This window comes from Synechococcus sp. HJ21-Hayes (assembly GCF_024345835.1).
GTDB lineage: Bacteria > Cyanobacteriota > Cyanobacteriia > PCC-6307 > Cyanobiaceae > Vulcanococcus.
Genome location: NZ_JAGQBW010000005.1, coordinates 109,805 through 163,712 on the forward strand (window position 1 = coordinate 109,805; position 53,908 = coordinate 163,712).

Annotated in this window: 59 protein-coding genes (2 of these 59 cut by a window edge); 31 read left to right on the forward strand and 28 right to left on the reverse strand. The window is 65.9% G+C overall.

All coding sequences use genetic code 11. From position 1 onward, the window contains the following. Positions 1 to 152: the final stretch of an AI-2E family transporter gene (locus KBZ14_RS05665; RefSeq protein WP_255117334.1), read on the forward strand. 931 nt of this gene lie to the left of the window's left edge; the window shows 152 of its 1,083 coding nt (coding positions 932-1,083); its start codon lies off the left edge, out of view; the stop codon is at positions 150 to 152. Here the strand turns inward: KBZ14_RS05665 and cysC are convergent. The 3 genes from cysC to KBZ14_RS05680 are packed head-to-tail and all read right to left on the reverse strand — an operon-like array spanning position 133 to position 1,592. Continuing rightward, positions 133 to 783, reverse strand: a complete 651-nt coding sequence (cysC, locus tag KBZ14_RS05670) for an adenylyl-sulfate kinase (protein WP_255117335.1) — start codon at positions 781 to 783, stop codon at positions 133 to 135. The two genes, KBZ14_RS05665 and cysC, sit on opposite strands and share 20 nt — an antisense overlap. 57 nt (positions 784 to 840) lie before the next feature. Beyond that, complete coding sequence (locus tag KBZ14_RS05675) at positions 841 to 1,215, reverse strand: diacylglycerol kinase (RefSeq protein ID WP_255117336.1); 375 nt, start codon at positions 1,213 to 1,215, stop codon at positions 841 to 843. A gap of 44 nt (positions 1,216 to 1,259) precedes the next feature. Beyond that, positions 1,260 to 1,592, reverse strand: a complete 333-nt coding sequence (locus KBZ14_RS05680) for a translation initiation factor (RefSeq protein ID WP_255117337.1) — start codon at positions 1,590 to 1,592, stop codon at positions 1,260 to 1,262. Positions 1,593 to 1,631: 39 nt separating this feature from the next. On the opposite strand from KBZ14_RS05680, the gene trpB reads away from it, so the two are divergent. Continuing rightward, positions 1,632 to 2,921, forward strand: coding sequence for a tryptophan synthase subunit beta (gene trpB / locus KBZ14_RS05685; RefSeq protein ID WP_399210487.1), 1,290 nt, complete (start codon positions 1,632 to 1,634; stop codon positions 2,919 to 2,921). Here trpB and KBZ14_RS05690 read toward each other — a convergent pair. Then, positions 2,918 to 3,916 (reverse strand): HrcA family transcriptional regulator, encoded by a 999-nt coding sequence (locus KBZ14_RS05690; protein ID WP_255117405.1) that lies wholly within the window; start codon positions 3,914 to 3,916, stop codon positions 2,918 to 2,920. The two genes, trpB and KBZ14_RS05690, sit on opposite strands and share 4 nt — an antisense overlap. Positions 3,917 to 3,958: 42 nt before the next feature. After that, a complete protein-coding gene (locus tag KBZ14_RS05695) occupies positions 3,959 to 4,303 on the reverse strand; it encodes a rhodanese-like domain-containing protein (RefSeq protein WP_255117338.1) in 345 nt (114 codons plus the stop codon). An 81-nt stretch (positions 4,304 to 4,384) separates the two neighbouring features. On the opposite strand from KBZ14_RS05695, the gene KBZ14_RS05700 reads away from it, so the two are divergent. The 10 genes from KBZ14_RS05700 (at position 4,385) to KBZ14_RS05745 (ending at position 12,354) form a co-directional block, all read left to right on the forward strand. Further along, positions 4,385 to 5,995 (forward strand): DUF3352 domain-containing protein, encoded by a 1,611-nt coding sequence (locus KBZ14_RS05700; RefSeq protein ID WP_255117339.1) that lies wholly within the window; start codon positions 4,385 to 4,387, stop codon positions 5,993 to 5,995. Then, positions 5,995 to 6,531 carry a phosphohistidine phosphatase SixA gene (gene sixA, locus KBZ14_RS05705; RefSeq protein ID WP_255117340.1) on the forward strand — a complete coding sequence of 179 codons (537 nt, stop codon included), beginning with the start codon at positions 5,995 to 5,997 and terminating at the stop codon, positions 6,529 to 6,531. Before KBZ14_RS05700 ends, sixA begins: the two co-directional genes overlap by 1 nt. Positions 6,532 to 6,615: 84 nt before the next feature. After that, the gene (locus KBZ14_RS05710) at positions 6,616 to 7,785 is read left to right on the forward strand and encodes a citrate synthase (RefSeq protein ID WP_255117341.1); all 1,170 of its coding nucleotides are present in this window, start codon (positions 6,616 to 6,618) and stop codon (positions 7,783 to 7,785) included. Positions 7,786 to 7,919: 134 nt separating this feature from the next. Next, on the forward strand, positions 7,920 to 9,038 hold the full coding sequence (gene nuoH, locus KBZ14_RS05715; RefSeq protein WP_255117406.1) for an NADH-quinone oxidoreductase subunit NuoH: 1,119 nt from the start codon (positions 7,920 to 7,922) through the stop codon (positions 9,036 to 9,038). Between the two features lie 63 nt (positions 9,039 to 9,101). After that, the gene (gene ndhI / locus KBZ14_RS05720) at positions 9,102 to 9,728 is read left to right on the forward strand and encodes an NAD(P)H-quinone oxidoreductase subunit I (RefSeq protein WP_255117342.1); all 627 of its coding nucleotides are present in this window, start codon (positions 9,102 to 9,104) and stop codon (positions 9,726 to 9,728) included. After that, on the forward strand, positions 9,728 to 10,372 hold the full coding sequence (locus KBZ14_RS05725; protein WP_255117343.1) for an NADH-quinone oxidoreductase subunit J: 645 nt from the start codon (positions 9,728 to 9,730) through the stop codon (positions 10,370 to 10,372). Before ndhI ends, KBZ14_RS05725 begins: the two co-directional genes overlap by 1 nt. Further along, complete coding sequence (gene nuoK / locus KBZ14_RS05730; RefSeq protein ID WP_255117344.1) at positions 10,369 to 10,695, forward strand: NADH-quinone oxidoreductase subunit NuoK; 327 nt, start codon at positions 10,369 to 10,371, stop codon at positions 10,693 to 10,695. Before KBZ14_RS05725 ends, nuoK begins: the two co-directional genes overlap by 4 nt. Positions 10,696 to 10,707: 12 nt before the next feature. Beyond that, entirely contained in the window at positions 10,708 to 11,619 is a 912-nt protein-coding gene (locus tag KBZ14_RS05735) for an NAD(+) kinase (RefSeq protein ID WP_255117345.1), read from the forward strand. Between the two features lie 15 nt (positions 11,620 to 11,634). Continuing rightward, entirely contained in the window at positions 11,635 to 12,153 is a 519-nt protein-coding gene (locus KBZ14_RS05740) for a CYTH domain-containing protein (protein WP_255117346.1), read from the forward strand. 36 nt (positions 12,154 to 12,189) lie between these two features. Then, positions 12,190 to 12,354, forward strand: a complete 165-nt coding sequence (locus tag KBZ14_RS05745) for a hypothetical protein (protein WP_255117347.1) — start codon at positions 12,190 to 12,192, stop codon at positions 12,352 to 12,354. A 14-nt stretch (positions 12,355 to 12,368) separates the two neighbouring features. On the opposite strand, the gene pedR is transcribed toward KBZ14_RS05745, so the two are convergent. Next, positions 12,369 to 12,644: a photosynthetic electron transport-dependent transcriptional regulator PedR gene (gene pedR / locus KBZ14_RS05750; RefSeq protein ID WP_255117348.1), complete on the reverse strand. Its 276-nt coding sequence runs from the start codon at positions 12,642 to 12,644 to the stop codon at positions 12,369 to 12,371. 67 nt (positions 12,645 to 12,711) lie between these two features. Between pedR and KBZ14_RS05755 the strand changes: the two genes are divergently transcribed. Then, entirely contained in the window at positions 12,712 to 13,620 is a 909-nt protein-coding gene (locus tag KBZ14_RS05755) for a methylenetetrahydrofolate reductase (RefSeq protein WP_255117349.1), read from the forward strand. Here KBZ14_RS05755 and KBZ14_RS05760 read toward each other — a convergent pair. From KBZ14_RS05760 to KBZ14_RS05785, 6 genes are all read right to left on the reverse strand, one after another. Continuing rightward, complete coding sequence (locus tag KBZ14_RS05760) at positions 13,604 to 14,785, reverse strand: nucleotidyltransferase family protein (RefSeq protein ID WP_255117350.1); 1,182 nt, start codon at positions 14,783 to 14,785, stop codon at positions 13,604 to 13,606. The two genes, KBZ14_RS05755 and KBZ14_RS05760, sit on opposite strands and share 17 nt — an antisense overlap. A 46-nt stretch (positions 14,786 to 14,831) precedes the next feature. After that, a complete protein-coding gene (locus KBZ14_RS05765; RefSeq protein ID WP_255117407.1) occupies positions 14,832 to 15,719 on the reverse strand; it encodes a segregation/condensation protein A in 888 nt (295 codons plus the stop codon). 68 nt (positions 15,720 to 15,787) lie between these two features. Next, positions 15,788 to 16,150, reverse strand: coding sequence for a lipopolysaccharide assembly protein LapA domain-containing protein (locus tag KBZ14_RS05770; protein ID WP_255117351.1), 363 nt, complete (start codon positions 16,148 to 16,150; stop codon positions 15,788 to 15,790). 112 nt (positions 16,151 to 16,262) lie between these two features. Beyond that, positions 16,263 to 17,921 (reverse strand): NAD(P)H-quinone oxidoreductase subunit 4, encoded by a 1,659-nt coding sequence (locus tag KBZ14_RS05775; RefSeq protein ID WP_399210526.1) that lies wholly within the window; start codon positions 17,919 to 17,921, stop codon positions 16,263 to 16,265. A gap of 281 nt (positions 17,922 to 18,202) precedes the next feature. Next, on the reverse strand, positions 18,203 to 20,218 hold the full coding sequence (locus KBZ14_RS05780; RefSeq protein WP_255117352.1) for an NAD(P)H-quinone oxidoreductase subunit 5: 2,016 nt from the start codon (positions 20,216 to 20,218) through the stop codon (positions 18,203 to 18,205). Between the two features lie 73 nt (positions 20,219 to 20,291). Continuing rightward, positions 20,292 to 21,029, reverse strand: coding sequence for an NnrU family protein (locus KBZ14_RS05785; protein ID WP_255117353.1), 738 nt, complete (start codon positions 21,027 to 21,029; stop codon positions 20,292 to 20,294). A gap of 112 nt (positions 21,030 to 21,141) precedes the next feature. Between KBZ14_RS05785 and KBZ14_RS05790 the strand changes: the two genes are divergently transcribed. Next, the gene (locus KBZ14_RS05790) at positions 21,142 to 22,134 is read left to right on the forward strand and encodes a LysR family transcriptional regulator (protein WP_255117354.1); all 993 of its coding nucleotides are present in this window, start codon (positions 21,142 to 21,144) and stop codon (positions 22,132 to 22,134) included. 39 nt (positions 22,135 to 22,173) lie between these two features. Here the strand turns inward: KBZ14_RS05790 and KBZ14_RS05795 are convergent, their stop codons facing one another. Together KBZ14_RS05795 and ndhM are read right to left on the reverse strand one after the other, a co-directional pair. Next, positions 22,174 to 22,830, reverse strand: a complete 657-nt coding sequence (locus KBZ14_RS05795; RefSeq protein ID WP_255117355.1) for a DUF3172 domain-containing protein — start codon at positions 22,828 to 22,830, stop codon at positions 22,174 to 22,176. Further along, on the reverse strand, positions 22,827 to 23,174 hold the full coding sequence (ndhM, locus tag KBZ14_RS05800; protein WP_255117356.1) for an NAD(P)H-quinone oxidoreductase subunit M: 348 nt from the start codon (positions 23,172 to 23,174) through the stop codon (positions 22,827 to 22,829). Before ndhM ends, KBZ14_RS05795 begins: the two co-directional genes overlap by 4 nt. A gap of 113 nt (positions 23,175 to 23,287) precedes the next feature. On the opposite strand from ndhM, the gene pds reads away from it, so the two are divergent. From pds to KBZ14_RS05830, 6 genes are all read left to right on the forward strand, one after another. After that, positions 23,288 to 24,700: a 15-cis-phytoene desaturase gene (gene pds / locus KBZ14_RS05805; protein WP_255117357.1), complete on the forward strand. Its 1,413-nt coding sequence runs from the start codon at positions 23,288 to 23,290 to the stop codon at positions 24,698 to 24,700. After that, positions 24,697 to 27,351 carry a response regulator gene (locus tag KBZ14_RS05810; protein ID WP_255117358.1) on the forward strand — a complete coding sequence of 885 codons (2,655 nt, stop codon included), beginning with the start codon at positions 24,697 to 24,699 and terminating at the stop codon, positions 27,349 to 27,351. The genes pds and KBZ14_RS05810 overlap by 4 nt, the downstream gene beginning before the upstream one ends. 15 nt (positions 27,352 to 27,366) lie before the next feature. After that, positions 27,367 to 27,753, forward strand: a complete 387-nt coding sequence (locus tag KBZ14_RS05815; protein WP_255117359.1) for a response regulator — start codon at positions 27,367 to 27,369, stop codon at positions 27,751 to 27,753. Beyond that, positions 27,753 to 28,811 (forward strand): response regulator, encoded by a 1,059-nt coding sequence (locus KBZ14_RS05820; RefSeq protein WP_255117360.1) that lies wholly within the window; start codon positions 27,753 to 27,755, stop codon positions 28,809 to 28,811. The genes KBZ14_RS05815 and KBZ14_RS05820 overlap by 1 nt, the downstream gene beginning before the upstream one ends. Beyond that, a complete protein-coding gene (locus KBZ14_RS05825) occupies positions 28,808 to 29,755 on the forward strand; it encodes a phytoene synthase (RefSeq protein ID WP_255117361.1) in 948 nt (315 codons plus the stop codon). The genes KBZ14_RS05820 and KBZ14_RS05825 overlap by 4 nt, the downstream gene beginning before the upstream one ends. A 95-nt stretch (positions 29,756 to 29,850) precedes the next feature. After that, a complete protein-coding gene (locus KBZ14_RS05830; protein WP_255117362.1) occupies positions 29,851 to 31,362 on the forward strand; it encodes a TolC family protein in 1,512 nt (503 codons plus the stop codon). On the opposite strand, the gene KBZ14_RS05835 is transcribed toward KBZ14_RS05830, so the two are convergent. Next, entirely contained in the window at positions 31,271 to 32,740 is a 1,470-nt protein-coding gene (locus KBZ14_RS05835) for a HAMP domain-containing protein (protein ID WP_255117363.1), read from the reverse strand. The genes KBZ14_RS05830 and KBZ14_RS05835 overlap by 92 nt on opposite strands. Before the next feature lie 67 nt (positions 32,741 to 32,807). On the opposite strand from KBZ14_RS05835, the gene KBZ14_RS05840 reads away from it, so the two are divergent. The 4 genes from KBZ14_RS05840 (at position 32,808) to KBZ14_RS05855 (ending at position 35,506) form a co-directional block, all read left to right on the forward strand. Beyond that, positions 32,808 to 33,572 (forward strand): MinD/ParA family ATP-binding protein, encoded by a 765-nt coding sequence (locus KBZ14_RS05840; protein WP_255117364.1) that lies wholly within the window; start codon positions 32,808 to 32,810, stop codon positions 33,570 to 33,572. 3 nt (positions 33,573 to 33,575) lie between these two features. Next, positions 33,576 to 33,836 (forward strand): hypothetical protein, encoded by a 261-nt coding sequence (locus KBZ14_RS05845; protein WP_255117365.1) that lies wholly within the window; start codon positions 33,576 to 33,578, stop codon positions 33,834 to 33,836. A gap of 57 nt (positions 33,837 to 33,893) precedes the next feature. Further along, complete coding sequence (locus tag KBZ14_RS05850; protein WP_255117366.1) at positions 33,894 to 34,958, forward strand: aromatic ring-hydroxylating oxygenase subunit alpha; 1,065 nt, start codon at positions 33,894 to 33,896, stop codon at positions 34,956 to 34,958. A 101-nt stretch (positions 34,959 to 35,059) separates the two neighbouring features. Continuing rightward, positions 35,060 to 35,506, forward strand: coding sequence for a VOC family protein (locus tag KBZ14_RS05855; protein WP_255117367.1), 447 nt, complete (start codon positions 35,060 to 35,062; stop codon positions 35,504 to 35,506). Here KBZ14_RS05855 and KBZ14_RS05860 read toward each other — a convergent pair. The 5 genes from KBZ14_RS05860 to KBZ14_RS05880 all read right to left on the reverse strand — a co-directional run bounded on the left by KBZ14_RS05860 (position 35,479) and on the right by KBZ14_RS05880 (position 40,550). Then, entirely contained in the window at positions 35,479 to 36,660 is a 1,182-nt protein-coding gene (locus KBZ14_RS05860) for an MFS transporter (protein WP_255117368.1), read from the reverse strand. The genes KBZ14_RS05855 and KBZ14_RS05860 overlap by 28 nt on opposite strands. Continuing rightward, positions 36,657 to 37,568: an alpha/beta fold hydrolase gene (locus KBZ14_RS05865; RefSeq protein WP_315856131.1), complete on the reverse strand. Its 912-nt coding sequence runs from the start codon at positions 37,566 to 37,568 to the stop codon at positions 36,657 to 36,659. Before KBZ14_RS05865 ends, KBZ14_RS05860 begins: the two co-directional genes overlap by 4 nt. A 111-nt stretch (positions 37,569 to 37,679) precedes the next feature. Then, positions 37,680 to 38,438: an ATP-binding cassette domain-containing protein gene (locus KBZ14_RS05870; protein WP_399210475.1), complete on the reverse strand. Its 759-nt coding sequence runs from the start codon at positions 38,436 to 38,438 to the stop codon at positions 37,680 to 37,682. A gap of 1 nt (position 38,439) precedes the next feature. Next, positions 38,440 to 39,636, reverse strand: coding sequence for an ABC transporter permease DevC (gene devC, locus KBZ14_RS05875; protein ID WP_255117371.1), 1,197 nt, complete (start codon positions 39,634 to 39,636; stop codon positions 38,440 to 38,442). After that, positions 39,633 to 40,550: a DevB secretion protein gene (locus KBZ14_RS05880; protein WP_255117372.1), complete on the reverse strand. Its 918-nt coding sequence runs from the start codon at positions 40,548 to 40,550 to the stop codon at positions 39,633 to 39,635. Before KBZ14_RS05880 ends, devC begins: the two co-directional genes overlap by 4 nt. Positions 40,551 to 40,621: 71 nt before the next feature. Between KBZ14_RS05880 and KBZ14_RS05885 the strand changes: the two genes are divergently transcribed. Together KBZ14_RS05885 and KBZ14_RS05890 are read left to right on the forward strand one after the other, a co-directional pair. After that, positions 40,622 to 41,140, forward strand: a complete 519-nt coding sequence (locus KBZ14_RS05885; RefSeq protein ID WP_255117373.1) for a cyclic nucleotide-binding domain-containing protein — start codon at positions 40,622 to 40,624, stop codon at positions 41,138 to 41,140. Positions 41,141 to 41,173: 33 nt separating this feature from the next. Beyond that, a complete protein-coding gene (locus tag KBZ14_RS05890; RefSeq protein ID WP_255117374.1) occupies positions 41,174 to 41,350 on the forward strand; it encodes a hypothetical protein in 177 nt (58 codons plus the stop codon). 101 nt (positions 41,351 to 41,451) lie between these two features. On the opposite strand, the gene KBZ14_RS05895 is transcribed toward KBZ14_RS05890, so the two are convergent. Further along, positions 41,452 to 41,880, reverse strand: a complete 429-nt coding sequence (locus tag KBZ14_RS05895; RefSeq protein ID WP_255117375.1) for an RNA recognition motif domain-containing protein — start codon at positions 41,878 to 41,880, stop codon at positions 41,452 to 41,454. Positions 41,881 to 42,108: 228 nt separating this feature from the next. Then, positions 42,109 to 43,413: a tRNA nucleotidyltransferase/poly(A) polymerase-related protein gene (locus KBZ14_RS05900; RefSeq protein WP_255117376.1), complete on the reverse strand. Its 1,305-nt coding sequence runs from the start codon at positions 43,411 to 43,413 to the stop codon at positions 42,109 to 42,111. Between KBZ14_RS05900 and KBZ14_RS05905 the strand changes: the two genes are divergently transcribed. From KBZ14_RS05905 to KBZ14_RS05915, 3 genes are all read left to right on the forward strand, one after another. Beyond that, a complete protein-coding gene (locus KBZ14_RS05905; protein ID WP_255117377.1) occupies positions 43,412 to 43,663 on the forward strand; it encodes a Ycf34 family protein in 252 nt (83 codons plus the stop codon). The genes KBZ14_RS05900 and KBZ14_RS05905 overlap by 2 nt on opposite strands. Then, on the forward strand, positions 43,660 to 44,289 hold the full coding sequence (gene tsaB, locus KBZ14_RS05910) for a tRNA (adenosine(37)-N6)-threonylcarbamoyltransferase complex dimerization subunit type 1 TsaB (RefSeq protein ID WP_255117378.1): 630 nt from the start codon (positions 43,660 to 43,662) through the stop codon (positions 44,287 to 44,289). The genes KBZ14_RS05905 and tsaB overlap by 4 nt, the downstream gene beginning before the upstream one ends. Before the next feature lie 92 nt (positions 44,290 to 44,381). Then, positions 44,382 to 44,912, forward strand: a complete 531-nt coding sequence (locus tag KBZ14_RS05915) for a YdcF family protein (protein WP_255117409.1) — start codon at positions 44,382 to 44,384, stop codon at positions 44,910 to 44,912. On the opposite strand, the gene KBZ14_RS05920 is transcribed toward KBZ14_RS05915, so the two are convergent. From KBZ14_RS05920 to rpaB, 5 genes are read right to left on the reverse strand one after another with little or no spacing between them, the layout of a single operon-like run. After that, positions 44,854 to 45,585: a lysophospholipid acyltransferase family protein gene (locus KBZ14_RS05920; protein ID WP_255117379.1), complete on the reverse strand. Its 732-nt coding sequence runs from the start codon at positions 45,583 to 45,585 to the stop codon at positions 44,854 to 44,856. The two genes, KBZ14_RS05915 and KBZ14_RS05920, sit on opposite strands and share 59 nt — an antisense overlap. Then, positions 45,582 to 46,472 carry an ACP S-malonyltransferase gene (gene fabD / locus KBZ14_RS05925; RefSeq protein ID WP_255117380.1) on the reverse strand — a complete coding sequence of 297 codons (891 nt, stop codon included), beginning with the start codon at positions 46,470 to 46,472 and terminating at the stop codon, positions 45,582 to 45,584. The genes KBZ14_RS05920 and fabD overlap by 4 nt, the downstream gene beginning before the upstream one ends. A 48-nt stretch (positions 46,473 to 46,520) precedes the next feature. Beyond that, entirely contained in the window at positions 46,521 to 47,513 is a 993-nt protein-coding gene (locus KBZ14_RS05930) for a beta-ketoacyl-ACP synthase III (RefSeq protein WP_255117410.1), read from the reverse strand. Positions 47,514 to 47,568: 55 nt separating this feature from the next. Further along, positions 47,569 to 48,921, reverse strand: coding sequence for a phosphate acyltransferase PlsX (plsX, locus tag KBZ14_RS05935; protein WP_255117381.1), 1,353 nt, complete (start codon positions 48,919 to 48,921; stop codon positions 47,569 to 47,571). Continuing rightward, entirely contained in the window at positions 48,902 to 49,648 is a 747-nt protein-coding gene (gene rpaB / locus KBZ14_RS05940; protein ID WP_255117382.1) for a response regulator transcription factor RpaB, read from the reverse strand. The genes plsX and rpaB overlap by 20 nt, the downstream gene beginning before the upstream one ends. Positions 49,649 to 49,745: 97 nt before the next feature. Here rpaB and radA point away from each other — a divergent pair, with 97 nt between their 5' ends. Further along, on the forward strand, positions 49,746 to 51,188 hold the full coding sequence (radA, locus tag KBZ14_RS05945; RefSeq protein WP_255117383.1) for a DNA repair protein RadA: 1,443 nt from the start codon (positions 49,746 to 49,748) through the stop codon (positions 51,186 to 51,188). A gap of 18 nt (positions 51,189 to 51,206) precedes the next feature. On the opposite strand, the gene KBZ14_RS05950 is transcribed toward radA, so the two are convergent. Further along, positions 51,207 to 51,728, reverse strand: a complete 522-nt coding sequence (locus KBZ14_RS05950) for a photosystem I assembly protein Ycf3 (RefSeq protein WP_255117384.1) — start codon at positions 51,726 to 51,728, stop codon at positions 51,207 to 51,209. A 90-nt stretch (positions 51,729 to 51,818) separates the two neighbouring features. Between KBZ14_RS05950 and KBZ14_RS05955 the strand changes: the two genes are divergently transcribed. Then, a protein-coding gene (locus tag KBZ14_RS05955; RefSeq protein WP_255117385.1) for a heavy metal translocating P-type ATPase crosses the window boundary here: on the forward strand, positions 51,819 to 53,908 show its 5' portion. Its footprint extends 253 nt past the window's final position; 2,090 of the gene's 2,343 nt are visible here — the first part of the coding sequence; the start codon lies at positions 51,819 to 51,821; its stop codon lies beyond the right edge, outside the window.

Below are 53,908 nucleotides of genomic sequence, written 5' to 3' on the forward strand. Positions count from 1 at the left end.
CCATCGGGGCGCGTGTGGGCAGCTTGATGGGCTTGGGCGATCTGCTGGGCCTACTCCTGGCTGTGCCGGTAACCAGTTGCTTCAAGACGTTCCTCGATGCCTGGGCCGACAGCAGGGGGGTGCCGGAGGTGCTCAGGCTGCCTGAGGAATGATGGCCTTGGCCTGGAGATAGGTGATCACTTGCGTCACCGAGTCCTCCAGGGTTTGGCTGCCGGTATCCACCCGCAGCTCGGGATGCTCGGGTGCCTCGTAGGGGCTGGAGATGCCGGTGAACTCCTGGATTTCGCCGGCACGGGCCTTGGCGTAGAGGCCCTTGGTGTCGCGCTGCTCGCACACGTCCAGGTTGGCGGCGCAGTGAATCTCGATGAAGTCGCCGGCGGCCACTAGGGCGCGGGCCTTGTCGCGGTCTGCCTTGAACGGCGACACGAAGGCGGTGAGCACGACCACGCCCGCATCGAGGAACAGCTTGCTCACCTCGCCGATGCGGCGGATGTTCTCCTCGCGGGCGGCATCGGAGAAGCCCAGGTCCTTGCAAAGGCCGTGGCGCACGTTGTCACCGTCGAGCACGTAGCAGGAGAGCCCACGCGCAAACAGGGCGGAGTTCACGGCGTTGGCCAGGGTGCTCTTGCCGGCGCCGCTCAGACCGGTGAACCAGAGGATGGCGCTGCGGTGGCCGCGTTGCCGGGCCCGGGCTGCCCTGTCCACCGAGGTGTGGTGCCAGGCGATGTTGCTGGAGGCTCCCTGGGTGGTCAGTTCGCCGTAGGGGACCGTGGGGGCGGTCATTGCGCTCTGCTGCAGGCTGATGGGCCAAGTATCCCCCGCTGCCCGCGCCGGTCGGCCTCAGGCCCGGCCGGAGAACAACAGTCGCCAGGCCTCCAGCACCATCACGCCCATCCAGGCGAGGATGCAGAGCCCCACGGCTGCCGCAGCGATGTCCTTGGTGGCGCCGATCTGCGGCGCCCGATCGGGCTGTACATAGTCACATAGCTCTTCAATGGCGGTGTTCAGCAGCTCGGCCGCTAGCACCAGGGCCGTGGCCACCAGCAGCAGCCCGAAGTCCACCCAGGAGCGCTGGACAAAGGCCACCGCCAACAACACCACGGAAACCAGGAGCTTGTAGGCCACCGCTGTGTCACGCATCGCCAAGCGCAGTCCATGCAGGGCCACGCGGCATTTGCGCAGGGGGTCGTAGGGCCTGGGATGAGTGGCGGGCACCCATCCATTTTGTGGGTGTGCACTCAACGGCGCCACAGGGCGCCTCAGCCCCCCGCCTGTTTGGGCCGGTAGCCGGCCTTCTCCAGGGCGGCCAGGGCCGGGGTCACCTGGTCGCCCTGGAGCTCAATTACCCCGTCCTTCACGGTGCCGCCCGTGCCGGCGGCGGCCTTGAGCTGTTTCAGCAAGGCCTTGAGCTCGGCTTCCGGCGCCTCCAGTCCGGTGATGGCCGTTACCAGTTTTCCGCCTTTGCCCGCCTTGGTGCGTTGCACCCGCACCCGCTGCTGGGCCTTGGGGGTGAGCCCGCCAGTCTCAGCGCCGGCCACGCCCCGCTCCAGGCTTTCCGGCCTGCTGAATTCCTGCCAGCCGCCCTTGGCCATGGCTGCTTCTTACGCTGCAGTGATCTTGCTCCGCCGCTGGTGACCAGCACCGTTCCCCCTGTGTCCACTGCCAGCGGCCTGTCTTCCGTCAGCGGCCCCGATCCCAGCGCCCTGGAGCTGGCGGCGCGCCCCAACAGCCTGGGCCGCTACGGCCAGTTCGGCGGCCAGTACGTGCCGGAAACCCTGATCCCCGCCCTGGCCGAGCTGGAGCAGGCGGCCGCCGAGGCCTGGAAGGATCCGGCCTTCACCGATCGGTTGAACCATCTGCTGCGCACCTATGTGGGGCGCCCCAATCCCCTCTATGAGGCCGAGCGCCTCACCGAGCACTACCGCCGCGCCGAGGGCGGTCCGCGCATCTGGCTGAAGCGCGAAGACCTGAACCACACCGGCGCCCACAAGATCAACAACGCCCTGGGGCAGGCGCTGCTGGCCCTGCGCATGGGCAAGCAGCGGATCATCGCCGAAACCGGCGCTGGCCAGCACGGCGTGGCCACGGCCACCGTGTGCGCCCGCTTCGGCCTGGAGTGCGTTGTGTACATGGGCGCCGAAGACATGCGCCGCCAGGCCCTGAATGTGTTCCGCATGCGCCTGCTGGGGGCCAGGGTGCAACCCGTGACGGCGGGCACCGCCACCCTCAAGGACGCCACCAGCGAGGCCATCCGCGACTGGGTGACCAACGTGGAGACCACCCACTACATCCTTGGCTCGGTGGCGGGCCCCCACCCCTTCCCGATGCTGGTGCGTGATTTCCACGCCGTGATCGGTGAGGAAACCAAACGCCAGTGCCACGAGGCCTTCGGCCGCAATCCTGATGTGCTGGTGGCCTGCGTGGGCGGCGGCTCCAATGCCATGGGCCTGTTCCATCCCTTCGTGCAGGACACGGCCGTGCGCCTGGTGGGGGTGGAGGCCGCCGGTGATGGCGTGGCCACCGGCCGCCATGCCGCCACCATTACCGAGGGCCGCGTTGGGGTGTTGCACGGTGCCATGAGCCTGCTGCTGCAGGACGATGAAGGCCAGGTTCAGGAGGCCCATTCGATCAGCGCCGGCCTTGATTACCCCGGCGTGGGCCCCGAGCACAGCTACCTGAAAACGATCGGCCGGGCTGAATACGGCGCTGTGACTGACGCCGAGGCCCTGGATGCCCTGCAGCTCCTCTGCCGCCTGGAGGGCATCATTCCGGCCCTGGAAACGGCCCACGCCTTCGCCTGGCTGGAGAAGCTCTGCCCCACACTGGCCCCTGGCACCGAGGTGGTGCTCAACCTGTCGGGCCGCGGCGACAAGGACGTGAACACCGTGGCCGAGAAGCTCGGCGACGCCATGGGCGGTTAGCCCAGCAGCCGCTCCAGGCTGCTGGCCACGGACTGCACGGCCGAGCGTGCGGTGGCGTAGGCCATGCGCATCGGACCCACCAGGGCCACCTGGCCCACTCCACCGGTTCCCGTGCAGTAGCGGGCCTGCACGACCGCGCACTGCTTCAGGGCCGGGTGGGGGTGTTCCGAGCCAATCCACACGCCGCCCAGGTGCAGGGCTCCCTCGGCCTGCAGCAGCTGCTGGGGCTGTTCTTCCACCAGCTGCAGCAGGGGCCGGAGGCTCGCGGTGCGGCTGAATTCCGGTTGGCTCAGTAAGCCACCTAGGCCTAGGGCCACCGCGCTCTCCTGCTCTGCAGTCCTGGCCTCCCGATGGCTGCGCAGGGCCTGGCGCAACAGTTCACCGCTCAGCCGCAGCTGCGGTGGTAGGCAGGCCCAGTTGAGCGAGCCGGTTTCCAGCTGACCGGTGGCCCAGCGCTCCAGTGCCGGTAACTCGGCGGTTGCCGTGGCCGGCAGGCGAAGGTTGAGGCTGCTGGCCGCCGCGGCGTTCTCCACCAGAAACACCAGCAGCCGGTCGCCGCTGGGCACCAGCCTCAGGGCCTGCAGGCTGGGCTGCAAGCGCTGGGGCCGCGTGATCAGGCTGAGGAGGCCCGTGAGGTCGGCCAGGCGACGGGCTAGGTGCAGGAGCAGGTCGTCTAGGGCGGCCCACTGCAGGCTCAGACTCGTGAGTTCCCGCTCCAGTTGACCCGCTGCGGCTCCCGGTGCCGGCAGCAGGCAGTCCACGTAATGGCGGTAGCCCTGCTGGCTGGGCACCCGACCCGCGGACGTGTGGGGTTGGGTGAGCAGGCCCTTCTGCTCCAGGGCCCCCATGGCCGAGCGCACCGTGGCCGGACTGGCCTCCAGGCCGAAGCGGCGCACCAGGGTCTGGCTGCCCACCGGTTCGGTGGTGTCCACGTAGTGCCGCACGGTGGCCCGAAGCACCTCCTGTTGGCGGCGGGGCAGCACTTGCACAGCCAGAGGTGTCTAAACGGATGTGTAGGCGAGATCGTAGGCGTGCCGTCAGTAGCGCGGCACGCTCGGATCGGCCTCGACACTCCAGGCATCGATGCCGCCCTGCAGGTTCCACACCCGTTCAAACCCCTGGGTTTCCATTAGCCAGGAACCGAACTGCCAGCTGCGGATGCCGGCATGGCAGAGCACCACCACATCGCGATCCCGATCCAGCAGAGCAGGTAGCTGCTCCAGCCACTGGTCCGACTGACTGAGGGGCAGGTGAATCACCGGGTGGTTCAGGGCCGCCAGCTCAAGTTCCATGGGTTCGCGGACGTCGACCAGCTGCAAGGGCTCACCGGCCTCGAGGCGGGTTTTGAGGTGGCTGGCGCGCAGGCTGATGGGGCTAGGCATGGCCGCACCCTACCCAGCGCGATGGGGGGTGCCAAACACGGCCGCGATGCATAAAGATGAGGCCATTCCTGCGTGCGGCGCATGAAAGCCCGCCCCTTTCTGGCGGCATTACTGGCGGCGGCCCTGGCGTTGCTGGCTCTTGGTGGGGTCGCCTGGTGGCTCCTGCTCCAGCGCAGTCCCCTGAGCCTGCAGCAGCAGCGGCTTGTGCTGCCTGTGGCCGCGCGCTTCGTGCCCCGCACGGCTCCCCTGAGCCTCCACTGGTTGGTCGGGCCGGACCAGCCCGCCGCCTATGCCAGGGCCGTGGCCCCACCGCGCCAACGCCGCCAGGCTGCCGCGGCGGCCGATCGCCTGCGGGATGGGGCCTTTGCTGCTGCTGGCCTTGATTACGCCACCGAACTCGCGCCCTGGCTGGGGGGGCAGAGCAGCCTGGCCTTGCTTACGCCCCCAGGCGAGGAGGGTGAGCCTGGCTGGGTGCTCGCCCTGCGCAGTCGCGATAACGAGGGGGCACGGCGCTTCCTGCAGCGCTTCTGGCAAACCCGCAGCCTCGCTGGTACCGATCTCCAGATCACCAGCTATCGCGGTATGGGCCTGATCAGCGGCCGCGGCGCGCTGATCGGTCAGGACCCCAGACCTCTGGCCACGGCGCTGATCAACGACGACCTGGTGCTGATCGCCTCGGGTCGTGGAGCCCTGGAGCAGGCCCTGGACGTTTCCCAGATCGATGAGCTCAACCAGGCGGCCAGCCCCCAGCTCCAACAGGCCATTGCCCAATTGGGCAATGGCATTGCAGTCCTCACGGCCCGGCCCCAGGCCATGGAGCAGTGGCTAGGCCTGCCAGCGGGTGCCGCGAGTGCCGATTCGCCCCTCACGGAGCTTGTGGCATCGCTGCTGCCCTCCGGCCGAGGGCTGAGGCTCGAGGCCGTGCTCCAGCTCAATACCCCCTTGCCCCAGAACGCCCTCAGCGGCGGTGAGGGGCTGCTGCGCCAGCTGCATACCCCGGCCACCAGCCTGGCCCTGATCCAGAACCCCGCCCAGCTGTTGGCGCCGTCTGGGGGCAGTGCAGAGGCTCGGAACCCCTGGCAGGTCATTGCTGGCCCGCTGCTGGCCCAGGCCCTTGGCCGGGAGCAGGGGCCCTTGCCCACCCTGGTGGCGGCTGCCGATTCGGGGCCGCTGCTCTGGGCTCAGCAGCGGGAGGGTTGGTTACTGGGAACCCGCGGCGACACGCCCGATCCGCTCGAGCTCCAGGGTGCGCTGGAGTCTCAAGGGTTCTCAACCTCCCCGTTGCAGAGCAAGGGCCAGACCCTGCTCGCCTGGACCCAGTTGCAGTCGAAGCCGGTGAAGGGCAACCCCGATCAGTTGCAGGCCCGCCTGGCGGGTGCCCGGGCAGCTGATGCCGGCTTGGCCTGGTGGGGCCAGGGACTGGCCGTGCTCGACCAACAACAGGAGGGGCGCCAGGCCCCCCAGGCCCGTCAGCGGCAGCTGGATCAGTTGGACTCGCCGAAAGCCTCGGTGCAGTGGGCGATGGACGCCGCCATGGCTCGAGGCCTGCTGGAGCATTGGCAGCCCTGGCGCCTGCTCACCACCCTCTCCGGTTCGCCGCTCAGCGCCACAGTGGAGGGAGCTGCCCTGAGCCTGCAGGCCGAGGCGGAGACCAACGCTCTGCGGCTGCGCGGCCAGCTGGACTTGGGCTGATGGCAGGTCGTAAGAGGGAAGTGTTGCTGCTGCGCCACGGCATTGCCGAGGAGCGCGGTGAGGGGCTGGACGATGCCCAGCGGGCCCTGACGCCCCTGGGGCGTGAGCGCGCCGCCCGGGTGATCCAACGCCTGGTGGAGTGCGATCTGCTTTGTGATGTGGTGCTGAGCAGCCCCCTGGTGCGGGCCAGGCAGACGGCTGAGCTGGTGCGCGAGTTCGGGCTGGCCCCAGAGCTCGAGCTGGCCTCGGCCCTGGCCCCCCTGGCCGACCCCCTGCCCCTGTTGGAGCGCTGGCTCGGGCCTGTGTCCCCGCGTCCTGATTGGCAGCGCCTGGCGCTGGTGGGCCATGAGCCCGACCTGAGCACCTTGGCGGCCCTGCTGATCGGTGTTCCCATGGCGGCAGCGCCCCATGCCCTGCGCCTCAAGAAGGCCGGAGCGGCCCTGTTGCAGTGGCCCGTCAAGCCTGACGGCTCTCTGTTCGGCACGGCGCGCCTGAGCCTGTTGCTCACCCCCAAGAGCCTGCTGGCGAGCTCCTAGCGCCGCTACGCCCCTCTGCTGCCAGTGCTACGGAGTTGCAGCCGCGAGGGCCTTAGGTTTCGGGTAGCAGTTGTTGGGCGGGAGATGGTGCTCGAGGCGGGACAGGCAACAGCCCCATTGGCCGCACCGGCGTTTCGCCCGGGCCTCGAGGGTGTGCCTGCAACCCAGTCGGCGGTGTGCGATATCGATGGCCATAACGGGCTGCTCACCTATCGCGGCTATCGCGTGGATGAGCTGGCCGCCCAGAGCACCTTCCTGGAAACGGCTTACCTGCTGATCTGGGGCGAGTTGCCCACGGCGGATCAGCTTCAGGAGTTCGAGCACGAGGTGCAGATGCACCGGCGGGTGAGCTTCCGCATCCGCGACATGATGAAGAGCTTCCCCTCCGGGGGGCACCCGATGGATGCGCTGCAGGCCAGTGCGGCCTCCCTCGGGCTCTTCTATTCCAGGCGCGCTCTCGACAACCCGGAATACATCTATTCCGCCGTGGTGCGGCTGATTGCCAAGATCCCCACGATGGTGGCGGCCTTCCAGTTGATCCGCAAAGGCCAGGATCCGATTCAGCCCCGCGACGATCTGGCCTATGCGGCCAACTTTCTCTACATGCTCACCGAGCGGGAGCCCGACCCGCTGGCCGCCCGCATCTTTGATGCCTGCCTGATCCTTCACGCCGAGCACAGCCTCAACGCCAGCACCTTCAGTGCCCGCGTTACCGCCAGCACCCTCACCGATCCCTATGCGGTGGTGGCCTCGGCGGTGGGCACCCTGGCGGGCCCCCTGCACGGAGGGGCGAATGAAGATGTGCTGGCCATGCTCGAGACCATCGGCACGGTGGATCAGGTGGAGCCCTGGATAGACCGGGCGATTGCCGAGAAGCAGAAGATCATGGGCTTCGGCCACCGCGAATACAAGGTGAAGGATCCCCGAGCGGTGATCCTGCAGAAGCTGGCTGAAGAGTTGTTTGATCAGTTCGGCCACGATCCCCTCTACGACCTAGCCCGCAAGCTCGAAGAAGCGGCCGCTGAGCGGCTCGGCCCCAAGGGCATCTACCCCAACGTGGATTTCTATTCCGGCCTGGTGTACCGCAAGCTCGGCATCTCGGAAGATCTGTTCACGCCGATCTTCGCCATTGCCCGTACCACGGGCTGGCTCGCCCACTGGAAGGAGCAGCTCGGGGCGAACCGCATCTATCGCCCCACGCAGATCTACACCGGCAGTGCAGGGCGCCAGTGGCAGCCCCTCGAGGCCCGCTGATCCGCCACCACAACCCGACTCTGGCTGCGGCCGCCTAAGTTGCCCCCATCAAGCCCTGAAGCATGGTGACCGTCACCGCCGGACTCCAAGCCAGCCTTCTGGCCACCACAACGGCCGCCACCACGGCGGGCGTTGTGGCCCCGGGCCTCGACCTCGAGGCCAGCTTCACCGATCTGCTCCAGGGTCTGGGGCTCAGCCCCGGGGCCGCCCATCTGCTTTGGCTGCCCTTGCCGATGCTGCTGGTGCTGGTGGCGGCCGTGGTGGGCGTGCTGGTGAACGTGTGGCTCGAGCGCAAGATCTCCGCCGCCGTGCAGCAGCGCATCGGCCCCGAATACGCCGGAGCCCTGGGCATCCTCCAGCCCATGGCCGATGGCCTCAAGCTCCTCTGGAAGGAGGACGTGATCCCCGCCCGGGCCGATGGCCTCCTGTTCACCCTCGGCCCCGTTCTGGTGCTGGTGCCGGTGATCCTCAGCTGGCTGGTGGTGCCCTTCGGCCAGCACCTGCTGATCAGCAACGTCGGTGTGGGGATCTTCCTGTGGATTTCCCTGAGCAGCATTCAGCCAATTGGCTTGCTGATGGCGGGCTATGCCTCCAACAACAAGTACTCCCTGCTGGGTGGGCTGCGGGCGGCGGCCCAGTCGATCAGCTACGAGATCCCCCTGGCCTTGGCGGTGCTGGCCGTGGTGATGATGAGCAACTCGCTCAGCACCGTTGACATCGTCAACCAGCAGACCGGGGCGGGGATTCTGAGCTGGAACATCTGGCGTCAGCCAGTGGGCTTCGTGATCTTCTGGATCTGCGCCCTAGCCGAATGTGAGCGCCTCCCCTTCGACCTCCCCGAGGCCGAAGAGGAACTGGTGGCCGGCTACCAGACCGAGTACTCGGGCATGAAGTTCGCCCTCTTCTACTTGGGCAGCTACATCAACCTGGTGCTCTCCGCCCTGCTGGTGGCGGTGCTCTATCTCGGCGGCTGGGGTTTCCCCCTGCCGGTTGAATGGATCGTGGGTCTCACTGGCCAGCCGATCGATGCTCCGCTGGTGCAGGTGATCACCGCCACCACGGGCATCGTGATGACGGTGCTCAAGGCCTACCTCCTGGTGTTCTTCGCGATCCTGCTGCGCTGGACCGTGCCCCGGGTGCGGATCGACCAGTTGCTCGATCTGGGCTGGAAATTCCTGCTCCCCATCGCGTTGGTGAACCTGCTGGTCACGGCAGGTCTAAAGCTCGCCTTCCCCGCCTTTTTCGGCGGCTGATCCCTCAATTGCCAAGTCGTCGGGCCATCATGGTGCCGGCGATCCAGCCCCTCGATCCCCTCCATGTTCGGGTTCCTCAAGAAAGTCGGTGACTACACCCGCGATGCGGTGGGTGCGGCCAATTACCTGACCCAGGGCCTGTCGGTGACGTTCGATCACCTGCGCCGCAGACCGGTCACCGTTCAGTACCCCTACGAGAAGCTGATCCCCTCTGAGCGCTATCGGGGTCGGATCCACTACGAGTTCGACAAGTGCATCGCCTGCGAGGTGTGCGTCCGTGTCTGCCCCATCAACCTGCCGGTGGTGGATTGGGTGATGAACAAGGCCACCAAGAAGAAGGAGCTGCGCAACTACTCGATTGATTTCGGGGTGTGCATCTTCTGTGGCAACTGCGTGGAGTACTGCCCCACCAACTGCCTCTCCATGACCGAGGAATATGAGCTGGCGGCCTTTGATCGCCACAGCCTGAACTACGACAACATCGCCCTCGGGCGCCTGCCCACCAGTGTCACCACGGATCCAGCCGTGGTGGCGCTCAAGGAGCTGGCCTATCTGCCCAAGGGTGTGATGGACCCCCATGGTGTGGACCCCAGCCGCCCCCGGGCAGGCAAACTGCCCGAGCAGGCACTGGAAAGCCTGCCCAAGCCCGCTGCTGTAACGGCTGCCGCTCCCAGCGAGGAGACCCCCTGATGACGATCGCCTCCTCCACCCAATTCATCTGTTTCATCGCCCTGTCGGCGGCTGTAGCCATCGGCGCCCTGGGCGTGGTGCTCCTCCCGAACATCGTCTACTCCGCCTTCCTGTTGGGCGGGGTGTTTCTTTCGGTGGCCGGTCTCTACCTGTTGCTGAACGCCAGTTTTGTGGCCGCCGCCCAAGTGCTCGTGTACGTGGGTGCGGTGAACGTGCTCATTCTGTTCGCGATCATGCTCGTGAACAAGAAGGAAAACCTGGCGGCGATTCCGGGTCTGGCCCTGCGCCGGGTCCTGTCTGGCGCGGTCTGTGCTGGCCTGTTTGCCCTGCTGTTGCGGGTGGCCTTCTCCACCCCCTGGGCTACTCCAGGTCCGGAGCCCCTAGGCGATGAAGCCACCATCCGCATTGGTGAGCACCTGTTCAGCGACTATTTGCTGCCCTTTGAGCTGGCCTCGGTGTTGCTGCTGATGGCCATGATCGGTGCCATCGTGCTGGCCCGCCGCGATGTGTTCACCACAGACATCGCCACCGGTGAGCCTGCCGATCAGGGCCTGATCGAAAAGAGTCGAACTCCCTTGCTGCTTGAAAACAGCGGCCCGGCGAATGCCGGCCTTGAGGCGCCCCTACTGGAAACCAACCCATGACCCTCGACCTCACCACTGTTCCGCTGCAGGGCTACTTGGCTCTGGCCGCTGTTCTGTTTTGCACAGGCGTCTGGGGCCTGATCAATAGCCGCAATGCCGTGCGGGTGCTGATGAGCATTGAGCTGATGCTCAATGCCGTGAACATCAACCTGATGGCTTTCTCCAGCTACCTGGATGGTCAGCTGATCCGGGGCCAGGTTTTTGCCATCTTCGTGATCACCGTGGCTGCCGCCGAGGCCGCTGTGGGCCTGGCGATCTTGCTGTCTCTGTATCGGAACCGTGAAACGGTGGATATGGAGCGTTTCAATCTGCTCCGCTGGTAGGCAGGCTGGGGCATGCGCCTCAATACCGTCTGGCTGATTCACCGCGCCGAAAGCCAGGCGGCCCTGCGCCAGGCCCGGCGTTCCGCCGATGACCTGCGCGCTCAGGGCGTCCAGGTGGCTGTGGCGATGAGCGGTCAGCACGCCAACCCCTTCCCCGGCCTGCTGGCCGATGAGGGCGGGCCTCCGGATCTGGCGGTGGTTCTCGGGGGGGATGGCACGGTTTTGGGGGCCGCCCGCCATCTCGCACCCCTGGGGGTGCCGATCCTCTGTTTCAACGTGGGAGGCCATTTCGGCTTCCTCACCCATGAGCGCAAGTTGCTCAATCAGGGCCATGGCGCCGATGCTGAGCCCAACCTCTGGCAGCGCCTGCGGGACGATCGCTTTGCTCTAGAGCGGCGCATGATGCTGGAGGCCCGCACCGATCGCGATGACACGGTGCACACGGCCCTCAACGACTTTTATTTCCGACCTGGCCTGGATGAGGTTTCGCCCACCTGTGTGCTTGAGCTGGAAATCGATGGGGAGGTGGTGGATCAATACCGCGGCGACGGCTTGATCATCTCCACGCCAACGGGCTCCACCGGTTACTCCATGGCAGCTGGGGGGCCGATCCTGCATCCGGGCATTGAGGCGATCGTGGTGAACCCCATCTGCCCGATGAGCCTCTCCAGTCGGCCGGTGGTGGTGCCGCCCCGCTCCCAGCTCGCGGTGTGGCCCCTAGGGGAAGTGAGCCGCCGGGTGAGGCTCTGGAAGGATGGCGCCCACGCCACGGTGCTGGAGCCTGGCGACCGCTGCTCCGTGCAGCGCTCTCCCCACCAGGCCCTGATGGTGCTGCTGGCCCAGAGCCCCTCCTACTACCGCACCCTCAGCCGCAAACTGCACTGGGCCGGCAGCCTCACCGCTGCTGAGCCCTCGCCCAATTGAGTTGGTTTCGCCGCCATGGCCCTGGAGATTGAACGCCGCTTTCTCGTGGCCGGCGACGGCTGGCGGCCCCATGTGCGCTGGAGTCAGCACCTGTGTCAGGGCTATCTGGCGGCTTCAGCGGAGGCCCTCACCCTGCGCGTGCGCACCGCTGGTACCGAGCAGGCCTGGCTCACCTTGAAACTCCCGGCTGGGGGCATCGCCCGCCATGAGTTCGAGTATGCGATTCCGCTGGCCGATGCGCAGGCGCTGCTGCAGCACAGCGGAGAGCAGTTGGCCAAGCAGCGCCATGGCCTGGATCTCCCCGGCGGCGATTGGGTGCTGGACGTGTTTGTAGGGGCCAATGCCCCGCTGGTGATCGCTGAGGTGGAGCTGGCCACGGCGGATCAGTCCGTGGCCGTGCCGTCCTGGTGCGTGCAGGAACTCACGGGGCTGGGGGGCTTCAGCAACGCGGCCCTGGCTCGCAGCCCCTTCGCCAGCTGGCCGCCGCAGGAGCGTGAGCCTTGGTTGCAGCATCTCTGCTGCGTATCGGATTAGGATTGGCTTCAGACCTTCCGATTGGCTTTCGATTCGGTGATCGGCCTCTACGACCAGCAAGGAATGCTTCGCTTCGCTGGCCTTGACCGGGCCGAGTGCCTGGCGTACGCCGAGTTGTTTGCCCTGGATGAAGGCAGCTTCAGCCTGGAATCCCTTTTTGGTTCGGAGCCAGAGACCTGCCGTGCGCTGTCGCCGGTTTAGGTAGGCGCGCTGATCTAGCTCTGGTGCCCATCCTGGGGCAGGTTGCAGCAGTTGAAGCCGTCGCGGCAGATCTTGCCGTTGTCCATCGCCCAATTGAGCAGGGCCACTCGGTTTTTGGCGCCGGTTTTGGTGAATACGTTGCTCACGTGGTTGTCCACCGTGCGCTTGCTGATCATTAGCGTCTCACCGATCTCCTGGTTGGTGAGCCCCTGGGCCACCAGCGCAATGATTTCCAGTTCGCGCTCCGAGAGCTCAGAGCGCTGATGACTGAGATCGCTCAGCTCTGTCATCGAAGTTCCCTGGTCGTGGCCGCACTGTAGGCAGCTCGCCGCCCGCTGGAAAACCCTGTGGCCGATGATGGGCCCAATTGGTACGGGCGTTTTGCGGCTGCAGCAGGCACTGGAGATCGGGTCCTTCGCGATCACAGCCGAGGTGATGCCACCCCGTGGTGGCGATTGCAGCTGCACCCTCAACCACGCCCGCCAACTGGCGGGGTTGGTGCATGCTGTGAATGTCACCGATGGCAGCCGGGCCGTGATGCGGATGAGCAGCCTGGCGGTGTGCCGTCTGTTGTTGGAGGCGGGCATTGAACCGGTGCTGCAGTTGGCCTGCCGGGATCGCAACCGCATCGGCCTGCAGGCCGATCTGCTCGGGGCCCATGCCCTCGGTATTCCCAACCTGCTGTGCCTCACGGGCGATCCTGTGCGGGCGGGCGATCAGCCCGCGGCGCGGCCGGTGAATGAGCTGGAATCGGTGCGGCTGTTGCAGCAGGTGCAGGCCTTCAACCAGGGCATCGATCCGGTGGAGGGGCTCTTACCGGATGGGCCAACCGCCCTGTTTGCCGGGGCTGCCGCCGATCCCCAGTGCCCCAGCTGGAGCGGCTTGCAGTCGCGGATTCGTCGCAAGCAGGCCGCTGGTGCCCGCTTCTTGCAGACGCAGATGGTGATGGATTCCGAGCGACTCAAGCGGTTCGTGGGCGAGCTCGCGGGCCCTCTGGGACTGCCGGTGCTGGCGGGGGTGTTCCTCCTCAAGTCCGCCAGGAACGCGATGTTCATCAACCGGGTGGTACCCGGTGCCTGCATTCCCCAGGCGATCATCGATCGGCTGGCCGCCTCCTCGGATCCTGCCGACGAGGGCATCAGTATCGCTGCTGAGCAGGTGGCCGCCTATGCCGGCATCGCTCAGGGGGTGCACCTGATGGCGGTGAAGGCCGAGGAACGCATTCCTCTCATCCTGGAGCGGGCGGGGATCAGCTCGCGGTGCTGATGGCCAGGTCGGTGCCCAGCAGATCGGCCATGGCCTTCTGCTGGGGGGAAGGAGCCACGTGGTCTTGGCGCCGAGAGTCGGTGATCAGCCAATCGAGGGCGGCTTCTTGCAGGTCGAAGTGGTCGCCGTTGCGATCCACGCAGTAGCGGCCGTACACCAGCTTCTCCACGAGCCTCACACCTGGGCCGATGCGGGAGTAGTCGAAGATGATCGAGTTGTCGATCGTGGCACCCTCGCAGATTTGGCAGCTGGGACCGATCATGGCCGGCCCGATGATGGTGGCGCCGTCCTCGATCTTGGTCATGCCGCCCACGTAGATGGGGCCCTGTACGTTGATCTTGTCCCAGTTGGCCGACACGTTCAGGCCCGTGAAAATGCCGGGTCGCACTTCCTTGCCGGGGATCTGAACTTGACGCACCTGTCCCTGCAGCACGCTGCGGATGGCCTGCCAGTAGTCCGGCACCTTGCCGATGTCCACCCACTCGAATTCCATCGGTAGGGCGTAGAACGGTGCTCCATCGGCCACTAGCCGGGGAAACAGATCGGAGCCGATGTCAAAGGGAACGCCCGCCGGGATGTAATCGAGGACTTCAGGTTCGAAGATGTAGATGCCGGTGTTGATCATGTCGCTGGCGGCTTCATCCACCGCCGGCTTCTCCTGGAAGGAGCGCACGCGCCCATCCTCATCCGTCACCACCACGCCGTAGCTGCTCACCTGCTCCTTGGGCACCCGCTTGGTGATCAGGCTCGCCATGGCCCCCTTGGCCTTGTGGCGGCGCACAGCCTCGCTGAGATCCAGATCGATCAGTGCATCGCCGCAGAGCACCACAAAGGTGTCGTCGAAGAATGGTTGGAAGGTCTGGATCTTCTTCAGGCCGCCGGCGGAGCCGATGGCATCACCAATCAGCTGGCCATCCTCGATGCGGCCCTCGAAGCTGTAGGCGATTTCCACGCCGAACCGCTGACCATCGCGGAAATAGTTTTCGATCTCCTCGGCCAAGTGGGACACGTTCACCATGACCTCGGTGAACCCGTGCTCCCGCAGCAGCTCAAGGAGAAACTCCATCACGGGTTTCTGCAGGATGGGGATCATCGGCTTGGGGGTTGTGTGGGTGATCGGCCGCACACGGGTCCCCTTGCCGGCCGCCAGGATCATCGCCTTCATCGGCGCTGTCTGCCTTCGGTGAGTTGGGCCACCCTAGGCAATGGCATCAGGCGGCCAGAGCTTCTCGAGACGGCCCCCGAGCTGACCCCAGCTCGGGGGGCAGTGGTAGCTGCACGCTGTCGTTGCCATTGAGCAGGCGTTTGAGCTGGAGCGGCGCGAACAGTCCGCCCTGCTGCTCCAACTCCACCTTCCCCTGGGAGCAGAGAAACAGCAGCGCCCAGAACACCCCCACCCGATCGCAGTCGAGATCAGGTGGGGCCACCTGGGTCCAGGCCTCCACCAGGTCGTCAAAACCCGTCCACTCCAGCGATTGGGACCACTGCAGCAGGAACTGGCTGAGGGCAGCGGTGGTTTCTGGCAGCTTCTCGCGGTGGGCCAAGGCCGCCACCTGTTCGATCACGGCGCGGTCGCTGAAGCGTTTGCTGCGCTGGCGTTGGCGGGTTTTGCCCTCCTCCTGCTCCAGCCGCTCGACGATGTCTTCGAGTTGACGAATCAGCTCCCCAAGCGTCACGGGGCGCTGCAGGGGGGGCGGGGCCACGGGACGGCGCAGGAGATGCCGCTCTGGTCGGCGAGGTAATTCCACGCCAGGGCTGAGCAGCCAGCCCTGGCCCTCGGCATCGAAATCGAAGCTGCAGTCCTCCTCCAGCAGTGGTTCGGGCGGGAAGGTCTGTGCTTCCAGCACCTCGGCTTTGAGGCTCACCAGCACCGAAGCGGCCAGGAAGGCCTCGCTGGTTTCGGCCAGGTCCTGCTCGTAGCTCCCGCCAGATTGGCGGTGCATGGCCGCCACCAGCTTTGGCACTTCAATGCGCTGGCGCAGTTGGTCGAGAAAGCCGTCCACCACGGCAATCACGTCCACATCCCAGGGATCGAGATCCCCTCGCTCCGCCGCATCCTGCAGCAGCCGGATAGCGAGCCTTGCACCCCCTTCGGCCACTGGTCTGCGCGTACTCAATCGAACGTACCGGCTCTGGGCTGACAAAGCCAGGGGCGGCCCCTGGTGCTTCAGACCACGTCAGCAGCCTTGGAGGAGCTCTCCCCCGCGGCGGGCAGCAGGCCCAGTTGGGCATCAACCGTGGCGCGGTAGCGCTGGAGGTCGTCCTCCAGTTCGCGGATCCGCACCTGTTGGGCCTCCATGGCGGTGGGATCCACTTGGCTCTCCACCCGCTTCACCACACCAGTCCACACCGCGAACACCCAGGCGGCGGTGGCGCCCACGCCCCCCACCACCAGCAGCAATGCCGCCAGGGGCAGGGTGAAACTCACCCCTGGCAGAAACCGAACCGTTGTGGCGGCGGTGTTTTCCAGGGTGAACATCACGGTCGCCAGACCGAAGCTGAAGATCAGCAGGAAGTTGAGCTGCTTCATGGCTCAGGGCCGCATTGGCTTCGCTTCAGAGCGTAAGGACAGAGCTGGTCTTCTGCACGGGGCCGCAACGGGCTGCAGATGTTTGTGACCCCGGCGCTCCAGAGGCTGGAGCTCAGCCCAGGGCCGGGGCCTGCAGCAAGGCCGGCGGCAGCAGCTCGGCCATGGGGGAGCGGCGGATCAGGGCGTTGGCTGGAGGGTGAATCACCTTGGCCATGGCGTTGTTCTCCCGCTGAACCAGGGCCTCAATGGAGGCCCGGTAGCTGTCGGTCATGATCCGGGGGTAGAGGCCGATGCCGATGATCGGCACCAGCAGGCAGCTGATCACGTAGATCTCGCGGGGCTCGGCATCCACCAGATGGGTGTGGGAGGCCAGCTCGACATTTTCCTTGCCGAAGAAGATCTCCCGCAGCATCGAGAGGAGGTACACCGGCGTGAGGATCACCCCGATGGCCGCCAGCACGGCCATCACGATGCGGAAGCTGAGGGAGTAGGCCTCACTGGTGGAAAAGCCCACGAAGACCATCAGTTCGGACACGAATCCGCTCATCCCTGGTAGAGCCAGGGAGGCCAGGGAGCAGATGGTCCAGAGGGCAAACATCTTGCGCATCTTCTGGCCCACCCCGCCCATCTCATCGAGCTGCAGGGTGTGGGTGCGGTCGTACGTGGCACCCACCAGGAAGAACAGAGAAGCACCGATCAGGCCGTGGCTGATCATTTGCAACATCGCTCCGCTAGTGCCCAAGTCACTAAAGCTGCCGATACCGATCAGCACAAAGCCCATGTGACTGATCGAGCTGTAGGCGATCTTGCGCTTCAGGTTGCGCTGGGCAAATGAGGTGAGGGCGGCGTAGATGATGTTCACCACCCCCAACACCACCAGCAGCGGTGCGAACTGGGCATGGCCTTCGGGCAGCAGCTGCACGTTGAAGCGCAGCAGGGCGTAGCCGCCCATCTTCAACAGGATGCCGGCCAGCAGCATGTGCACTGGTGCCGTGGCCTCGCCGTGGGCATCGGGAAGCCAGGTGTGCAGCGGCACGATCGGTAGCTTCACGCCGAAGGCGATCAGCAGGCCGGCGTAGGCGAAGAGTTGGAACTTCGTGGAGAAGTCCTTGGCCATCAGGGCCGTGTATTCGAAGGTGGGCGCCCCACCGCCGTGGAAGGCCATAGCCAGGCCCACAATCAGGATGAACAGGGAACTGCCTGCCGTGTACAGGATGAACTTGGTGGCGGCGTACTGGCGCTTCTTGCCGCCCCAGATGGCCAGCAGCAAATACACCGGTAGCAGTTCCAACTCCCAGGCCAGGAAGAACAGGAGCATGTCCTGCACAGCGAACACGGCGATCTGGCCGCCATCCATGGCCAGCAGCAGGAAATAGAAGAGCTTCGGCTTGAAGGTCACCGGCCAAGCGGCGAGGGCGGCCAGGGCCGTGATGAAGCTGGTGAGCAGGATCAGGGGCATCGAGATGCCGTCAGCCCCCACCGACCAGGCCAGGCCCAGGTCTGGCAGCCATTGCCAGCGCTCCACCATCTGTAGCCCCTCCACGGAGGGGTCGTAGCCATTGAGATAGCCCCCCACCGTGATCAGGAAGGTGATCAGGGCCACGCCCAGGGCAAACCAGCGCACCTGCTTGCCATCACCCTTGTCGGGTACGAACGGGATGCAGAGCGCGGCTGCGATCGGAAACAGGATCGAGGCGCTCAGCCAGGGGAACGCCGTGCTGCTGCTCTGGGCCAGCGTTACGCCCTGGGTTACCGCGAAGTCCAATGCCACAGGCAGGCTCAAGGGTCTGGCCGGAGTTTAGAAATCCTGATCAGAACTGAATCTGCTCGTGGCGGATGTCACACAGAGCGTTGTGCCCTCTGGGTCGATGCGGCGGCGTGGGTGAGCTGGGGGAGAGGGTGCGGGCCGTCGGCAGGGCAGCTGGCCACCCGCCTCTAAGGGCTTGGCGGCCTGCCTGGAGGGGTGGTTGTTGTGGGCTATCTCGGAAGCGGCGTTCGCTCACCTGTGAACAACGCTCGCTGTAGGGAACAGGCCACCACCACCACTGGGCGTCAGCCCAGGGCGCCGAACAGCACCACCAGGGCAATCACGCCGCCGAACACGATCAGGGCATAGAACTGAGCCCGGCCGGTTTCCAGGTATTTGAGGCCCTCGCCACTGCCCAGGGTCACCAGGCCGGTGAGGTTCACAACGCCATCCACCACCTTGGAGTCCACCTCCAGCACCTGGCGGGCCAGCTTGCGGCTGCCTTGCACAAACAGCTTGTCGTTGATGGCATCGAGATACCACTTGTTGGCCAGGAAGGCGTCCAAGGCAGGGAAGCGAGCGGCAACGGCGGTGCCGAGATCGATCTTGTGCAGGGCGTAGGCCAGCACGGACACGCTGATCCCCACCAAGGAAACAGCCACGGAGGCGCCGGCTAGAGGCAGGAACTCGCCCCAGCTGAAGTGCTGGGCCATGTGGGCAGCCTCCTCGGGGTTGAGGAGCCGTGCAAAGCGGCTGTTCCACGGGGTTCCCAACAAGCCGATCAGCACGGAAGGCACCGCGAGCACCGCCAGGGGCATGGCCATCTGCCAGCCGGATTCGTGCGGGTGGTCGGCGTGGCTGTGGCCATGGTCGTCGCCATGGTCCTCGGCCGCGCCCTTGCCCGCGGCAGCCAATAACTGGGCCTGCACGGTTTTGTCGGTGCCCCGGAAACTGCCTTCAAAGGTGAGGAAGTAGAGCCGGAACATGTAGAAGGCGGTCATGCCGGCGGTGATGAAGCCAGCCGCCCAGAGCAGTGGGAAGCTGCCAAAGGCCTGGCCAAGGATCTCGTCCTTGCTCCAGAAGCCCGCCAGGGGGGGAATTCCACTGATGGCCAGGCAGCCGATGAAGAAGGTGGTGCTGGTGATCGGCATGAACTTGCGCAGGCCGCCCATCAGGCGCATGTCCTGGGCCAGTACCGGCTCGTGGCCCACCACGTCTTCCATGGCGTGGATCACCGAGCCCGAGCAGAGGAACAGCATCGCCTTGAAGAAGGCATGGGTCACCAGGTGGAACATGCCAGCCACCGGGGCGCCGCAGCCCATGGCCAGCATCATGTAACCCAGTTGGGACACGGTGCTGTAGGCCAGTCCCTTCTTGAGGTCCATCTGGGTGAGGGCGATGGATGCACCCAAGAACAGGGTGATGGTGCCCACCACGGCAATCACCACCTGAACCTGCGGGAATGGCACATAAACCGGCTGCAACCGTGCCACTAGGAACACGCCTGCGGCCACCATCGTGGCGGCGTGGATCAGGGCGGAGATGGGCGTGGGGCCCTCCATGGCATCGGGCAGCCAAACGTGCAGGGGGAACTGGGCCGATTTGGCCATGGGGCCCATGAACACCAGTAAGCACAGCAGGATGGCCGCGGCGTTGGAGAGGCTGCCGCCGGCCACGGCCTCCTGCAGCCGGCTGCCGATCTCCTCAAACCCAAAGCTGCCCGTGGCCCAGAACAGGCCAAGGATCCCCAGCAGCAGGCCGAAGTCGCCCACGCGGTTCACCACAAAGGCCTTCTGGGCAGCATTGGCGGCGCCGTCGCGGTCGTACCAGAAGCCCACGAGCAGGTAGGAGCACATGCCCACCAGCTCCCAGAACACATAGATCTCCAGCAGGTTCGGGCTGATGATCAGCCCAAGCATCGAGCTGCTGAATAGGGCGAGATAGGTGAAGAAACGCACATAGCCCTTGTCATGGGCCATGTAGCCGTCCGAATACACCATCACCAGCACGGCGATGGTGGTCACCAGCGCCAGCATCACGGCGCCGAGGGCATCCACGCGGAAGCCCATCTGGAGATTGAAGGTGCCGGCGCTGGCCCAGTTGAACAGCACTTCGGTGGCGCCTGCCCCAGCCAGCTGCTGTGCCAGTACGGCATAGCTCAGCACCGCCGCGGCGCCCACGCAGCTGATCAACAGCAGGGCCACCGGCTTGCGCAGGCGGTTGATGGTGCGGTTGAAGCTGATCAGCCCCAGGCCCACCAGGCACGCCCCCGCCAAGGGAAGCACTGGAATCAGCCAGGCGAGTTCGGCGGGCGAGGGCATCCGGCGCTGGGGCAGTCGGATTGAGTGTAGGCAGACCGCCGTGAGGCTTTGTCGGAGGGTGATCAGCTGTGGATCAGCCCAGCCAGTGGGCCAGGCCCGTGCGGGCAAAGGCGGTGGCACCCGCGCCGATGAAGCGGTGGGCCCACCAGAACACCCCCACGGCAATCGCAATGCCTAGTTGCGCTGGCCGCAGGAATTCGCTCAGCACCAGGGTCTGGCGTCCATCCAGCACGGCTTGGAAGGGCAGCACCGAGGTGCTCGCCCGCAGCTCCTCAAACGCGGCGCCGAAGCGATGGGCAAGGCGCCGGTCGCCGTTCCACACCGCAAACAGGTGGTGGGCAATGAGGCCGATGCAGGTGGCCACCATGAAGCTGCTGCCGATCCAGAGGAGGTGGGTGGCGCACCAGAGGATTTGGCCAACGGCCTGGGGGTGGCGGCTGATGCGGATGATCCCCGTGGCGTACAGCCGCACCTGGGGTTTCAGCACAGCCGGGATCTCCAGCAGGTTGTAGGTGGCTGGGTAGAGAAACAGAAAGCTGATGGCCGTGCCGGTCCACACCATCGGCACGATCCAAGGCTGGTCCTGCAGGTTCCAGAGCCGGATGCCGTCGTAGCGATGGGCCAGGAAGTAGCCGATCACCACCACGGCCGAGGGAATGCTCACGGCGGCGAACAGCAGCCGCCACGCCCGTTCGCCGATGCGCGTCGCCCCCCAGGCGCGCAGCGAGGCCCCTCCGCTGTGGATCACGGCGAAGGCCAGCAGCAGGCCGAGCATCACCCAGCTGCTGTGGTGAGGGTCTGGAACGGGCATGCCAAGGCGCAAGGAGCTCGATTGTGGCGAAACGGCCTCTGCCCCGAGGCTTCGCCTGTGGGTTCCCCCTACAGTTCAGAGCCCCAGCCGGCGAGCGCCCTCGGGAACCCCCATGGCCGACCTGCCGTTCACCCTCGACCAGCTGCGCATCCTGCGGGCCATCGCCAGTGAAGGCAGCTTCAAGAAAGCTGCCGACAGCCTGTATGTGACGCAGCCGGCGGTGAGCCTGCAGATCCAGAACCTGGAGAAGCAGTTGGATGTGTCCCTGTTCGATCGTGGCGGCCGTAAGGCCCAGCTCACGGAGGCTGGACACCTGCTGCTCAGCTATTGCGATCGGATCCTGAGCCAGTGCCAGGAGGCCTGCCGCGCTCTCGACGATCTGCACAATCTTCGGGGCGGCTCACTGATCGTGGGAGCCAGTCAGACCACCGGCACCTACCTGATGCCGCGGATGATTGGCCTGTTCCGGCAGAAGTATCCGGATGTGGCCGTGCAGCTGCAGGTGCACAGCACCCGCCGCACGGGCTGGAGCGTGGCCAATGGCCAGATCGATCTCGCGATCATTGGCGGCGAGCTGCCCGGTGAGCTCAATGAGCTGCTCCAGGTGGTGCCCTACGCCAGTGATGAACTGGCCTTGGTGTTGCCCACCAAGCACCCCCTCGCCCGCTTGCCTGAACTCAGCAAGGACGATCTCTACCGCCTGGGATTCGTGTGCCTGGATGCCCAGTCCACCACCCGCAAGATGGTGGACCAACTGTTGGCCCGCTCCGGCCTGGATGTGGCCCGGCTCAAGATTGAGATGGAGCTCAACTCCTTCGAGGCCATCAAAAATGCCGTGCAGAGCGGCCTTGGGGCGGCCTTTCTGCCGGTGGTGTCGATCGAGCGGGAACTCGCGGCCGGCAGCTTGCATCGCCCTGCCCTCGCTGATCTCTTGGTGCGGCGGCAGCTCAAGTTGATCACCCATCCGGCGCGCTACTGCTCCCGGGCGGCCGATGCCTTCCGGCGGGAGGTACTGCCGGTGTTTGCCAGTCCGGACAGCCCCCTGCGCCGGCCCCTCCAGCAGGCTGCAGTGGCCAGTCCTGATGAGGCTTCGACCACTGCCTAGAGACGGCGGCCAAGCCCCAGAGGAGTCAGTACGCCAGGTTCAGAAGGAGTCCGCTTCTGGTGTGATCCCCACCGTGTCGTCGGCCACGCCCTTTGTGACGAACTTGTTCTCGGTGATATCGGTTTGGTACACGCAGCGGACGATCGGCTTGTCCTTCACCGAGCCGATGTAAGCGAAGGTGTTCATGCGCTGCTTGCACTGGCGCATCTGCTCGGCCGTCACTGCCCCCTCTTTCTGCAGCACGCTCCAGTTTTCCCGGCGGATCACACATCCGGGCTTGAGCGAGGGCTGGGTCACGAAGCTGGAGCTGGGGTTCATCGTGGTGTATAGCTCGATGTCCATCACGAAGGCGCTGGCTCCCCACTGGCGGCAGAACTCCGGATCGGGCACAGCCATGTCCAGCTGCTGAGAGCTGGCGATGTTGCCTTGGTTCCCCTGGGTGGTGCTGGAGATGCCGGTGCCGATGCCGATGCCCACCACCATCACACCCGCCAACACGGCGATCGTGGCCACATTGAACTGAAAGCCCCCACCACCCGGGCCACCGCCTTGACTTCCACTCGGGCCACTCCCTTGGCCGCCGTTGCGAGAGGGCGGGCGCCGGGCGCCTCGCTCATCCCGGTAGCCGTAAGCGTCGTCGCCGTAGCCGCGGTAGTCGTCGGGTTGGTTGCTGCGGCCGTAGCGGGAGCGGGTCATGCAGCCTCTGGACTCTGGGGTAGGCCCATTGAGTAGTTGAGCACCCGAGCGTCAGGGTTGTAACGCAGCTCGCCGGCCTGGAGCAGCTGGCGGATGGTGCCCTCCAGCTCAGATCCAATGCGGCGCAGGTTGTAGTCGCTGAGATCGGCGCCGGCGTGGGCGGCTACCAGGTCGCGGAAGTGCTGCTGCACCTTCTCAAGGGAGGCCTGATCCCAGAGGAATTCGTTGTCGGGGTCGATGTCCAGGGTGAGCTGGCTGGGATCGGCCAGCAGCTGACCGTTCTCCACACGCGCCGTGAACAGGCGGATGTGGCGGGTGGTGGCTTTGATCAGGGTGTCGGCCATGGGGGAGCGCCCGGGTACTGCGGCGGCAATCCCATCGGCCGACGCTCACCAACTTTAAGAAGGCGGTGGCGGGAGCGGGCCTCTTAAGGTTGCTTTCTGATTCGGGGTTGTTCATGCGCGTCGCTATCGCCGGTGCTGGCCTGGCCGGTCTTGCCTGTGCCAAGTACCTCTGCGACGCCGGTCACACTCCGGTGGTGGTGGAGGCCCGTGACGTGCTCGGCGGCAAGGTGGCCGCCTGGCAGGACGAGGACGGGGACTGGTACGAAACTGGCCTCCATATCTTTTTCGGTGCCTACCGCAACATGCGCCAGCTCTTCAAGGAGCTGGATATCGAAGATCGCCTGCAGTGGAAATCCCACTCGATGATCTTCAACCAGAAGGAAACGCCTGGCACCTACAGCCGTTTCGAGTTCCCGGATATCCCCGCTCCCTTCAATGGTGTTGCTGCCATCCTCGGCAACAACGACATGCTCACCTGGTCGGAGAAAATCTCCTTTGGGCTGGGGCTGGTTCCGGCCATGCTCCGTGGTCAGCAGTACGTGGAAGAGTGCGATCAATATTCATGGACGGAGTGGCTGCGTATCCACAACATCCCGGAACGGGTGAACGATGAAGTGTTCATCGCCATGGCCAAGGCCCTGAACTTCATTGATCCTGAGGAAATTTCCAGTACGGTGGTGCTCACGGCGTTGAATCGCTTCCTGCAGGAGAGCGATGGCTCCAAAATGGCCTTCCTTGATGGCAACCCCCCCGAGCGGCTCTGTCAGCCGATCGTGGATTACATCATCGCCAGGGGTGGTGAAGTGCATCTCGACTCACCGCTGCGGGAGATCGAACTGGATGCGGATCGCCGGGTGAGTGGGTTTCGCATTGGTGGCATCAAGGGCAAGGAGGGCTACACCCTCAAGGCCGATGCCTATGTGAGTGCCATGCCCGTGGATCCCTTCAAGCTGCTGATCCCCGAGCCCTGGAAGGCCATGCCTTACTTCCAGAAGCTGGATGGTCTTAACGGTGTGCCAGTGATCAATATTCATCTGTGGTTCGATCGCAAGCTCACCGAGATTGACCACTTGCTGTTCAGTCGTAGTCCCCTGCTGAGCGTGTATGCCGACATGAGCAACACCTGTAGGGAATACGAGGATCCTGAGCGCTCCATGCTGGAGTTGGTGTTTGCCCCCGCCAAGGATTGGATCGGCCGCAGCGACGAGGACATCGTGGCCGCCACCATGGAGGAGCTCAAGCGTCTGTTCCCGATGCATTTCACCGGTGACAACCAAGCGCAGTTGCGCAAGTCGATCGTGGTGAAGACGCCGCTTTCGGTGTACAAAACGGTGCCCGGTTGTCAGCAGCTCCGTCCCGACCAGGCCAGCCCGATTCCTAACTTCTTCCTTGCCGGTTGCTACACCATGCAGCGCTACCTGGCCTCGATGGAGGGGGCCGTGCTCAGCGGCAAGCTCTGCGCCGAGGCGGTGGCGGCCTCTCCTGTGGCGGCGGGCCAGTTAGCCGCCATAGCCGCGGCTGGATGAGCCGCGACCCCGGCAGCAGTCCCATCGGCCACAAGGCCAGTGCCATTGAGCTTCGGGTGCGCCGGGTCACCCTGGCCTGGTTTGCCGTGATATCCACCCTACTGGTGGGCTCCGGCGTGTACAGCCTGCTGCGCCTGCGTGAGGCGGTGGATAGCTTCACCAGCTCCCAAGTCAGCACGGTCTCGAATAATCTCGAGAACCAGCTGCGCATCACTGACGCCATCTATAGGCGCTTGGCCCTGGCTGGTGCCCGCGTGCTGGCGGCTGACTTCCTCGTGCTCGGCCCGCCTTCCCTGGGGCCCCAGCCGGTCGTGGTAACAGGCCAGCGGCTGCCGGATCTGCGCTTCGGCTCCACTCCCGTGAGCGAGCGGGCCTATCTGGTTGCGGAGGTGGCACGGCAGATGGGGGCCACCGCCACGGTGTTTGTGACCAGCGGCGAGCGCTTCGTGCGGCTGGCTACCACGGTGCGGCGCGGCGACGGCAGCCTGGCGGTGGGCAGTGATCTCGATGCCAGCGGCGACCCCTACAAGGCCCTGCGCCGCGGCCACCTCTACCTCGGAGTGGCGCTGATCTTCGGCAACCCCTATTTCGCCGCCTACCAGCCGATTCGCGATCGCAGCGGCCAGGTGATCGGCGCCTTCTACGTCGGCTATCCGATCGCCACCCTCAACGAGATCGGCCGCAGCGTGCGTAACACTCATATCCTCGACAATGGCTTTGTGGCCCTCGAGGATTCCCGCGGCATACGCCATTTCCAGTCGAGCGATGTGCCGCCGGAGAAGGTGCGAGATCTACTCGATGGTGCCGCCTCCCGCACGTCAGGCAGCACCCTCTGGCGCGAGCAGGGCTATGAGGTGTCCCGGCGGCGTTTTGTGCCTTGGAATGCCAGCATCCTCATCGCCAAATACCTGCCGGATCTCGATCGCCTCAGCCTGAAGTTGTCGCTGGGGGTTCTCGGCCTGACGGCCGTGATGATCGTGGCCGTGCTGGTTCTCTCCTGGCTGGTTAGCCAGCACCTCACCCGGGCACTGATTGCCGGCGAGATTGCCCGCTGCCGGGCTGAGGAGCAGGAGGAGCAGGCCCTGGCGGCGCGGCTGGAGGCAGAGGAAGCCAACAACGCCAAAAGCACCTTCCTGGCCAACATGAGCCATGAGCTGCGCACGCCGATGAACGCGATCATTGGCTACAGCGAGATGTTGATTGAGGAGGCTGAAGAGCTCGAGTCGGCTGAGTTTGTGTCCGATCTGCAGAAGATTCGGTTGGCCGGTCAGCATCTGTTGGAGCTGATCAACGACGTGCTCGATCTCTCCAAGATTGAAGCCGGCAAGATGACGCTCTACCTGGAGTTGTTTGATCTGTCGGTCACGGTTCAGGATGTGCTAGCCACGGCGAAACCGCTGCTGGCCAAGAATGGCAATCAGCTGGTGCTGCACTGCCCTCTCGACATCGGCACGGTGCATGCCGATCTCACCAAGGTGCGCCAGTGCCTGCTCAACCTCCTCAGTAACGCCAGCAAGTTCACCGACCAGGGCACCATCACCCTCACGGTGCAGCCCACCAGCCTGGAAGGCCCCACCGGTCCGATCGAGGCGATCGCCCTAGCGGTGGCCGATACCGGCATCGGCATGACGCCCGAGCAGATGGGCAAGTTGTTTGGAACCTTCAGCCAGGCCGACAGCAGCACCACCCGCAAGTACGGCGGCACCGGCTTGGGGCTGGCCATCAGCCGCCGCTTCTCCCGCCTGATGGGGGGCGACATCACAGTGACCAGCTGCCCTGGCCAGGGCAGCACGTTCACCCTCACCCTGCCGCGCCGGGTGGTAGATCCCGAGGCCCCGGCCCCTTCGGTTGCTGCCGCTGCGGCCGAGCCCGCTGCCCCCACCCCTGTGGATGCCCCGCCGGTGGCGTCGCGGGGCACAGTGCTGGTGATCGACGACGATCCCGCCACGGTGGAGGTGGTGCGCCGCTACTTGGTGCGTGAGGGTTACCGGGTGGAGGTGGCCTATGCCGGCGAAGAGGGCCTGGCCAGGGCCCACGCCCTGCGCCCCGATGTCATCACCCTCGACGTGATGATGCCGGGCATGGATGGCTGGTCGGTGTTGTCGGCCTTGAAGGCTGATCCTCAGCTGGCCCAGATCCCGGTGGTGATGATGAGCCTGCTGGAGAACCGAGCCCTGGGCCAGGCCCTTGGGGCCGCGGCCTCGCTCAGCAAGCCCCTGCAGCGGGCTGAACTCGGCAGCCTGCTGGCCACAATCCGCGCCGGGGCCAGCCAGGGGCCGGCCCACCTGCTGGTGGTGGAAGATCAGCCCACCAATGCGGAGCTGTTGCGGCGGGTTCTGGAGCGGGAGGGCTGGATGGTGGACTGCGTCGCCAATGGCCGCGAGGCGCTGGCGGCGGTGGCCCAGGTGCGGCCAGCCCTGATCCTTCTCGATCTGATGATGCCGGAGATGGACGGGCTGGAATTCCTCGAGCAGCTGCGTCGCAACCCGGTCGCCGCCGCCATCCCGGTGATCGTGATCACCGCCAAGGAGCTCACCCCTCAGGATCGCCAGCGGCTGCACGGTCGCGTCAGCGAAGTGATCGCCAAGGGCACCTTCAATGCCGTGACCCTGGCCGAGCAGATCAATGCGATCCTGGCGGGTAGGTCATGAGGAGCGGACGGTGACATGGTGCGTGTGCTGCTCGTGGAAGACAACGAGATGAACCGCGACATGCTGTCGCGGCGCCTGGGCCGCAAGGGCTTTGAGGTGGTGATGGCTGTGGATGGCGAGCAGGCACTGGCGATGGCCGCCAGCGAGGCCCCGGCTCTGATCCTGATGGACATGAACCTGCCGGTGATCGATGGCTGGGAGGCCACTTGCCGCCTTAAGGCCGATGCCGCCACCGCCGCAATCCCCGTGATCGGCCTCACCGCCCACGCTATGGAGGACGATCGCGTGAAGTGCCTGGAGGCCGGCTGCGACGACTACGACACCAAGCCCGTGGATCTGCCTCGGCTGCTGGAGAAGATGCAGGCCCAGCTGGCCCGCATCGGCGTGAGCCTCGAGGGTTGATGGGCGATTCCCCGGCACCGGCTCCTGCCTCCTCGTCCGATCCGCTGGCCGAGCTGCGCCACGACCTCTGCACGCCCATCAATCAGATCCTGGGCTACAGCGAGCTGCTGGAGGAGGAGGTGGCCCAGGAGCATCCGCAGTTCGTGGACGATCTTCACCGCATTCAGCAGGCGGCCACCACGATGCTGAGTCTGGTGCGTGGCCGGATCACCGCCGAGGGTCTTGGCGTAGTCATCGATGCCTCGCCCGGGGCCGCGGCTATGGCCGAGGTCGCCACCGATCTTCCGGGCACCGGGGCCCCCAGCAGCGGCAAGGCTGAGCCGCTGGTGCGCCACCCCGAGCGGCTCGGCCGGATCCTGGCGGTCGACGACGATGCTCTCAACCTCGATCTGCTGGCCCAGCGCCTCAGCCGCCAGGGGCACGTGGTGAGCACCGCCAGCGATGGCCTCGAGGCTCTGGAGAAGGCGCGGCAGCAGCCCCTCGATCTGGTGTTGCTCGACGTGATGATGCCCCACCTCGATGGCTACTGCACCCTGGCGGCCTTCAAGGCCGATGAACAACTGCGCCACATCCCGGTGATCATGATTAGCGCCCTCGATGAGCTCTCCAGCGTGGTGCGCTGCATCGAGGCCGGCGCCGAGGACTATCTGCCCAAGCCCTTCAACGCCACTCTGCTGCGGGCCCGCATCGGCGCCTGCCTGGAGAAGAAAGCCCTGCGGGATCAGGAGCTGCAGCTCTACAACAATCTGGTGACCAGCCAGCAGCGCCTGGCCCGCGAACTGGAGCAGGCCGATCGCTTCGTGGGGTCCCTGCCGGTCGAGGTGCGGCAGGAGCCCCAGCTGGCGCCGCTGCTGGCGGCCTTTGAGCGCATGTCGGGTGCGGTGTCGCGGCGGGAGACGGAGCTGCGGGCCACGATCCAGGAGCTGGAGATCAAGATCAGCCGCCAGGCCCTGTCCCGCCAGGTGGGCTCGATCGTGACCGATCCCTCCTTCTCCATCCTGGCCGAGCGGGCTCGGGCCATGCGAGCCCGCCGCGATGGCTGGGGTGCCGCCGCATGACGTCGGCGCTCTGTCACCATGGCCAGCGTCCCAGTTGTGCTGCCGTGCTGCCCAGTCTCGAGCAGGCCTACGAGCAGTGCCGGCAGGAAACGGCCCAGTGGGCCAAGACCTTTTATTTGGGCACGCTGCTGATGCCCCCGGCCAAGCGCCGGGCCATCTGGGCGATCTACGTGTGGTGCCGCCGCACCGATGAGCTGATGGACAGCACCGAGGCCCAGGCCCGGCCCCTGCAGGAGCTGGCGGACCGGTTGGATGCCTGGGAAGAGCGCACCCGTGAACTGTTCGACGGCCAAGTGCGCGATGGCCTCGATCTGGTGATGCGCGACACCCTCGAGCGCTATCCCCAGCCGCTGCAGCCCTACCTCGACATGATCGAGGGCCAGCGCATGGACCTGCGCCAGCACCGCTACGCCAGCTTCGAGGAGCTCGAGCTCTATTGCTACCGGGTGGCCGGCACAGTGGGGCTGATGACCCAGGAGGTCATGGGCCTCGATCCCGCCTACACCTCCGCCCCCTGGAGCGATGCCCCCGACACCTCCGAGGCGGCGGTGGCCTTGGGCATCGCCAACCAGCTCACCAACATCCTGCGGGATGTGGGCGAGGATCGGGGCCGCGGCCGCATCTACCTGCCCCAGGACGACCTGGCCCGCTTCGGCTACAGCGAGGCCGAGCTGCTGGCGGGCGTGCTCAACGACAACTGGCGTGACCTGATGCGCTTCCAGGTGGAGCGGGCCCGGGCCTGGTTCAACCGCTCCGAGGCGGGGGTGCGCTGGCTGGCCCCCGATGCCCGCTGGCCCGTGTGGGCCTCGCTGCGGCTCTACCGGGGGATCCTCGATGTGATCGAGCAGCACAACTACGACGTGTTCAACAAGCGGGCCTACGTGCCCCGGGCCGGCAAACTCCTGGACCTGCCGCTCTCCTACGTGATCGCGCAGGCCCGATGAACCCGTTGATTCCCCTTCGCGCCATGGTGCCGTCCCGGGCCGCTTCCCTTCTCCTTGGTGTCGGCGGATTCTTGGCGGTGTGTTCTGCTCCGTTGGTGGCTGAGGCCCGGCCGGGTCAGCCCGAACCACCTCCGCCGCCCACCCAAACCGTGGAGAGCCTCGGCGCGGGTTGGCCCGCCGCGCAGCCGCTCCCCTCATCCGGCCTGAGCCCGATTGCGGCCGAGCAGTTGGGCAATCTGGATCTCACCAAGGCCGTAGAGCTGGCCCATCGCCGTAATCCGGTTGTTCGCCAAACCTATGAACAGCTGTTGGCTGCCCAGAACAGCCTCGGTGCCGCCTATGCCACCTGGTGGCCCGTGATCAATGCCAGCCTGAATGGCGGTCTTTATGGCCAGCGCTCTTACTACAACTACACCGGCGCCCTCTCGGGGGTGGGTGCTCCTGCCTCAGGCGCCTATGCAAACGCGCAGGCCTTCAACAGCAGCTACTTCCAGAGCCTGAACCAGTTTGATGTCAACTGGAATCTTTTTGATCCCGCCCGTACTCCTGCGATCTGGCAGAACAAATACCTGGTACGCCAGGCAGTTGACGGATATATCATTGCGCGCCGCGATAACAAGCTGCGCACAGAAGAGGCGTATATCAACCTGCAGCGGGCGATTGCGAAAACTCTCACCGGCCAGCAGCTGGTTGCCAATGATCAATTGCTTTATCGGCTGGCTCAGTCGCGAGTGAAGCTTGGCGTGGCCTCGAACCTGGAGCTGGCGAAGCAGGAGACCGTCCTGAAAACCGATCAAGTGAACCTGGTGAATGCCCAGCAGAACACGCAGGTGGCCCAGGCAGATTTGGCAGAACTGCTGAACGATGTGAACGCTGCGGCTTTGCGTCCGTCAGTCCCCTTGGCGCCTCTTGGAAGTTGGACTCAACCCCTTGAAGCCACATTGAGTTCGGCGATGGCCTATCGCAAGGTGATCGAGCAGCAGCTCACGGCTGTGAAGATTAATGAGGCCCAAGCCCAGATTGAACTGGCTGTGTATCGCCCAACAATTGCCCTGGTGAATTCGCTTTACTGGACCAAGGGCGTGGGTTACACAGCCTTGGGCCCTCCTTGGGTACAGAACGCTCGCACCGACTTCTGGAATGGCGCCACTGCTCTTCAGATCACGTTTACCGGTTTTGACGGCGGCCAGGCCCGCATGAACGCCGCTGCATCACTGCGCAAAGCACGGGCGGCCGAGGCCCAGGTGCAGTCCGCGGTCAACCAGGTGCGTCGCGAGGTCCAGACCTATTACGCCCAATCGCAGCTGGGCCGTGAAGCCGTGCTGCTGGCCTCGGCCCGAGTACGTTCCGCCACCGAGGCCCTACGGCTCCAAACCCTACGTTTCAATGCCGGTTACGGCACTATTACCGATGTTGTGCAAGCCCAGCAAGACCTCACCCAGGCGGTGGGGGTCTACATCGATCAGCTCGCTGACTACAACATTGCCCTGGTCAGCTTGGCCCGTGCCAGTGGTCTCAGTTATCAGGATGATCCTCAATTGATTCAGCAGGTGGGCAATCCCCTGGAGCGGCTGCGCTTGCCGGGTCGTCTGGCGAAGTTGGGTTGAGTTGCCCCTTGCGACGGGCCCGCATTTGTCGGGCTCGCTCGTTGAGGGCGCTGAAGGTGGGGTTGGCCGTGATCGAGCACACCTGGCCATGGAGGGTCTGCGCGTTGATGTCGATTTCCAGGGTGCGGATTCGGGCTTTCAACGAATCCTCTCGGTCGGCCACCGCTCCAGACATGCGGTTGAAGGCCTGGACAAGCCGTCCCAGGGCGTCATCGCTCGGGTAGGTCAGAGGGATGCACGAGTCGCCAGCCGCAATGCTGTCGGCGGCGCTGGCCAGGGCCCGTAGCTCCTGCTTGATGCCCTTGGTGATGCGCCAGGCGGCCGTGGCGCAGCCGGCCAGCAACAGCGCCGTGGCCACCACGAGCAGTTGCAGCATGTGGACCGTCGCCTGGCGGAGCGGTAGGAGGGTGCGATCGAGTAGGGTCTCCTCCACCAGAATCACCGCCACCCAGTTCCAGGAGGGGAAGGTGGCGATGAAGAGTCGTTGGGGCTTGGCCGGCTGGCCAGTTGTGCTGGGCGTTAGGAGGGCGCGTTCATTCAGCGTGCCCTGCCGCTGGGCTCCGGGGTGAGGAATGCCTCCGCTGCGAAGCATCGCCTGGCGCAGGGTCTCGCAGGTGCCTACGGCGGGTCGGGAAAAACTACAGAAGAGCTCCCCCCTGGCGTCATAACCGAAGAAGGCCACGAGGTGGTTCTTGTAGGGGAAGAGCTGGGCACTGCTGTTCAGCACCTGGTTGGCGGCATCGGTGCGTACGCTCACCGCTAGGAGGATTCGCTGGGGCTGTGTCGGGCTCTGCAGCGGGATGAGCCGTGTCATCCGCCAGAAGCCATCGCGATGAAGCATGGTGTTGCGGGAGGCGAAACTGCCGCTTGGCAGCTGAACGATCTCCTGCATTTCTTCCACGCTCGCGGCAGGAGGCACCCAGCCGGCGGCGAGAGCCTTCCCCTGGCTGTCCACACCGGCCAGGCGCCGCCAGATGCCACGGGGATCCTTGTAGTAGATCGAGGAGGATTCGGTGGGAATGGAGAGTGGCTGGGCCAGGGTGGCGTTCAGCAGCTTCGGTCCCTTGGCTGGATCGAGGGCTTGCCCCTGCCAGAACAGTTGTCCGCTGGAGTTGGCTGTGAGCTGGTTGCGGATCTGGCTGCTGAGGTTATCGGCATCGCGAGCCAGTTGTTGGGCAATTCCCTCGGACTCGCTCTGAATGATGCGGGTGGCGAGCAGCAGGTTGGTGCGGTTGTCCTGATCGAACAGGCTGGTGAGCTCCAGCTTGGCTGTCTGTGCCAGCTCCACCACGGTGGTGGCGGAAAGGGCCAGAAAGATGCCCAGGCCCACGATTGGGCCTGTGACTCCCAGGGCCATCAGGCGAACGGAAAGACGCATGCGCGGCCGCCGGGAAGGTTTGGATGGCAGTCCTACCATCAGCGCGAGCGCTGCAGTTCTGCAAGGCATGGCCCAGATCCTCGCGATCCACTCCTTTCGGGGCGGCACCGGTAAATCCAACCTGACGGCGAACCTTGCGACCGCTTTGGCGCTGCAGGGCAAGCGGGTTGCGGTTATCGACACCGACCTGGCCTCGCCGGGGGTGCATGTGCTGTTTGGATTCACTCCTGACCCCGGCCAGCCCACCCTCAACGACTACCTACAGGGCGATGTGCCGATCGTTAAGTGTGCCCACGAGGTCACGCCTGAACCGGTGAAGAAGGCCCATGGCCACATCTGGTTGGTGCCGGCTTCCATGGATAGTGATCGCATTGCCAGGCTGCTGCGGGAGGGCTATCAGGTCGAGAAGCTGAACGATGCCCTGTTCAGTCTCAGTGAGAGCCTCCACCTGGATCTGCTGCTGATCGACACCCACCCCGGCATCAATGAGGAGACCCTGCTCTCCACCGCGATTGCCGATTGCCTGTTGGTGGTGATGCGGCCCGACAGCCAGGATTATCTCGGCACCGCTGTTGCGATCGAGGTGGCTGAGCGGCTGGATGTGCCCGCCATTCGCATGGTGGTGAACAAGCTGCCTCAGCACTTCGATACGGAGCAGGTGCGAGAGCGGGTTGCCAGTAGCTATGGCGTACCGATTGGGGCATTGCTCCCTCTCAGCGAGGATTTGCTCACACTCGCCAGTGGCGGGCTAGCGGTGCTCAGTTATCCCACCCATCCCTGGAGCGAGCAGGTGCGGGGCCTGGCCAGCGAACTGCTGGACAGTGTGCTTTGACCCATGCTGAGCATCGATCTCGACAGTCTCCCCAGTGGCCCCCTGTCCATGGCTGGCTTGCTCTCCATCGAGCCTGCCGAATTGCGTCGCTTGCTGAAGGGTGGCCTGCGGCGTGGGCTCAGCACGGATGATCTGCAGGCTCTGCTGGAGCAGGAGTGGCAGAGTGGCATGGATGCCCCACCGGTGCAGGCCTTACTGGCTGCACTCCAGCAACGGGGCTGGTTCAGTTGGGAGGGTGATCGCTGGAAGACTCACCTGGGTTAGGGCTCTTGTGCTACAGCTTTGCCCAGGTAACCGTCCAAGGGCTGGCCCTGAGCTGCGATGAAATTGCTGGATTCCTGGTACGCCGTTGCATTGGCGTCATCCCTGAAGCCCGAGCAGCCTTTGGCAGTCCAACTGCACGGTGAGCGCTTTGCCCTCTGGCGAGATGCCAGCGGTGGTGTAGCTGCGTTGCTAGATCGTTGCCCCCACAAGGGAGCCTCGTTGAGTGCTGGCCGGGTGAACGCTGGGGTGATCGCCTGTGGCTATCACGGCTGGTGTTTTGGTGCCGATGGCCACTGCAGCAGCATTCCCGCCCAGCACACCGGTGAACCGATGCCTCGCCGGGCCCATACCCGGGCGGTGCACTGCCGTGAGGGCTACGGCTTCCTCTGGCTGTGGTGGCCCCGCGACCCGCAGTCTCCTCTGCCCGCAGCCGCTGCTCTGCCACCGCTGCCGCCGGTGGGGCCTGTGCCTGAGGCCGGCGATCCCGAGTGGCGCAACCTTGAGGGTCAGGTGGAGTGGCAGGCCCACTGGCTGCGGGTACTGGAGGCTTTCATGGACCTGACCCATGCTCCCTTTGTGCATTCCGGCAGCTTCGGTGCCATGGCGCCCGATCAGCTGATGCCCGAGGAGCAGTGGGTGCAGGACGACAGCCTCTACGAGCGGGTGCTCGCTCCTCGCGACCGTCACTATCGCGCTGACCAGGGTCGCGGTTTGTGGGCCTTGTTCAATGGGGATGAGAGGCCTGACGACAAGGCGGCTGGTACAGCTGGCGATGCCGGTGTGCAACACATTCAATTGTGGCTTGCCAATGTGTCGCTGGTTCGGGTGGTGTTCGGAGATTTCCGCATTTCGCTGCTCACGGCCCACGTGCCCATCGATGACGGCCAGACCCTCAACCTGTGGCGCCATTTCCGTTCCTTCTTGCGAACTCCCCTGGCCGATGGCAATGCCCGCGGCCGGGTGGAACGCTTCATGGCCGAAGACCAGCGCATGGTGGAAACTCTCACCCCCCGGGAGCCCGATGTGGACGGCCGGGGCGACCTGCTGCTGGCCAGCGACGCCATGACCTTGGGCCTGCGCAAACTGCTGCGCGATAAGCGCAGCAGCGGCCTGTTGGTGTGAACCGATTGTGGGACCCTGTTTGTTGATCTCGCTGGAATCGGCTGGCTGATTTCAGCTCGCCTGCTCTCATCTGTCTGCTTCTGAACATCCGTTGACTCGCGATGAGCTCCCCTCCCGACAGCTTCGCTATTGCAACCACCGCTCTGCCGATCGAGGCCCTCGATCACGTGGCCCTCACGGTGCGGGATCCCCAAGCCTCGCTTGAGTGGTATGAGCGGGTGCTGGGATTTTTGCCAGCGGCGATGGAGGGCTTAGAGAGTGGCCCTCCCTACATCCTTCGGGTGTCCTCCGGCTGCTATCTGAACCTCTTCCCCGCTGATTCGGCTACCCCTGAACCGGCGCCTGATCACAACACCATTGCCATGCGCCATGTGGCCTTTCGTGTCACCTATGCCCGCATGGCAGATGTGGAAGAGGAGCTGAAACGGCGTGGTCAGCAGGTGATGGCCTTTGATTACGGCCCTCGCTGCCGTTCCCTGTTCGTGAGCGACCCGGATGGCCACCAAGTGGAGCTGATTGGCTACGGCGAGGGAGTGTTCACGGCCTGAGTCCGGATTCGGGCACTGATCAGGAGGCCTGCCGCCAGCAGCACGAGTGCTGCCTGAACCTGGTAGGCCGTGGCGTAGCCGCTGTAGGTGTAGAGGCGTCCGGCCATCAGGGGCCCCAGCAGCTCTGTCAGGCTGATACACGACTGGGTCAGCCCGCCCAGAATCCCTTGCTGGTTCGCCGACACTGTGAGCGATAGCAAGGAACGCAGGCCTGGTGTGCTCAGCCCCACACCCGTGGCGAACAACAGCTGGGTGAGATAGAGCTCATTGCCGGAGCGGATGGCCGCCACCCCCAGGATGGCGATGGCCACCAGGATCAAACCCACCCCAGCCAGCCGCCCGGCCTGGAAGCGCTTTAGCAGGCGTGGGATCAGGCCGCCCTGCACCGCAGCGGCGATCACCCCGACGTAACAGAGCACCCAGCCTGCGGCCTGGGGGCCCCAGCCGAAGCGGTCACGGGCATCCACCACAAAGATGCCGGTGAAGGCGGAGAAGCCCAGATAGAAGAGGAAATACACACTGAGCAGACGGCGGAGATGTCCTCGCTCGTGGCTCCAGAAGCGCAGGGGATCCGCCTCCGATTCAAGGTGGTGCGTGGAGTTCCTGGTTTCCTGCAGCACCAGAAGGATCTGAACCAGGTTCACCAATGTGAAGGCCGCCGCCGCAAAGAAGGGGGCCCGTGGGTTCACGGCACCTAGTAGTCCACCTACCGCTGGCCCTGCCACAAATCCCAACCCCAGGGAGGCCCCGAGGGCGCCGTAGCTCACCGTGCGCTGGTCAGCATCCTCAACGGAGTCGGCCACCACGGCCTGTGCCAGGGCGAACACGCCCGCGCTGGCGCCCTTGATGCCTTGGAACAGCATCAGCAGGCCCAGGCTGGGGGCTAACGCCGAACCCAGCAGTGCGAGGCTGCCGATGCCCACCGAAGCGGCCATGAGCGGCTTCCGGCCCAACCGATCCGACCAGCGGCCGATCAGCGGAGCCCCCACCAGTTGGCAGCCGGCGTAGACGGCTGTGACCTGGGTGATGGAGATGGCGTTGAAACTGCCGGTGAGGTCACCCACCAGAAAGGGCAATACGGGCAGCAGCAGGCCGAAGCAGGCTGCATCCACGGCTACGACAAGGCAGAGGGTGAGCAGCGCGTGGCGATTCATGGGGTGAGGTCTCCGTTGTGGAGGGCATCCAGCAGCAGCGGATTCACCTGCTCGGGGGCCTCGTCATGTGGACAGTGTCCTAGGCCGGGTAGCTCGTGCAATTGGCGCACGCATGGGAACTGGGCCGCCCATCGGCGGGCTTCCTCGATCGGTTCCCAGGGATCGCGTTGCCCCCAAATCAATGTGACCGGGGTCGTGAGTCCTGAGAGCAGTTCCGGCGCGATGCGGTCGTTGAACAGATTGATGAATCCGCGGAAGGCCTCGCTGGCGCCTGGTTGCTGCGCCGGCTCCAGCAGGATCTGCACCAGCTGGTCGTCGATGTTGGCGCCGCTGGGATAGGCCTGCTGCAACACCTTGCGGATCACTCCGGGCTTGGCGAGCGAACCGAACAGGGTGGCCGTGAGCCAGCGCTGGCGCACAAGGGCTTTCAGAAGCGGCCGCCCCCATCGCCGCAGGGGCGGTTGTTCCGAGAGACGCTTGTCATCGAGGGCGCGCTGGGCACAGTCCACCAGCACCACCTGCCGTGCCGGCCGGCCGGCTTCGGCTAGCCGTGCCGCGGCGGCGAGCGCCACCACGCCGCCGATTGAGTTGCCCACCAGCTGCACAGAACCCTCCACGTGGGCTTCGATTGCCGCCACCACCTGCTCGGCCCATAGATCGATGCCATAGCGGCAGCTGCCGGGTGCTTCTTCCTCTCCCTCCAGTTGCGATGGTGGTTTGGCACTGGCGCCAAAGCCGAGTAGATCGAGGGCGAGAACAGGGCGATTGGCCCTCAGCTGCGCCACGTTGTGGCGCCAATGTTCCTTGCAAGCACCAAAGCCATGGATCAGCACCACGGTGCTCGGGGATGGAGTGGTTCCAGCGGAGGCGGTGCTTGGCTCTAGGGCCGGGGCGCTCAACAGGCCCACTGGAAGGCCCCTCCAGCTCCAGGGAACCAGCCATTCAGATGGGAAGACGGATCGTTCCATGGATGGGCAGGGGAGGGCGAAAGCTGGCCTGGGCCAGCCATGAAAGGGGAGTTAGTGGGCGCCGGCCAGCTCCGTGGCATCGGGCTGCCAGGCCTTGACCCGGCCGTCCTCGATGCGCCAGATGCGGTCAGCATCCTTGAGCAGCCGCAGGTCGTGGGTGACCAGCAGCACGGCACTACTGCGGCGGCGGCAGAGATCGCCCAGCAGTTCCACCACGTCCTGTCCTGACTGGCTGTCCAGGGAGGCGGTGGGCTCGTCGGCCAGCACCAGTTCGGGTTCGGGGGCCAACGCGCGGGCGATGGCCACCCGCTGGCGTTGGCCGCCTGAGAGTTCGTCCGGGTAGTGGTGTAACCGGTGGCTGAGTCCCACCGCATCCAGGAGCGCGCAGGCCCGCTCGGTGCGCTTCCGAGGATTGGGTTCGTTGAGCTGAAGCAGCAGTTGCACGTTCTGCAGCACCGTCAGCGATGACACCAGGTTGTGGCTTTGGAAGATGAAGCCGATCCTGCGGCGGATCGCCACCCGATCGCGCTCGCTCGCACCGTGTAGTTCCCGGCCGAGCACTTGGAGTGATCCCTCTTCCACGGAGCGCAGCGCGCCGATCAGGGTGAGCAGGGTGCTTTTGCCGCTGCCAGATGGGCCCACCAGCAAGGTCACCTCACCGGCCTTCACCTCGAAGTTGAGACCGTGCAGGATCTGGCTGCGCAGTTCGCCTTCGCCGTAGCTATGGCGAAGATTCTCGGTGACGATTACTGCATGGCCGGCGGCAGCCTGGATTGGTGGGGTGGCTGATGGAGCAGGCATGGAGGCCATCTCAGAACACCGATGCCGGATCGGCATCGCGAAGCTTGCGGATGGCGATGGCTGCAGAGGCTGCACAGATGCCGAGGGTGAGGGCTCCCACCAGGCCAGTCTTGTCTGGAGTCATCTGGATACGGATGCCGGAGGCGGACGTGAGGAAGGCGTACATGCCGGTGCTGATCAAGGTGGCCGGAATGAACGAGGAAACACCCAGCAGGAAGGCTTCCTGGATCACGATCGTCAGGATGAATTGATCGGCAAACCCCATCGCCTTGAGAGTGGCGTACTCCTTGAGGTGGTCACTCACATCGGTGTAGAGCACTTGGTACACCACCACGCCTCCCACGAGCAGGCCCATGATCGTGCCGAAGCCGAAGATCACGCCGAACGATGAGGCGGTGTTCCAGTAATCCCGTTCCTGGGCGATGAGCTCGGCCTTGGTGAGCACCTGCAGTTCGCGGCCGTATTGCTGGCGCAGGAACCGTTGCACGCGAGCGGCGCTGGCGCTCGGATCAAGGCGGATCAGCCCCATGGAGATCTCCCCCTCGTTGATCTGCCGGTAGGCGAGCTGGATGGCTGTTGTGTCACTGCTGATCAGGTTGCTGTCGGCGGCGAACGTGGATCCGAGCCGGAAGAGCCCCATCACCCGGAAGGTCTTGGAGAAGTCCGAAAGGATCAGTTCCTGTTGGCCATTGCTCTGAACCGCTGCTGCGATCGGGCCTGTGTTGCGGTTGCCCAGGGTGTCGAACAGCACATAGTTAGGAGTCTTGAGCACCCCCGCTTGGGCCAGCACATCGGGGAGTTTCAAGACCTGGGCATCCGGGTCGTAGCCGATCAGTCGCAGGCTGGTGGGTTTTACGCCATCCAGTTTCTGCACGTTCACGTTGGCCACGTACAGCGGAATGGTCTGCTTCACGCCCTCCACCCCGAGGGCATTGAACAGCAGCGATTGGGGAAACTGCTGGAAGTTTCCGCTGTTCAGTGTGGCCGGGCTGATCAGGATCAGGTCGGCATCGAGGGCCTCATAGAAGGTGGTGGCGCTGTCGAGCAGTCCAGATTGGAAGCCCAGCTGCATGTACATCAGCAGCGCAGCGAAGCCGATGCCGGTCACGGCCACCAAATAGCGGATGGGCTGTCGCTTCAGCTGAAGCCAGGCCAGGGGCAGGTCGGCCAGGTTGAGGCCGCCCAACAGGCGCCGGAGCCAGCTCATGGATCGAAGCGCACGGTCACGTTCAAGCCGCTGAGGCGAGAGACCCGCTCGCGATCGGCTGGATTGAGGTTGAGCTTTACCAGCACCACCCGGGCATTCACGTCGTTGTTGGAGTTGGTGGCAAATAGGTCGCGGTCAGACACCACGCCGATGATGGATTCCAGCTGAGCTCGCAGGTTGCCCTTGAAGCCACCGCTCTCAGGCCGAACCGTGGCCCCTTGGCCAAGGGACAGCCGAGCCACATCGCTCTGGAACACCTGCGCCCACACCTGCATTTGGTCCGTGCGCCCAATCAGCGCAAGACCTTGGTCGGTTTCCTTCATGCCCGGCCAGCTGTAGATGCGGATCAGGTTGCCGTCGAGGGGTGAGCGGATTTCGGCGGCGTTGAGCTGCTGACGGGCCTTGACCACCGCAGCTTGCGCTCCGACAATATCGGCCTGTTTGGTGATGATGCTGGCGGAGGTTTTGGCCAGTTCTTCTTCGGAGATGGCGCCGTCGGCATAGAGCTGGCTACCGCGGCTCTTGCTGATCTTTAGGAACGGCAGCAGGGCTTGGGTGGAGACCAGATTCGACTCAGCCTGATCGAGCATGGCCTTGAGCTGGCCGTAGCTGCTCAGACGGGTGAGCAGCTGCCCCTTGCTGATCGGATCGCCCTCGTTCACGAACCAGCGATCCACCACCTCATTGCCACCGGCTGTGCCGGCCGGGACAGCCAGTTTCACCAGGCCGCCACTGGGAGTGAGGCGCCCCAGTGCGGTCACCTGCTGGATCAGGGGAGCCTTGGGACTGGGCGCGGGTTTCGGGCGGGTCACGCTCCAGCCGACAACGGCCGCACCACTGATGAGGGCACCGATAAGCCAGGGGCGGTAGCGCTGAACCCAGGGAAAACCCTGCTGCGGGCTCGTGGCGGCCATGAATGTTGGCAAGTTGGCAAACTTTAGGCGGAGCGCACCACTAACATCCGATCGCCACGACCGACTTCGGGATGCGCCGCGTCACCTTGCAGGCTGGAGAGTACGTCTACAAACTCGACGACCCGAGCGAGAGTGTTTATCTGGTCCGCTCCGGCAAGGTCGAGCTCACCACCCCTTACCCGGAAACCGGCGAGGGCGTGGACTCATCCCATGGGCCTGGCCGTGTGTTTGGTGAGGTTGAGGTGATCGATGGCCGCACCCGCACGTCCAATGCGCGCGTCGCTTCCACGGTTGACCTGATGCAGATTGATCGGGAGGAGCTGATGGACATCCTCTACGCCCATCCTGAGAAGAGTCTGATTCTCGGCAAGAGCACCTTTGATCGGCTGCGGGAACTGTTCAGTGAAGAATCCCTGGACTCTGAGCTGGCCCGGCTTCGTGAGGAGATGCAGCTCAGTATCCGAGAGGCTGTTGTGGCCCACGAATCGCGGGTGGTGAAGAGCCACAACGGCATGGCCGCCATCGGTGTGCCGATCGTGTTGATGGTGGCTCTGGCTGTAGGGGCCTATTGGTTCTTCCACCGCGGCTGAGGCCCCAGTTCTGTTTGTTCTCGATTTCCTGTCATGCGCAACGAGCCCACCCCTGATGAGAAGGCGGCAGCCTTCGACAGCTTTCGTGATGACCTGACCAAGTCTGTTGGTCAAGGAATGGAAGACCACGAGTCGAAGATGACCAAGATGGGCTTTCTCTTCCTGGGGATCTTCGTGGGTGTGATCGCCCTCGCCGCCCTACTTCCATAAGCCAAAAAAGACCCACCAAGAACTGGCATTCCAGGTTCTTGGTGGGCGATTTTGCTGACGGGCTGTTGATTTGGGCGATCGTTTGACAGCCCAGGCCTGGATCAGACCGCAGCCTTCTGATTGTCGAGTAGGCCCTTGAGCTTGGCCAGTTCACCGGCCCAACGGGGATCGGGAGCGCCTTCCTCCACGCTGTCGCTGTGGACCACCTTGTTCACGGCCTTGCGGGCCACGGGTGTGCTGCCGGGGGCTCCACCGGGGCGGCGATCGTTGCCCCGCCGCTCGTCACGACGCTCGGAGCGCTCGATCCGCAGGTTGTTGCCGCCGAAGTCACGGCCATTCAGCTGCTCGATCACGGCATCAGCCACCTTCTCGTCGTCCACGTTGGCGAAGCCGAAACCACGGCCGGCACCGGTTTCGCGGTCTTGGACGGCCTTGAAGCGGATGCCTTCACCCACCGAGGCGAACAGCGCATCGAGTTCCTTGGCCTCGAAGTTCTGCGGCAGGTTGCCGACGTACAGACGAACGCTCATGGGATCAGGGGAGAGGGAAGAGGGGAAGAGTTCTGGCTGGTCGGGGTCACTGACTGACGCGGCGTGCCGAGATCCCGACTTCCGTGTTCGACGTGTTGTTTGGACGTGGACGCCTGCCTTGGGAGGCGATCCCGTCGATTCAGTGCTGCAGATGAATCCGATGTGGAGAATGCAGCGGTGCCCTAACTGGCGCGAATCAGGTCGTTGGTAACGCCTTTGCCGACAAAGTTAATCACGGCGTGGTGCCGTTTCGCTACTGCCGGGGGTGGATCTGAGCCACACCTGCGCCTGCTCCAACGCCTGCTCTCGCGTGTGGATCCGCCCGAAGGCTTGCTCGAGCATCAGGTGATCCAGCAGTGCACCGAGCTGCGGGGAGGGGCGTAGGCCCAGCTCCCGCTGCAGGCTGCCGCCATCCATGGCGGCGCGGGGATGGAACAGGGGATCGCTGGGGTCACGCCAGCGGGCGAGCCAGGCCTGGGCCTGCTCCGGTGGCCAGCCCAGTAGCAGCGCGGGCAGATCGGCCTCTAACTGCCGGTGCAGTTGCAGCCGATCGGTCTCCGGCAGGGCGGTGGCGGCGGCTGCAGGAGCCGTGGCGCCAAGCCGATGTTGCCAGTGGCGCAGGCGCTCCACCCGCTGCTGCCACTTGCGGCTGCTGCGCAGGGCCTGCAGCACCTGGGCGTCGAGCACGGCCGCCAGTCTGGCCAGGGGCAAGGCCTCCAGGGTTTCCTCGGTGCTCAGGCCTGCGGCCACGGCCCTGGCGGGGGTGAGGGCCTCCAGCGCGTTCGGGCCTGCCTGGCTGGTGCCGGGGGGTGCCCAGGGCTGCAGCAGGCCGCAGTGGAGGGTCTGCTGCAGTCCGCGCTGACCCTGTGGCGCGCCGGCCAGTTTCTCCAGTTCTGCTAGAACCCGCTCCCCTGCCACCGTGGCGATCCGGCCGTGGTGCTGTTGGATCCAGGCCCAGGTGCGGGCCTCCAGCTCAAATCCCAGCTCGCTGGCCAGCCGCAGCCCCCGCAACAGGCGCAGGGGGTCGTCGAGCAGATTCGCCTCGCTTACCGCCACCAGCGCGCGCTCCTGCAGGTGGCCCAGGCCTCCCGTGGGGTCCAGCAGCGCGGCATGGGGCTCGAGGGGGAGCGCGATGGCGTTCACGGTGTAGTCCCGCCGGCGCAGATCCGCCTCCAGGCTTGGTCCCTCCTGGCGGGCCAGGTCCACACTCCAGCCCCGGATCGCCAGGCGCGCGATGGATCGCTCGGCATCTAGCACCACGGTGCTGCCGCCATGGCGGCGGCTCAGCTGTCGGCAGAGGTCCAGGGCATCCGTGGGCACCACCAGGTCGAGGTCGGGCTTGCTGCCCAGCCGATCCAGCAGGGCATCTCGCACGGCCCCTCCCACTAGGGCTGTGCCAGCGGGGAAGGCCTCCCGGGGAATGGGCCATCCCTCGGCCGCCAGGCGTTGCCAGGCCAGGGCCGCATCAGCTATGGCATCCCTGCTGGCGCCGGGAGGAGTCACAATGGCGCCATCCGCACCGGCTACGGGCATGTGCATCTGCGTGGACTGCCGCTGGGTCGACCAGTGCCAGGCCTACCACGCGGTGGAACGGCAGCATGGCGTGCCCCACCTGACGCCGCAGCCCTCCTTCGTGCCGGAAGCTCCCAGGATTCATGTGCAGGTGATAACGCTGCCCCGCCACCAAGTCGGGGTGGAGTGGGATGTGCGCGCCTGCGCCAGCTTCGAGGCAGAACCGGGCCGCTGGCAGTGCCTGCGGCCCGGTCTGGCGGTGCCCACATGAGTGGCTCGTCGTTGCTGCTGGCGCTGCACAGCTCCAGTGAAACCTTCGCCCTCGCCGTTCAGGTCCTGACGGACGACCACCCGGCCCAGGTGGCCAGTTTTCCCCTCGGGCGCCGGCTCTCCAACGACCTACTCGTCTGTGTGGAGGAGCTGCTGCCGGCGGACCAGTGGCCCCGGATCGGCCGGCTGGTGGTGGCCACCGGTCCGGGAGGGTTCACCGGCACCCGCCTCACCGTGGTGTTTGCCCGCACCTTGGCCCAGCAACTGGCCATCCCCCTGCATGGCTACAGCAGTTTTCTGCTGATGGCCCATCGCCTGGCGGCTCCGGGCCAGGTGATGGCAGAGGTGCCGCGTTTCTGGCTCACCCAGGAGTTGCCGCGGCGTGGGGTGGTGGCGGGTTGCTATGGCCCCGCCACCAACGGCGCTATGGCCGAGCTTGAGCCACCGCGGCTGTTCCGTGGCGGCGAGGGCCTGCCCGCCGAACCTCGGCATCCAGCGGTGGTGGATCCGGAGCCTGATGTTCTGCAGTTGCTGCAGCTCGGCCAGCGGGCGGCCGCCGCCCAGCTGCCGGGGCCCTGGCAACCGGTGCTGCCCCTGTATCCCACCAGCCCGGTGGATGGACTGTGACGACTGATCATCGCCAGCGCCGTCGTCGCCGGCTGCGACCCCGTCGCTCCGGGGGGCTGCGCTGGTGGGGGCTGCTGGCGGTCGTCTCCCTGCTGTGGCTGTCCCGGGGGCTGTGGCTCCCCCCCGCGCCGGCACCGCAACTGATCCTGGTGCTGGGTGGTGATGTGGAGCGGGAGCGGGTGGCCGGTGCGCTGGCTAAGCGCGATGGCCTGCCGGTGCTGGTGAGCGGTGGCAGTAACCCCGAATACGCCACCTGGCAGTTCGGGCGTCAGGGGCTGGATGTGGGCCGCGTGCAGCTCGATTACCGCGCCACTGACACCCTCAGCAATTTCACCTCCGTGGTGGATGAGCTCAAGCGCGCCAAGGTGCGCCACGTGCTTCTGGTGACTAGCCGCGATCACATGGCGCGAGCCCTACGGGTGGGCCGCATCGTGGCGGGCAGCCGGGGCATTGCCTTGACACCGGTGGAGGTGCCCTGCGGCAACCGCTGCATGCCGGAAGGGGAGCGCAAGGTGTGGGGTGATACAGCCCGCGCCGCCCTGTGGGTGCTCACGGGCCGCGACCTTAAGCGCTGGGCGGCAGAGCACTTCGGGCCGCTGCTGGAGGAAGTGCAGGACCGCTGATCAGGCCCTGATCCAACAGGGCATTGATCTGGGCCTGGCATGCGGCGGTGGCTGCATCCAGATCCGCCCGTTTGCGGGAGGCCGGAGGGGGGATCGGCGTGCCAATCCGGATGTGTACCGGCACGAGTCGGGCCTGCCTGGATCCGGTGCCCAGGGCCCTGTGGCTGTTGATGATGGCCACCGGCAGCAACGGCACGCCGGCCCGGGCCGCCAGCAGGGCGGCACCGGCCTGGGGATCGTTCACCCGGCCATCGGCCTGGCGGGTGCCATCGATGAACACGCCGGTGGCCCAGCCCTGCTCCAGGCGGTCGGTGGCGGTGCGGATGGCTTCACGGTCGCTGGCCCCGCGGGCCACCGGGTAAGCGCCGCAGGCGCGGATGATCGGCCCCAGCAGCGGCACCTTGAACAGCTCGGCCTTGGCCATGAAGGCCACGGGGCGGCCCAGGGCATGGCCCAGCAGTGGTGGATCCAGGTGCGAGCCGTGGTTCGCCACCACCACCAGGGCGCCCTCCATCGGCACGTTGGCATTGCCTGCGGTGCGGCCGCGGAATAGCAGCCGGTAGATCGGGAATACCAGCAGGTAGCTCACGATCCGGTAGGTGAGGCTGGGGCGGGGGGTGCGGATCAGCGCTGGTGGGTCGGCGGGTCGTCGGCCGCGCAGAAGCCGCCTCACAGGCCCAGGTCGGCGGCGCCGGCAATCTGGGCGGTGCTCACACCCTCGCAGCTGCGCTTGATCAGGCCGCTGAGCACGTTGCCCGGGCCTATCTCCACGGCGGTGGCCAGGCCATCGGCGCTGAAGCGTTCCATGGTTTCGCGCCAGCGCACGCCGGTTGTCATCTGGTGGCGCAGGCGTGCCTTCAGGGCCTCGCCGTTGGTTTCAGGGGTTGGGTCGGTGTTGCTCAGCACCGGGATGCTGGCGTTGCTGAAGGGCACTCCCTCCAGGGTGGTGCCGAAGGCCGCGGCGGCTTCCGCCATGAAGGGGGAATGGAAGGCCCCGCTCACCGCCAGGGGGATGGCGCGCTTGCAGGTGAGCGCGCTGCTCACCGCGGCCACCGCTTCGGGGCTGCCGGAGAGCACCACTTGGGCGCTGCTGTTGTCGTTGGCGATCACCACGGCGTCGTTAGCGGCCACAAGGGCCTCCAGTTCGCTGCGATCGAAGCCCATCACGGCTGTCATGGCCCCACCGCCAGCGGCGGCCATCAGCTCGCTGCGGGTCTTCATCAGGGCTAGTCCGGTGGTCACGTCAAACACGCCGGCTGCATAGAGGGCCACCAGCTCCCCGAGGCTGTGGCCCGCCACCACATCTGCCATGCGGCCCTGGGCCTTGAGGCCATCCACCAGCAGGCTCTCGATCACGAACAGGGCCGGCTGGGTGTTGCGGGTGTCGTTGAGGTCGCTGAGTTCACCGTCGGCTTCGCCCGTGCAGATGGCCAGGAGGTCGCGGCCCAGCAGTTCCGACGCGGCGGCGAAGCGCTCCTGGGCCCCGGGCAGCTCCAGCACACCAGCCGCCATGCCGACCTTCTGAGATCCCTGTCCAGGAAACACCCAGGCAATGCCCATGGCCACTTGCTTTGCACGTTGGGGGGGAGATTAGGCCGCGGGACTGGTTCAGCCCTGTGGGCCAGTCCAGCGCAGCAGGGCCCCACCCCAGCTGAGGCCTGCGCCAAAGCCACTGCTGGCGATCAGGTGGCCGGGCAGCACCCGCCCATCTTTCACCGCTTCATCGAGCATCAGTGGAATGGTGGCCGCGGAGGTGTTGCCGTAGTTGGCCAGGTTGCTCAGCACCCGTTCATGGGGAATCTGGAAGCGATCAGCCACGGCATCGAGGATGCGCTGGTTGGCCTGATGCAACAGCAGCCACTGCAGGCTCTCGGCACTGGTGCCGGTGGCCTCCAGTAGCTCCTTGAGTACGGCGGGCACTTCCCGCACGGCGAACTTGTAGACCTCCTGGCCGTTCATGCGCAGGGGTGCAAAGCCCCCCACCTGGGCCGTCACACTGCCCAGCAGGGCCTGACGGCTGTCGGTCTGGGCCAGGGTGAGGCAGCTGTTGCGGCTGCCATCGGAGCGCATGCGGAAGCCCAGCAGGCCGTTGTCGGCCTCGGAACAGGCTTCCACCGCCACGGCGGCGGCCCCATCGCCGAACAGCACACAGGTGGTGCGGTCGTCCCAGTCCACCCAGCGGCTGAGCTGGTCTGCACCGATCACCAAGGCGCGGCGCATGGAGCCGCTACGCAGGTATTGGCTGGCAGTGATCAGTGCGAACAGAAAGCCGCTGCAGGCGGCGGTGAGGTCAAAGGCCACGGCATTGCTGGCCCCTAGGGCACCCTGCACGCGGGGAGCGGTGCCGAACAGATCGTCCGGGCTGGAGGTGGCGAGCAGGATCAGATCCACCTCTTGTGGACTCCAGCCCGCATGGGCCAGGGCCGCCGATGCGGCGCGGGTGGCCAGCAGTGTGAGGGGCTCTTCGGGGGAGCACACCCGCCGGGCACCGATGCCCGTTCGGGTGCGGATCCACTCATCGCTGGTGTCGACCCGCTCGCTCAGTTGCTGGTTGCTGATGCTGATGGCGGGTATGGCGCTGCCGCTGCCCACGAGGGCCATCCCGTATGTACCCATCTGGCCCAGCAACACCGGTTCAGCCCACAGGTGGGCTCAGTCAACCACAGGCCACGGCCACGCCTGGGGTCTCGCTGAGGCGGTGAAGATCGTCCATCACGCCATGGCTGGCGGCGGAGTGGGCCAGGCGCAGGGCGCTCACCACCGAGAGGGCCTTGCTGCTGCCATGGCCGATCACGCAGATGCCATCCACCCCCAGGAGCAGCGCCCCGCCGTGCTCGGCGTGATCGAGGCGTTTCTTGATACGCCGCAGGTTGCTCATCAGGAAGGCGGATCCCACCTTGCCGCGGCGGCCACGGGGCAATTCCGCTTTGAGCACATCGAGCAGCACGCTGCCCACGCTCTCCAGGAATTTCAGCAACACGTTGCCAGTGAAGCCGTCGCACACCACCACGTCGAAGGCGCCCGAGAGCACGTCACGCCCCTCGCAGTTGCCGGCGAAGTGAAAGCGGCTCTCCGCCTGGAGTAGGGGGTAGGTCTTGAGGGCCAGCTCGTTGCCCTTGCACTCCTCTTCGCCGATGTTGAGCAGGCCGATCCGGGGCTGGGCCACCTGCAGCACATCACGGCTGTAGATGTTGCCCAGCAGCGCCCACTGGTGCAGATAGCCGGGCTTGCAGTCCATGTTGGCGCCCACATCCAGCACCAGCACCTGCTTGGCGGGGTCTTTGGTGGGGAACAGGGCCCCGATGGCGGGGCGATCGATGCCCTTGAGGCGCCCCAGCCGGAAGATCGCCGAGGCCATCACGGCGCCGGAGTTGCCGGCCGAATACACAGCGGTGGCCTCGCCCTGTTTCACCAGGTCCATGGCCACGTTGATGCTGGCGTCGCGCTTCTTGCGCACCACCGTGGCCTCGTCATCCATGCCCACGGAGGGGCCACTGGCCACGATCTGGATCAAGCCGTTCCGCTGGGCTGTGTGGAGCTCATCCGCCAACCCGAGGCTGGCCACGGCGGCCTCCACTACGGCCGTTTCGGCCACGAACTTGATGCGCAGGGGCAGCAGCTGCACGGCCCGCAGGCAGCCTTCGAGGATCGGACCAGGGGCGTAGTCGCCGCCCATGCCATCCACCGCCACCCAGAGGCGATCGGCGTCCTTGATCTCGAGCTCGCTGCTACCACCGGCTCCCTGTTGCAAACGGCGCAGGGGATCGAACACCAGCGGTTGCAGCAAGGTGTTGGCGGCGGCCCCCGCGGCGTTCGCCGCAACCCCGGCAGCATTGCCGGCGGCTCCAGCTACCTGGCCGGCGGCGGAAGCTGTACCTACGGCGGTGCCCACCAGACTGGTCACCGCCGCATTGCGGCGATACCAGATCACCAGACGGCGAATGGCCTTGGGCCGCGAACGACGGGCGTTCGCGCCAGGACCTGGGGCGTCAGTTGGCTTCGGGGGCAACGGCTTCAACGATGCGCTGGAACAGGTAACCCGTGCCACGAGCCGTGAGGATCAGCTCGGGATTGGCGGGGTCATCTTCCAGTTTGGAGCGCAGCCGGGAGATGTGGACGTCCACCACCCGCGTGTCCACGTGCCGTTCGGGGGTGTATCCCCACACGTCCTTGAGGATTTCGCCGCGGCTGAAGGGCTCGCCGCTGCGTCCTACAAGCAGTTCCAGCAGGCTGAATTCCATGCCTGTCAGGCGGATGCGCTCGTCGCCGCGGTACACCTGGCGCTTGTTGGTGTCGATCCGCAGCTCACCCACCTGGATCACCCCGGAGTTCGGGATTCCGGCCGCCTGGTCCTTGTCCACGCGGCGCAGCACGCAGCGGATGCGGGCCTCCAGCTCCTTCGGGCTGAAGGGCTTCACCACGTAGTCGTCGGCGCCCAGTTCCAGGCCGGTGATGCGGTCCGCCACGTCGCCCAGGGCGGTGAGCATCACGATCGGCACGTCCGATTCCTTGCGCAGCTCCTGGCACACGCCGTAGCCGTCGAGCTTGGGCATCATCACGTCGAGCACCACCAGATCGGGGCTAGTGCGCCGGAAGGCCTCAAGTGCCTCAAGGCCATCGCAAGCCGTGACAACCTGATAACCGATCATCGACAGGCGCGTCTCGAGGATGCGCCGGATGCTGGCTTCGTCATCGACGACCAGGATCGTTTCCTTGGCGGGGGCTGAGGCCGTCATTGCGCCACTCTGACCAGGCGGGTTAAGTAGTTCGACCTACTGAAAAGGTCGGCGGGCCCCTGGGTTCACCTGAAGCCACCTTTCTTCATACACCGTTTTGGCGCGCGCCACCACCACCTACGTCTGTCAGAGCTGCGGTGCGCAGACCCGCCAGTTTTTCGGACGCTGCTCGAGTTGCGGCAGCTGGAACAGCCTGGTGGAGCAGGTGGCGGCGGCCACCGATACCCGTCGCCGTCGCCCCGTGGCCCCTGCCGCCGAGGCGGCAATCCCTGCCCAGCCCCGCCGTTCTGAGCCCATCCATGCGGTGGGGGATCGCCCGCTGCAGCGGCTGAGCAGCGGCTACGGCGAGCTTGATCGGGTGCTGGGCGGTGGCCTGGTGCCCGGCTCGCTGGTGTTGTTGGGGGGCGATCCCGGGATCGGTAAATCCACACTGTTGCTGCAGAGCGCCCAGGCCATGGCGGCACGCCACTCCGTGCTCTATGTGAGCGCGGAGGAATCGGCCCAGCAGGTGAAGCTGCGCTGGCGGCGCTTGGCGGATCCACTGGAAGCCGGCGCGGCGGAGGCCGATGGGCCCGGGGCTGCGTTGCAGTTGCTGGCGGAAACCGATCTCGAGCTGGTGCTGCAGGAGTTAGAGGCGTTGCGGCCGGCCGTGGCGATCATCGACAGCATCCAGGCGCTGCACGACGGCGAGCTCAGCAGTGCGCCCGGTTCCGTGGCCCAGGTGCGCGACTGTGCGGCGGCCCTGGCCCGCATCGCCAAGCGCCAGGACACGGCCCTGCTGCTGGTGGGCCACGTGACCAAGGAAGGCATGCTCGCTGGCCCCAAGGTGCTGGAGCACCTGGTGGATGCGGTGCTGACCTTTGAGGGGGATCGCTTTGCGACCCACCGCCTCCTGCGGGCGGTGAAGAACCGCTTTGGCGCCACTCACGAGCTGGGGGTATTTGAGATGCGCGGCCAGGGACTGGCGGAGGTCATCAATCCCAGCGAGCTGTTCCTCGGCAGCGATGAACCCAGTGCCGGCACCGCCACGATCGTGGCCTGTGAGGGCACCCGGCCGCTGGTGGTGGAACTGCAGGCCCTGGTGAGTACCACCAGCTACGCCAGTCCCCGCCGCACCGCCACGGGTATCGGCACCAATCGCCTGCACCAGATCTTGGCCGTGTTGGAGAAGCATCTAGGCCTACCCCTCTCCCGCTTCGACTGCTATCTCGCGGTGGCGGGTGGCTTGGAGGTGGAGGAGCCGTCGGCCGATCTGGGGGTGGCTGCGGCGGTGGTGGCCAGCTACCGGGATCTCATCCTGCCCCCGGGCACGGTGTTGATCGGTGAGCTGGGGTTGGGGGGGCAGCTGCGGCCCGTGGGCCAACTGGAATTGCGCCTGCAGGAATCGGCGCGCCTGGGCTTCCGCCGGGCGGTGGTGCCCAAGGGCAGTGGCCTGGGGCGCCTGGCGGCCGGCCTCGATCTCCAGTTGTTGGAGGCCGGCAGCGTGGCCGAAGCCCTGGTGGCCGCCCTGGGGGTGAACCCGGCGGACGATCGGCCCTAGCGGCCCTGGCCCTCGCGATCAGAAATACACGTCCACGCTGCCGCGACCGCTGGTCTTCAGCCAGTTTTGGGCCTCGATGTAGTTGTTCGGCGCCAGGCGAATGGCCTTGCCCCAGAAGTCGGCAGCCAGGTCGAAGCGGCGATCGGATTCGTCGGCATCGCCCTGTTCCTCGGCGATGCAGCCCAGGTGGTGGTGAATCACCGCCATGTTGTTGAGGGCCTGGGGCATCTTGCTGTTCAGATCCAGGGCCTGGCCGTAGTTCTCGAGGGCTTTTTCGTGCTCGCCGTTGCTGGCGAACACCAGGGCCATGTTGTAGAGGATGAAGGCCCGGTCATTAGGGTCGTCCTCGAGGGTGAGGGCCTCCTTGTAGTTGTCCAGTGCCTCGGCGTACTCCCCGTCGGCCTGGGCGCTCATCCCATCGCGGTAGTAGGCGAAGGCCTCCTTGGCCCGCTGGTTGGTGGGCAGCACCTTGAGGATCAGGTCCGCCATCACCGTGAAGCTCTTGTCGATGAAGTTGTCGTTGCGCTGGGAGCGGGGCACGGCGGGATTCAGAGCTGTGTGCTCCCATCCTCACCTGCGCGAACCGTGGGCTGGCGCTGTCTTTTGCACTCCCTAGCCTGTAAGCCCTTGATGGCCTGCCCTTTGGCACCCTCGGCGCCCAGTTCCGTGGCTCCGCTGCTGTTGGAGGTGGAGGGGATGAAATGCGGTGGCTGTGTCCGGGCCGTGGAGGAGCGGCTGCTGGCCCAGCCCGGTGTGCGCCAGGCCAGCGTGAATCTGCTCACCCGCACGGCCTGGATCGGTCTCGATCCAGGGTTATTGGAGGGGCCTGAAGTCGATCCCGCCACGCCCCTGATCACGGCACTGGCGGGCCCCGGCTTTGCCGCCCGCCGCCGCGAGCAGGAGAGCCTGCCTCTCAGCGCGGCGGAGCGGCAGCAGCGGCGCAGCTGGTGGCAGAACTGGCGCCAGCTGGTGGTGGCCCTGGGCCTGCTGTTGGTGTCGGTGTTGGGGCACCTGGCTGAGCCGGGTTTGGTGGACATGCGCCTGCATGCCCTGGTGGCCACCCTGGCCCTTGCCGGCCCTGGCCGTTCGATCTTGGTGGGTGGTGCCCGCTCGGCCCTGGCGGGCGTGCCGGGCATGGACACCCTGGTGGGTCTGGGCATGGGCAGCGCCTATCTGGCCAGCCTGGTGGCTTTTATCTGGCCGGCGGTGGGCTGGCAGTGCTTCTTCAATGAGCCGGTGATGCTGCTGGGCTTTGTGTTGCTGGGGCGGTTCCTGGAGGAGCGGGCCCGGTGTCGTACCGGCCGCGCCCTAGAGGAGCTGGCACAACTGCAGCCCGATACCGCCCTGTTGGTGATGGGCGATCCGGCGGATCCTGAGCTGACCGCCCGTCCTGTGCGGGTGGGGGCCCTGCGGCCGGGAGATCGGGTGCGGCTGTTGCCGGGCGACCGGGTTCCGGTGGACGGCCTGGTGCTGCAGGGTTTGTCTGCGGTGGATGTCTCGAGCCTCACGGGCGAAGCGCTGCCGCTGCAGGCGCAGGCCGGCACGGAGCTTGCGGCCGGCAGCCTCAATCTCGATGGGCCCCTCACCGTGGAGGTGTTGCGCCCAGGTGCCGAGAGTGCCGTGGCCCGCATCATTCACCTGGTGGAGCAGGCCCAGGCCCGCAAGGCACCGATCCAGGGCCTGGCCGATCGGGTGGCGGGGCGCTTCACCCTGGTGGTGCTGGCCCTGGCTGCGGCCACCTTCGTGTTCTGGTGGCGCTGGGGAACCCTGGTGTGGCCCCAGGTGCTGGCCGCTGCCCCATCGGCCCATCTGCATGGCGGACATCAGAGCCTGGGCATGGGCGCGGAAACGCCCCTGGCCCTGGCCCTGCAGCTCAGCATTGCCGTGCTGGTGGTGGCCTGCCCCTGCGCCCTCGGCTTGGCTACCCCAACCGCCATCACCGTGGGCACGGGCCGTGCCGCCCAGGCAGGCGTGCTGTTCCGCGGCGGCGATGCGATCGAAACCGCCTCCCGCCTGGACACCCTGCTGTTCGACAAAACCGGCACCCTCACCCTGGGGCGTCCGCTGGTGACGGCCCTGGAGCCGGGAGCCGTCGGTGCCGATCGGCTCATCCAGATCGCCGCCAGCCTCGAGGCCCAGAGCCGCCATCCCCTGGCCCATGCCCTGCTGCAGGAGGCCCAGCAACGCCAGCTGGTGCTGTTGCCCCTCAACGACTGCCGCAGCGAGTCGGGGCAGGGGGTCACAGGGCGGTTGCTGGATGGCGTTCGCTGCTGGGCGGGCCGCTCCCCGTGGCTGGAGGCCCAGGGCGTGACGTTGGCTGAGCCCTGGCGCCGCTGGGAGCAGCAGCAGGGGGAGCAGGGGGCCACGGTGCTGGCGGTGGCGCAAGGGCAGGAGCTGCTGGGCCTTGTGGCCGTGCACGATCAGCCCCGGCCCGATGCGGGCTCAACCCTGGCCACGCTGCAAGCCATGGGGCTGCGGCTGGGGGTGCTCAGTGGTGATCGCCGCGGGGCGGTGCAGCAGCTCGGCCGAGCCCTGGGGATCCCTGAGGCGGGCCTGGCCTGGGAGTTGCTGCCCCAGCAGAAACTTGAGCACATCCTTCAGGCCCATCAGCAGGGGTTGGTGGGGATGGTGGGGGATGGCATCAATGACGCACCTGCTCTGGCGGCGGCCGATCTGGGGATTGCCGTGGGCACCGGCACCCAGGTGGCTCTGGAAACGGC

Excerpts from the sequence above, each read along its gene's own strand:
- KBZ14_RS05700 (WP_255117339.1), top strand. The coding sequence starts at position 4,385 with ATGAAAGCCCGCCCCTTTCTGGCGGCATTACTGGCGGCGGCCCTGGCG.
- KBZ14_RS05780 (WP_255117352.1), bottom strand. The coding sequence starts at position 20,218 with ATGCCCTCGCCCGCCGAACTCGCCTGGCTGATTCCAGTGCTTCCCTTG.
- KBZ14_RS05880 (WP_255117372.1), bottom strand. The coding sequence starts at position 40,550 with ATGGCCGCCACGAGCCCGCAGCAGGGTTTTCCCTGGGTTCAGCGCTAC.
- KBZ14_RS05835 (WP_255117363.1), bottom strand. The coding sequence starts at position 32,740 with ATGCGTCTTTCCGTTCGCCTGATGGCCCTGGGAGTCACAGGCCCAATC.
- nuoK (WP_255117344.1), top strand. The coding sequence starts at position 10,369 with ATGACCCTCGACCTCACCACTGTTCCGCTGCAGGGCTACTTGGCTCTG.
- KBZ14_RS05755 (WP_255117349.1), top strand. The coding sequence starts at position 12,712 with ATGGGCCCAATTGGTACGGGCGTTTTGCGGCTGCAGCAGGCACTGGAG.
- rpaB (WP_255117382.1), bottom strand. The coding sequence starts at position 49,648 with ATGACGGCCTCAGCCCCCGCCAAGGAAACGATCCTGGTCGTCGATGAC.
- KBZ14_RS05840 (WP_255117364.1), top strand. The coding sequence starts at position 32,808 with ATGGCCCAGATCCTCGCGATCCACTCCTTTCGGGGCGGCACCGGTAAA.
- ndhI (WP_255117342.1), top strand. The coding sequence starts at position 9,102 with ATGTTCGGGTTCCTCAAGAAAGTCGGTGACTACACCCGCGATGCGGTG.
- fabD (WP_255117380.1), bottom strand. The coding sequence starts at position 46,472 with ATGGGCATTGCCTGGGTGTTTCCTGGACAGGGATCTCAGAAGGTCGGC.
- KBZ14_RS05790 (WP_255117354.1), top strand. The coding sequence starts at position 21,142 with ATGGCCGACCTGCCGTTCACCCTCGACCAGCTGCGCATCCTGCGGGCC.
- KBZ14_RS05900 (WP_255117376.1), bottom strand. The coding sequence starts at position 43,413 with ATGCCCGTAGCCGGTGCGGATGGCGCCATTGTGACTCCTCCCGGCGCC.
- devC (WP_255117371.1), bottom strand. The coding sequence starts at position 39,636 with ATGAGCTGGCTCCGGCGCCTGTTGGGCGGCCTCAACCTGGCCGACCTG.
- KBZ14_RS05885 (WP_255117373.1), top strand. The coding sequence starts at position 40,622 with ATGCGCCGCGTCACCTTGCAGGCTGGAGAGTACGTCTACAAACTCGAC.
- KBZ14_RS05845 (WP_255117365.1), top strand. The coding sequence starts at position 33,576 with ATGCTGAGCATCGATCTCGACAGTCTCCCCAGTGGCCCCCTGTCCATG.
- KBZ14_RS05890 (WP_255117374.1), top strand. The coding sequence starts at position 41,174 with ATGCGCAACGAGCCCACCCCTGATGAGAAGGCGGCAGCCTTCGACAGC.
- pedR (WP_255117348.1), bottom strand. The coding sequence starts at position 12,644 with ATGACAGAGCTGAGCGATCTCAGTCATCAGCGCTCTGAGCTCTCGGAG.
- KBZ14_RS05815 (WP_255117359.1), top strand. The coding sequence starts at position 27,367 with ATGGTGCGTGTGCTGCTCGTGGAAGACAACGAGATGAACCGCGACATG.
- KBZ14_RS05905 (WP_255117377.1), top strand. The coding sequence starts at position 43,412 with ATGTGCATCTGCGTGGACTGCCGCTGGGTCGACCAGTGCCAGGCCTAC.
- KBZ14_RS05710 (WP_255117341.1), top strand. The coding sequence starts at position 6,616 with ATGGTGCTCGAGGCGGGACAGGCAACAGCCCCATTGGCCGCACCGGCG.
- KBZ14_RS05795 (WP_255117355.1), bottom strand. The coding sequence starts at position 22,830 with ATGACCCGCTCCCGCTACGGCCGCAGCAACCAACCCGACGACTACCGC.
- KBZ14_RS05855 (WP_255117367.1), top strand. The coding sequence starts at position 35,060 with ATGAGCTCCCCTCCCGACAGCTTCGCTATTGCAACCACCGCTCTGCCG.
- KBZ14_RS05860 (WP_255117368.1), bottom strand. The coding sequence starts at position 36,660 with ATGAATCGCCACGCGCTGCTCACCCTCTGCCTTGTCGTAGCCGTGGAT.
- KBZ14_RS05785 (WP_255117353.1), bottom strand. The coding sequence starts at position 21,029 with ATGCCCGTTCCAGACCCTCACCACAGCAGCTGGGTGATGCTCGGCCTG.
- KBZ14_RS05760 (WP_255117350.1), bottom strand. The coding sequence starts at position 14,785 with ATGAAGGCGATGATCCTGGCGGCCGGCAAGGGGACCCGTGTGCGGCCG.
- KBZ14_RS05735 (WP_255117345.1), top strand. The coding sequence starts at position 10,708 with ATGCGCCTCAATACCGTCTGGCTGATTCACCGCGCCGAAAGCCAGGCG.
- KBZ14_RS05930 (WP_255117410.1), bottom strand. The coding sequence starts at position 47,513 with ATGGCCCTCGTGGGCAGCGGCAGCGCCATACCCGCCATCAGCATCAGC.
- cysC (WP_255117335.1), bottom strand. The coding sequence starts at position 783 with ATGACCGCCCCCACGGTCCCCTACGGCGAACTGACCACCCAGGGAGCC.
- KBZ14_RS05740 (WP_255117346.1), top strand. The coding sequence starts at position 11,635 with ATGGCCCTGGAGATTGAACGCCGCTTTCTCGTGGCCGGCGACGGCTGG.
- KBZ14_RS05725 (WP_255117343.1), top strand. The coding sequence starts at position 9,728 with ATGACGATCGCCTCCTCCACCCAATTCATCTGTTTCATCGCCCTGTCG.
- KBZ14_RS05895 (WP_255117375.1), bottom strand. The coding sequence starts at position 41,880 with ATGAGCGTTCGTCTGTACGTCGGCAACCTGCCGCAGAACTTCGAGGCC.
- KBZ14_RS05825 (WP_255117361.1), top strand. The coding sequence starts at position 28,808 with ATGACGTCGGCGCTCTGTCACCATGGCCAGCGTCCCAGTTGTGCTGCC.
- KBZ14_RS05680 (WP_255117337.1), bottom strand. The coding sequence starts at position 1,592 with ATGGCCAAGGGCGGCTGGCAGGAATTCAGCAGGCCGGAAAGCCTGGAG.
- ndhM (WP_255117356.1), bottom strand. The coding sequence starts at position 23,174 with ATGGCCGACACCCTGATCAAAGCCACCACCCGCCACATCCGCCTGTTC.
- KBZ14_RS05770 (WP_255117351.1), bottom strand. The coding sequence starts at position 16,150 with ATGAAGCAGCTCAACTTCCTGCTGATCTTCAGCTTCGGTCTGGCGACC.
- pds (WP_255117357.1), top strand. The coding sequence starts at position 23,288 with ATGCGCGTCGCTATCGCCGGTGCTGGCCTGGCCGGTCTTGCCTGTGCC.
- tsaB (WP_255117378.1), top strand. The coding sequence starts at position 43,660 with ATGAGTGGCTCGTCGTTGCTGCTGGCGCTGCACAGCTCCAGTGAAACC.
- KBZ14_RS05695 (WP_255117338.1), bottom strand. The coding sequence starts at position 4,303 with ATGCCTAGCCCCATCAGCCTGCGCGCCAGCCACCTCAAAACCCGCCTC.
- KBZ14_RS05810 (WP_255117358.1), top strand. The coding sequence starts at position 24,697 with ATGAGCCGCGACCCCGGCAGCAGTCCCATCGGCCACAAGGCCAGTGCC.
- sixA (WP_255117340.1), top strand. The coding sequence starts at position 5,995 with ATGGCAGGTCGTAAGAGGGAAGTGTTGCTGCTGCGCCACGGCATTGCC.
- KBZ14_RS05820 (WP_255117360.1), top strand. The coding sequence starts at position 27,753 with ATGGGCGATTCCCCGGCACCGGCTCCTGCCTCCTCGTCCGATCCGCTG.
- KBZ14_RS05850 (WP_255117366.1), top strand. The coding sequence starts at position 33,894 with ATGAAATTGCTGGATTCCTGGTACGCCGTTGCATTGGCGTCATCCCTG.
- KBZ14_RS05870 (WP_399210475.1), bottom strand. The coding sequence starts at position 38,438 with ATGGCCTCCATGCCTGCTCCATCAGCCACCCCACCAATCCAGGCTGCC.